A 57,671-nucleotide genomic window follows, 5' to 3' on the forward strand; every position below is an offset into this window, starting at 1 on the left:
AGTCGAACCAGTCGAACGCCGCGACGCCACGCGTGACGTACATGCCGACGACCCGCCCGGCGAGGCTCGCGGTGACCTCGGGCGACAGGTACCGACCGTCCAGCTCGGCCAACGGGCCCGCGTCGTCGTCGACGTGGAACGCGATGGTGTCCGGCCCCGCCGGCTCGACGCCCGCGTGGTCGTCGGTCGGCCGCACGAAGGACGGCGGCACCAGGTCGGTCGTGCGCGTGATGACGGTGAGCGTGATCGGCCCGGGAGGTCTGGTGCGGCTGGCCACGACCTGGCGCACCGGCCCGATCCTGGCGACCACGTCCACCCGGCCGGGCACGACCTCGAAGTCGTAGCGGTGCGCCTCGTCGCGCCGGATGCTCAGCCCCGCTCGGGCCGTGCCGGGGTCCAGGCGGACCGACACCCGCGAGTCGAGGTGCCGCAGCCGGCTGCCCACGAACGTGCAGCCAGGGCGGTCGAGGGTGTCGCCGGTCGCGCGCAGCGTCAGCCAGCCGGGGCGCTCGGTCAACGACCAGGACCCGTCCGGGAGCCCGCGCGGCGAGATCCAGGACGGCGCCAGCACGAACTCGTCGAAGTCGTCGCGCGCGAACTGCGTCGGCGGCACGCGAGGCTCCGCCGGCAGCGGCGCGGTCTCGGCCACCCCGACCACCTCGGGCCACTCGTCCCGCCAGCGCACCGGCGTCAGGAACACCTCCTGGCCCAGCACGTGGAAGCCCGACGGGTGTTCGCGGGTACCGGGCCGCACCAGCCACCAGGCGCCGTCCGGCGTGGTGACGAGGTCGGCGCGGCCACTGCCCCGGGTCGGCCCGGCGATGTCCACGAGCGTGCTCGGCGCGGGTTCGAACGGCCCCCGTGGCGTGCGCGCGCGGGAGACCGTCAGCGACTGGCCCCGCTCGAACAGCAGGTACCACCAGTCACCGACGTGGTACAGGTGGGGCGTCTTGGGGTTCGGGGCGTCACCACCGCTCCACGTCGGCCACGGACCTTCCAGCACGGTCCCCCGGTAGGGGTCGATGCGGGCCGTGCGGCCATCGGTGGTGACGCACCAGCAGTCGCCGTTCTCGTCCCAGGCCAGGTCGGGCACGACGCCCGGCAGGTCGATCCACACCGGCTCCGACCACCGGCCGGCGAGGCGGTCCGTCGTGACGACGAACGTGCCACCCGCCGAGAGGTCCGTGGCGGCCACCCAGAACCTCCCGCCGTGGTGGCGGATGGTGGGCTGGTGGATCCCGCGTGACGTGGGCGTGCCGGCGGCCGGCCGCAGCTGGTCCGGCCGCTTGAGGACGTTGCCGACCTGCCGCCAGCTCACCAGGTCGCGGCTGTGGAAGATCGGCACGCCCGGGAAGTACTCGAAGCTGGAGCACACGAGGTAGTAGTCCTCGCCGACCCGGCACACGCTCGGGTCTGGGTGGGAACCACCGATCACGGGGTTGCGGGCGGTGCGCACGGTGCTCCTTCCCTGGTCGTCGGGTGGGTGTCGGGTGGGTGTCGGGACTCGATGCGGGGCGGACCCGGTCCGCTCGCGGGGCTGTGCGCGAGGGACCGGGTCCTGGGGAGCAGCGCTCACGTGGTGCGTGACGAGGGGGCGCCGCAGGGCGGGCGCGCCGCTCGGGTCACCGTCAGACGCGGCTCCACTTCTGGTTGGCCTGGCCGTTGCAGGTCCACAGGATCAGCCGGGTCCCGTTGGCGGTGGCGGCCTGGTCGGCGTCCAGGCACAGGCCGGCCCGGGTGTTGCGGATGGACCCGTCCGAGCCGAGCGTCCACTTCTGGTTGTCCTGGCCGTTGCACGACCACGTGATCACGCGGGTGCCGTTGGTCGTGCCCTGGTTGTAGGCGTCGAGGCACTTGTCGCCGAACACCCGGACCTCGCCGCCGGACCAGGTGGTCCACAGCTGGTTCGCGGCGGTGTGGCAGTCCCAGAGCAGCACGGTCGTCCCGGCGGCGGTGGAGGCGTTCTCGGTGTCGACGCAGCGGTTGGAGCCGGTTCCGCGCAGCCGGGAGGTGGTGGCGGAGATCGGGCTGCCGCCGGAGACGCGGAACGCGGCCACGCCGTGCGCGGGCACGCTCGCCGAGATCGCGCCGGAGGTGCCGGAGGCGCCGCCGGTCCACAGGTCGGTGAGGGAGAACGAGCTCCCGGACAGGCCGATCTGCGCGGCCGTGGTGCTGACGGTGGCGGTGGCGCCGCCCCGGTTGAACAAGCCCACCGCGACCGAGCCGTCGGACAGGGTCTTGGCGAAGACCTCGGTGTTGCCGTCGTCGCGCACGCGCCGCCCGCCCGCGCCGAGCGGGTCCTGGTTCACCGCGATCAGGCGGGGGTTGCGCAGGACCGCGCTGACGTCGGTGGACATCGTCCGGATGTCGTTGCCGGCCATCAGCGGCGAGGCCATCAGCGCCCACAGCGCGAAGTGCGACCGCGACTCGGTCAGGCTCAGCCCGGGACGGCCGACGACGAGCATGTCGGGATCGTTCCAGTTGCCCGGACCGGTCTGCGCGGCCAGCGGCGCGGTGACGTCCAGGACGTTGCCCACGCCCATCGGGTAGCTGTTGGTGTTGCCGTTCTGCCAGATGTCCAGCAGGTCCTCGGTCGTCCGCCACAGGTCGGCGACCTCGCCCCAGTCGTACTTGTCCCCCGTCGGCGCGTGGAAGCTGTTGGAGTTGATGCTGTAGACGATCGGGCGGCCGGTGGCGCGCAGGGCGTCCCGCATGATCGTGAACCGCGCGATCTGCTCGTCCCGCGTGCCGCTGCCCGAGCACCAGTCGTACTTCAGGTAGTCCACGCCCCAGGAGGCGAACGACCGGGCGTCCTGGACCTCGTGGCCCTTGCTGCCGGTGGACCCGGGGTGCGTGCCCACGCCCTGGGCGCAGGTCTTCTCGTTGGGCGCCTGGTAGATGCCGAACTTCAGGCCCTTGCCGTGGATGTAGTCGCCGAGCGCCTTCATGCCGCTGGGGAACTTCGTCGGGTGGGGGCGCAGGTTGCCCGCCGAGTCGCGCTGCGGGTCGAACCAGCAGTCGTCCACCACCACGTACTGGTACCCCGCGTCGCGCATCCCCGACGACACCATCGCGTCGGCGGCCTGCCGGACCTGCGCCTCCGTGATGCCGCAACCGAAGCTGTTCCAGCTGTTCCACCCCATCGGAGGGGTGAGCGCGGGGCTGCCCGGCGCGGCCTGGGCGGCGGGGGCCGCGGTGACCACGCCCAGCGCCGCGATGGCCGCCATGGCCAGGTGTAGGAGTCGTCCACGGGTACGGGTGGGCATCATCGCCTCTTCGTCTTCGGCTCAGGGGACGGTGGTCGTGGCGGCGCTCCGGACGGCGCGGCCCGAGTCACGCCCATGAAACTATGACCAACCAAGACGGTCAAAGCTAAATGTGAGCGCTAACTCTTGAGCAGCCGGACCGCGGCCGAGCCGGACCAGGGCTTATCGGGAGCGGCGTGGCGGAGCCCCGGTCGGCAAGTTGCCCCGTTCAGCCCAACGGCGGGCCCGCGCCGGCCGCCGTGCCGACGGAGACCCCGCCACCACCGCCTGCGACCCGCATCGAGAAGGACGGCCTCGTTCCACTTGAGACAGCGTGGAAACCCCCGTCGCAACCGCAGACCGGATAGGACATCCGGGTGAGCCGACGACGGTACGGGCTCCGCGACCACCTGTCCGAAACAGTTGCGTCACATCTTGACCGACCGTGTGCCATCGTTCACAGTCTGAAAGACACGACCGGCTTTCGAGGCCCGGTTGCCACACCCTCAGGCGCCTCACCGCACCAGGCGATTTCCGCGCCTTGGTGTTAGCGCTAACACGAGCGTGCCTCGGTAGCGGCCGGTTCGTGCGGACATCGACGGCGTCCCTGCCACCGCGGGCACCCGAGCCCGCGGTGTCCGACCCGAAGGGCATGTGATGGAACACTCGACACGAGCGGTCACTCGACCGGCGCTCGCGCGTCGGCCGAGAACAACGGCGTTGCTGCTCGTCACCGGACTGATCGCCACCGCGCTGGCGGTGGCGTCCACCGGTCCGGCCAACGCCGCGGGCGCGACCCTGGGCGCCGCGGCGGCGGAGAAGGGCCGGTACTTCGGCACCGCCGTGGCGGCGGGCAGGCTCGGCGACACGACCTACTCCGGGCTCCTGCAGCGCGAGTTCGACATGGTCACGGCCGAGAACGAGATGAAGATCGACGCGACCGAGCCGAACCAGAACCAGTTCAGCTACGGCAACGCCGACCGGATCGTCAACCTCGCCCGGTCCCAGGGCAAGCGGGTGCGCGGCCACACCCTGGCGTGGCACTCCCAGCAGCCGGGCTGGATGCAGAACATGTCGGGCAGCGCCCTGCGGTCCGCGATGCTCAACCACGTCACCAAGGTCGCCACCTACTACGCCGGCAAGATCTACGCCTGGGACGTGGTGAACGAGGCGTTCCAGGACGGCAGCTCCGGCGCGCGGCGCGACTCCAACCTCCAGCGCACCGGCAACGACTGGATCGAGGCCGCGTTCCGCGCCGCCCGCGCGGCGGACCCGAACGCGAAGCTCTGCTACAACGACTACAACACCGACGACTGGACCCACGCCAAGACCCAGGCCGTCTACCGGATGGTCCAGGACTTCAAGTCCCGCGGCGTGCCCATCGACTGCGTCGGCCTCCAGTCGCACTTCAACGCCCAGAGCCCGGTGCCGGCCAACTACCAGACCACGCTGCAGAACTTCGCCAACCTCGGCGTCGACGTCCAGATCACCGAGCTGGACATCGAGGGCTCCGGCTCCGCGCAGGCGTCGAACTACGAGCGCGTGGTGAACGCCTGCCTGGCGGTCACCCGCTGCGCCGGCATCACCGTCTGGGGCATCCGCGACACCGACTCCTGGCGCTCCTACGGCACACCGCTGCTGTTCGACGGCTCCGGCAACAAGAAGGCCGCCTACACCTCCGTGCTCAACGCCCTCAACGCCGGTTCCAACCCCCAGCCCGGGGTCATCGACCCGAGCGCGTGGTACGTGCTGGTGAACCGCAACAGCGGCAAGGCGCTGGACGTGTACGGCCTGGCCACGAACGACGGTGGCCGCATCACCCAGTGGACCCGCAACAGCGGCGCCAACCAGCAGTGGCAGTTCGCGGACTCCGGTGGCGGCTACTACCGCGTCAAGTCGCGCCACTCCGGCAAGGTCCTCGACGTGCCGAACTCCTCGACCGCCGACGGCGCCGTCATCCAGCAGTGGACCGACCACAGTGGCGTCAACCAGCAGTTCCGCGCGGTCGAGTCGGGCGGCTACGTGCGGTTGGTCAACCGCAACAGCAACAAGGCCCTGGAGATCCAGGGCTCGTCCACGGCGGACGGCGCGAACGTCGTGCAGTACGGCGACACGGGCGGCAACAACCAGCAGTGGCAGCTCGTCCGGGTCGGCTGATCGCCCACCGGCCCCCCGCGCCGTCCGCACCGCGCACGGCGTGACACGGACCAGCGCCCACCGGGATCGGCGGTTCTCCGAACCGTCGGAGAAGTGCCCGGTGGGCGCTGGTCCGCGTCGTGGTCAGGCCGCGGCGCGCAGGGTCCACTGCTGGTTGGCCTGGCCCGAGCAGGCCCACAGGACCAGCTTGGTGCCGTTGGCGGTGCCGTAGTTGGACGCGTCCAGGCACAGGCCGGACTGCACGTTGGTGATCGTGCCGTTGGCGTTGACGTTCCACTGCTGGTTGGTGTCGCCGTGGCAGTCCCAGATCGCCACCTGCGTGCCGTTGGTCGTGCCGCGGCCGTAGGCGTCCAGACACTTGGTGCCGAAGACCGTCAACTGCTTGGTCGAGGTCTGCGTCCACGACTGGTTGGGCTGGCTGTGGCAGTCCCACAGCTGCAACTGCGTGCCGTTGGCCGTGGTCGAGCCCGGCACGTCGAGACAACGCCCCGACGCCGTGCCGACGACTTGCTTGCCCTGCGAGGCGACCGGGTCCCCGATGCTCCCCGGCACGGACCGCAGCGCGTTGTACCAGGTCGCGGCCATCTTGTCGTAGCCGGTGGCGGTCGGGTGGACGCCGTCGATCAGGTCCGCCGTCGTCAACGCGGAGTGCATGTCCACCAAGCGCACGCGCTTGCCCGCGTTCACCTTGCTCTGCACCATGCCGGGGATCGTGGCGTTGAAGGTCCGGGCGGCGGCGTTCTGCCCGGAGTTGGCCAGCGGGATGATCGTCGCGACCAGCACGTCGGCGTTCGGCGCGGTCGCGGTGATGCGGTCGACCAGCGCCGACAGGCGGGCGGGCGCGCCGGACACGTTGTAGTTCTGCAGGATGTCGTTGGTGCCGATGTGCAGCAGCACCGTGCGCGGGGTCGTGTTCCGCAGCCAGGTGACGACGTTCGCGTCGATCTGGTCGATGCGCCAGCCCGGGTGGCCCTGGTGGTCGTGGTCGCCCAGCGAGCCGGGGCCGTTGAACTGCGAGCCGACGAAGTCCACCCGGTAGCCGCCGGACCCGAACCGCTGCCACAGCCCGATCCGGTAACCGCCGGGCACCTGCGTGCCCTCGGTGATCGAGTCGCCCAACGGCATGACCCGCACCCCGCCGTTGGACTCCGCGGCGGCTTGGCCGGCCGGCAGCAGCGCGGCGGTGACCAGCGCGGCGGTGGTCAGGGCCGCGGCACGCGCGGCGAATCTGCTGAGGCGTTGTCGCACTTGCACTCCTCGGGGTTGAGCCGCGGTCCGGCACGGCGTGCCGGACCGCTGTCGAGTCACGAACTCGTGGTGGGGATCAGCTGACGCCCCACTGCTGGTTGGCGCCGCCGTGGCAGGTCCACAGCTGCACCTGCGCCCCGTTGGCCGTGGACGCGCCGGACACGTCCAGGCACAGGCCGGACTGCGCGCCGGTGATCGTGCCGTTGGCGTTGACGTTCCAGCGCTGGTTGGCCTGGCCGTTGCACGACCAGAGGACCGCCCTGGTGCCCGCGCTCGTCCCCTGGCCGTAGGCGTCGAGGCACATCTGGGCGGAGCCGCTGTAGACGGCCAACTGGCCCGAGGACGTCCGGGTCCAGGTCTGGTTGGCGCCGCCCTGGCAGTCCCAGATCCGGGCTTGCGCGCCCGCCGTCCCGTTCGGCACGTCGAGGCACTTGCCCGCGCCCACCGCGCGCACCGCGCCGTTCGGGGTCGGGGTCCCGCCGGTGGTGTACCCGGCCGCGACGACGTTGGCCTGCACCGCGTTCTCGGTCGCGTCGGACGGGTAGCCCGCGACCATGGCCCCTTCGTAGAAGGTCCCCGCGCTGAGGTTCGCGCCCCCGTCGGGCTTGCAGCAGTCGCCACCGCTGCCCAGGATGATGGCGCCCTGCTTCTTCATCGGGCTGTACCCGTTGGGCAGCGCGCCGTCGTACAGCGTGGTCAGGCCGCCGGCCTGCGCGTCGCTGCCCTTGAGCGCGAACCGCGAGGTCCCGTTGTTCTTCAGCATGGCCGTGACGAACCTGTTCGGGAACGCGCGCTGGTTCGGGTTCCACTGCTGGCTGCCGCCGGGGAACAGGCCCCACTCCAGGTCCGCCTGCACCCACGGCCCCGTGCCGGAGCACCCGCCGAACCAGCACTGCGTGCTGAAGTTGATCGCGTCCATCGCGCCGGCCGCGTCGGCCTTCCGGGTCGTCTCGCTGTTGCCGTAGTCGAAGCAGCAACCGCTGTTGACGTGCGTGCCGCTGGTCACCATGTACATGCCTTCCGGCGCGGCGCCGGTCGGCACTCCCGTCAGGTGACCGTCGCGCCAGTAGCTGTTGCCCGGGTTGATGTAGAGCGAGTACGCCTTGCCGCCGCTCACCGCCACCGATTCGGACGTCGCGACCGCCGGCCTGCTCTGGGGCGAGCCCGGGACCACCGACGAGCCCTGGTACCACAGGTCGTTGCCCCGCCCGGACTGGTCGTAGACCACCGTGATCACGCAGGTGGAGCCGGCGCAGAACGAGTCCTGCGTCGCCGCGTTCGCCGTGCCGCCGGCGGCGAGCACGCCGACGTCCCTCGTCGTGCTGTCCGACGAACGCCTGACCTGGTAGAGGTTCCCGGCGTACGAGCCGTAGAGCGCGCGCGTCGTGCTGTGCGCGGCCACGCAGGGCGTGCCGCCCGACGCGTAGATGTCGCACGGTCCCGTGCCGGCCGCCAACGCGGTCACCGGCGCGGACCACGTCAGGAACGCCGCGGGCAAGAGGGCCAGCGCCGTGACGACGCGGGCGCGCACCGCCGCCGGCGAACGCCACCATCGCTTCACTGGCCCCGCTGGGGAAACGGGTGAGGGCTGCATTGTCACTCCTACGACGATGTGGGAGGGCAGGATGAGCGGCGACGGCGGCGCACGCGGCGGGCCGCGTGCGAAGAATCACGGGCGGGACGCGGCGCACAATTTCGAATCGCTTCGAATCGTGCCGACGGTAAGCGCTAAAAGAGCGCTAAAGCAACGGTTCCGACGTCCCTGACCACCACCGTGATCACCTCTCCCGGGAGACGGCGGCCGGGCTCCGGCCACCGTCTCCCGCCACCTCCGGGTGGTCCGTCCCCGACGGACCACCGCGGTGACTAAGCGTTCTGCCGCCGCCAGTGCTGGGCGGTGCTGCCGCCGCAGGCCTGCTGCACGAGTTGGGCGCCGTCGGCGGTGGCGGCGCCGGACACGGTCAGGCACTTGCCGCTGTGCTGGGCGACCAGCCGCGCGTGCCCGTCACCCGCGTCCTCGAACCGCCAGCGCTGGTTCGTGCCCGAGTTGCACGTCCACTGGACGACCCGGACCCCGTCACCGGTGGCCGAGGCGCCGCCGTAGACGTCCAGGCACTTCCCGCTGCCCACGTTGACGACCTCGTTGTGCCCGCCACCGACGTCGCGCACCCGCCACCGCTGGTTGGCCTGGCCGTTCGCGCCCCACTGGACCACGTTGCCGCCGTCGGCGGTGGAGGCGTTGTTGACGTCCGCGACCTTGCCGCTGTGCCGAGCGGTGAGCGTCTCCGCGGTCGGCACCGGCACGGTGGTCTGCGGGGTGAGCCGGTAGAGGCCGGAGCCGTGCGCGGGCAGCGAGCGGGACAGCGTGCCGCTCACCGCGCCCAGATTCGCGCCCGACCACAGGTCCACCGCGGTGGCGGAGCCGATGCCGAGGTCGGCGAGCGAGGCGGACACGGTCGCGGTCGCGGTGCCGCGGTTGAACAGCGCGAGGTACTTGTCGGCGCTGCCGGGCACGTTCGCGGTCCAGGCCGTGTGCGTGCCCGCGAACAGCTGCCGGTTGTCCAGGCTGTGCTGGTCGACGGCCAGGACGGCGGCGTTGGTCATCAGCGCCAGTTCGGACGCCCGGTTCTGGGTCAGGTCACCGCCCCACATCAGCGGTGAGCGCGTGATCGACCAGAGGGTCATCAGGGTGCGCTGCTCGTCGGGGGTCAGGGCGGAGTAGCGCGGCGAGCCCACCGGTCCCTGCTGGGAGAGCCGCCCGATCGGGATCATGTCCGGGTCGGGCCACGCGCCGGGCCTGCGGTGGGGCGTCCACGCGTGCAGCCGCTCGAACAGGGCGTCCAACGAGGACCAGTTGTCCCACAGGTCGTTGACGACGCGCCACATGTTGGCGTGCTCGGCGACGTGCGTGCCGTTGCCGGTCGACGTCGGGCCCGGTGACAGGCTGAGCACCATCGGCCGCCCGCTGCGCTGGATGGCCGACCGGTAGCCCTCGATCTCGGCCTGCCGGTAGGTCGGCGCGGCGATGTCGTCGACCTTGACGTAGTCGACGCCCCACGAGGCGAGCAGCTTGAACTGGGCGTCCAGGTAGGCCTGGGCGCACGGGTTGGTCATGTCCAGGCCCCAGTTGAGGTTCAACCAGGCCGCCGTGGTGTTGTTCTCGATCTCGTTCGCCCGGCAGCTCGTGCCCGGCACGGGCAGGTTGTCGGCCACCACCTGGCGCGGGATGCCGCGCATCAGGTGCACGCCGAACTTCAGGCCGCCCGCGTGGATGTAGTCGGCCAGCGGCTTGAACCCGTTGGTGCCCGAGGCGGAGGGGAACCTCGTGGTGTCGGGCAGCAGCAGGCCGTTGGCGTCGGTGCGGAGCCTGGGCTGGAGGTTGGCGTCCTGGCTGGGCGCGCCCGAGCCGCTGCCGGGGCGGTACCAGGCCCAGTCGACGACGATGTACTGCCAGCCGTGCTGCTTGAGGTTGTCCCTCATGTAGTCGGCGTTCGCCTTGACCTGCGCCTCGGTCACGTTCCAGTTGAACGAGTCGTAGCTGTTCCACCCCAGCGGCGGGGTCGTGGCGACCCCGTTGTCCCAGGCCATCGCCGGCTCCTCCGATCCCGACGTGAACGTCGTGGCCAGCAAGGCCGCGGCGGCGAGCACCACGCCCGCCCGGCGCGAGGATGACGTTCGGGCTCCACCCACGGTGCCTCCTGCTCGTCGTCGAGAGGGCGCTCCGCTGATCACAAGCCCGGTTGTTCACGCTCACATGGAGAACCCGGCACCGGTGATCCGCCTCGCCGAGTCTGCTGTCGGTGACCGGAGGAGTCAAGGTCGGTTCCGTAGTTAACGCTCACATGGCGCAGCGAGGAGTGCGACGAGCGCGTGGAGGCCGGCGGACCGGCCTCCACGCGTCAGGTCAGTTGCGCACGCTCCACTGCTGGTTCGTGCCGCCGTGGCACGCCCAGAGGTGGAGCAGGGTGCCGTTCGCCGTGGCGTTGCCGCTGGCGTCCAGGCACAGCCCGGACTGCACCCCGGTGATGGTGCCGTTGGCGTTCACGTTCCACTGCTGGTTCGTGCCGCTGTGGCAGTCCCAGATGATCGCCGCCGTGCCGTTCGCGGTCCCGTTGCCGCTGGCGTCCAGGCACTTGCCGTTCACCGTCAGCTGCTTGCCGGAGGTGTGGGTCCACCGCTGGTTGGCGGCGCCGGCGCAGTCCCAGAGCCTGGCCTGGGCGCCGTTGGCGCTCCCGGCCGCGACCTCGGCGCAGCGCCCCGACTGGGCGCCCACGAGCATGGCGTTCTGCGGGCCGGTGGTGGTGCCGCCGCCGGGGCCGGCGTTGGCGATCACGGCCTGCGCGCCGGCCGGCCAGTTGCCGTTGGCGACGACCGTGTTGCCGGACACCACGTTGCCGCGGTCGCCGTTGGTCACGTTGGTGCTGCCGTTGGTCGACCAGTTGTTGGTGACCGTCCAGTTGCCCATGTTCTCGCCACCCCAGTAGTTGGCGGTGGCCCACGTGCCGGTGTTGTTGAAGACGTTGCCCGTGACGGAGTAGTACTTCGAGCCCTCGTCGAAGTAGACCCCGAAGTAGCCGTTGGTCCGCTGGCAGTGGTTCCCGCTGATCGAGGCGCCGGGGTTCCACGACAGCGTGTAGATGCACCCGCCGTCGTTCATCTGCTGCATGACGTCGTGGATGTGGTTGTTGATGAGCCGGTTGTTGGACGCCGTGGTGGCCGTGGTGTAGCGCGGCTGGTAGTTGTACAGGCCGCGGTTGGCGTAGTTGGTGTTGCCGCCGGTGTCGTTCGCGCCCCAGCCGTACCCGATCGACATGCCGGAGTACGGCATGTTGTAGACCTCGTTGTGGGCCACGGTGGCGTTGGTGACGTAGGTGTTCAGCACCGAGACGTTGCCCCGGTACTCGACGCCGAGGTCGTGGATGCGGTTGTAGCTCACGGTGATGTCCCGGTTGACCATCCGCTGGTCGCCCGGGTGGTGGGCGTCGGCGCGCACGCCGCCGACCACGATGCCACCGGCCGAGCTGCGGGCGATCTCGGACCGCGTGACGGTGATGTTGCTGGCGCCCAGGCCGACACCGCTGGCGTGGGCGTTCGCGTCGTTGCCGATGCCGATGGCCGTCTGGCCCAGGTTGACGAACTGGGACTCGCTGAAGGTGATGTTGTTGGCGGCGGAGACCTGCACGGCGGCGGGCATCTGGTTCCAGTGCGGTCGCGCCGCCTCGAACTGGGTGCAGCCGTTCTGGCACGAGGTCAGGCGGTCGGCCGGCCAGTTCCAGTTGCCCGCGATGTAGGAGCCGGTCTGCTGGTCGGCGTACCCCTGGTTGCTGCTGGGGCCGAGCCAACTGGTGCCGGTGAACGTGATCCCGCTGAACGAGATGTGGTGCGCCGGCGCGTCATAGGTGCCGCCGACGTCCACCAACGACTGCAACACCGGCAGCTCGACGCCGACCGTGCTCATGTTCTGCCCGGCCAGCGGGATGTAGGACAGCGCGCCCGTCCCGGGGTTGAGGTACCACTCCCCCGGCGCGTCCAGGAACTCGTAGGCGTTGGCCAGGTAGAAGGGGCCCGCCCGGTGCGGCTGGCTGAGCGTGTCGTACCCGAAGGTGTTGTTGTTCCACGCGGGCTGCTGCATGGTGAGGAAGTTCCCGCTGATGCCCTGCACCGGCGAGTACCGGTCGGTGAAGGAGTTGACGCTCTCCACCTCGACCCGGTTCTGGTTGCCCAGGTTGTTCAGGTAGTTCAGCGAGGTGTTGGAGAACCTCATCCCGGTGCTGGTGAACGTGAAGTCGGCCCGGTTCACCTGCGTGCGCGCACGGGTGGCCACCGCGCCGTTGACGTACAGCTGGCGCGAGTCGATCCCGGTGGGGACGTTGGCCCGCCAGATGTTCTTCCCGGCGTCGACGACCGACCAGCCGGTGACGGCCCGGGCGCCGCTGATGACGGGACGCGCGGAGGGCGCGGCCTGCCACCGCACGCGGTAGCCGTTGTTGCCGGAGTCCGCGGCGGTCAGCCGCAGGGGCTCGGTGAGCCGGTACACCCCGTCGGCCAGCTGCACGACGATGTCACCGGACATGCCGCCGCTCTGCGACCGCACCGCGGCCTGCGCGGCGGGCAACGAGCACGGCTGGGTGGCGGAACAACCGGTGCCGGTGCCGGCGGGCGAGGCGTAGAGGGTCGTGGTGGCGGCGGACGCGGTGGGTGCGAGAGCCACCGCCGCGATGGCGGCGGTCGAGACCACCGCGGCGACGCCGACCGACATCGGCCTTCGCACCGCGGAAGTAGAGGACGCGAACAAGGGGACCTCCTGGCTTGGAGTGTGGTGCGACGCCCGGTCGAGGTGTCGGAGGGCACTTCGTGGTCACGCGGGCGGGCCGGCCGGGTGCGCGGCCCCGGTGGGGACGCGTTCGGCCGGACGCCTCGCGTCGAGCGGCGCCTGACGGGAAGCGGCGGCGGGTGGAAAGCGGCGGCCTGCCTCTCGGACACCGCGCGGCGAACGGTGCCCGAAGGGAAGCGGTGATCCGTCCCCTCGGGCATCACGCGGCGAACGGCGCCCGAAGGGATGCGGCGGGGACGGCGAGCGGTGGCCCGCCACCCGGAGACCGCGTGGTGAGCGGTGTCCGGGTGGGGCGGCGGCGGACGGCGAGCGGTGGCTCCTCCCCCGGGCACCGCGCGGCGGCTGGAGGAGGTGGCGGTCAGCGGGGAAGCGGTGGCGCGTCCCCCGCGAGTGGCACGGCGTCGGGGGTCAGGTGCCACACCTCGCGCATCGGCTCCCAGCGGACGGGGGAGTCCGGGGCGGTCGGCGACTCCTGGCAGGGGTCGGTCAAGGCCCACCAGCGCCGCGACTCCGGATCGGCCGCGATCCGCGCCTGGTCGGCGTCGTGGTCCTCGCCGGTGTACTCGTAGTAACCGAAGAGCAGGTCGCCGTGCAGGAAGATGCTGAAGTTGCGGATGTTGGCCTCGATCAGCATCCGCTCGACGGACGGCCAGACCGCGGCGTGCAGCCGGAGGTAGTCGTCGCGCCGCTCCGGACGCAGCCGGGTGACCATCCCATAGCGTTGCAAGCGGTCCACGTCGGACTCCTAGGGGAGAGGTGCGGCCGGCTCGACATCGTTGTCGGGTCGGACGATCAGGAGTGCAGGGGGTGCAGCGGCTCCGGTGGCGTGCCGACGCCCTGGACCACGGCCAGCAGGCGCTGCCCGGCGCGTTCCGGCCGGACGTGCGGGCCCTCGGTCACCGGGATGGGCACTCGGCGACGGGACGCGACGATCGCCTCCTCGTCGACGCGGATGCCCAGCCCGGGGCTGTCGCCCAGGACGAACGCGCCGTCCTCGACGTGGAGGTCGATCGAGAGCCCTGACGGCGGTTGCAGGTCCTGCAACTCGCTGACCAGGTGGTTCGGCACGGACGTCGCGGCGTGCAGCAGCCCGACCGGCGTGTGGCCGATGGGGCTGACGGGCAGGTCGTGGGCGTGCGCGAGGGCCGAGACCCGCAGGAAGTGGGTGACGCCCCAGCCCGCCGCCGTCTGGACGACGTCGATCGCCCCCGTCGAGATCAGCGGGCGGTACTGCTCGAGGCCGGTGAGGTTCTCGCCGCTGGCGACCGACGCGCGGATGCCGCGGCCGACGGCCGCGTGCCCCTCCGCGTCCCACCGCCGGACCGGCTCCTCGACCCAGATCAGGTCGAGCGTCCGCTCGAGCTCGCTGACGTGGCGCACCGCCTGCTTGCGGGTCAGCGCCTCGTTGACGTCGAGCATCAGACCGGGTCGGACGCCCCGGCCGGCGCTGGTGAGCACGTCGCGCACCAGGATGAGCCGGTCCCGGTCCCGGTCGACGTCGAGGCCGCCCTTGAGCTTCGCCACCCGCAGGCCGCGGTCGGCGTAGGTCTCGTACAGCGCCACGAGCTCGTCGTCGCCCAGCCCGATGTCCACACCGGAGGCGTAGGCGGGCACGCGGCGGTCGCGCCCGCCGAGCAGTCGCCACAGCGGTTCGCCCGCGGCCTGCGCCTTGATGTCCCACAGCGCGGTGTCGAGGCCCCCGATGGTGCCGAACACCGCGCCCGCGTGACCGGCCTTGAACACCTGGCGCAGCATCCGGTCGTAGAGGGCGGTGACGCCGCGCGGGTCCTCGCCCTCCAGGGCGGCGAAGATCGAGTCGATCTCCACGTGCGAGCCGAGCCCGACGCCGGTGATGCCCACGTCGGTCTCGACGAGGACGAGCGGCACCCGGACGACGCCGTCGGCGAAGACGCCGTTGGCGTCGCCGATCGGCCGACCCCAGTCCTGGACGGTGGTGAGGGTCCGGTATCCAGTGATGCGCATGTCAGCCCTTCGTGGCCCCTGCGGTGACGCCGTCGGCGATCTGGCGCTGCAGGAACAGGTAGACGACGAGGACGGGCACCGCGGCGATCAACACGCCGGAGGCGAACACGGGTATGTCATCCGAGTACTGCCCCCGCAACGAGGTGACCCCGACCATGAGGGTGCGATGGTCTGCCGACGGCATCATGAGCAAGGAGATGAGCACGTCGTTCCAGCAGAACAGGGCGTTGAGCACACCGACCGACAGCAGTGCCGGGCGGCCGAGCGGGAGCATGATCCGCCAGTACACGCCGTACACCGTGTTCCCGTCGATCCGCGCGGCGTCCACGATCTCCGCGGGCACGGTCGAGTAGTAGCTGGTCATCAGGAAGACCGTGAACGGGAGGAACTGCGCCACGTACGCGAGGACGAGCCCCGGGTACGTGTCGACGAGGCCCGCGTCGGCCATCACCCTGGTGAGCGGGATCATGATCACCTGGAAGGGGATGAACAGCGCGGCGAGGCAGCCCAGGAAGAGCACCGAGGAACCGCGGAACCGCAACCGGGCGAGCGAGAACCCGGCCATCGACCCGAACAGCAGCAGCAGCGCGACCGAGCACGTCACCACCAGCGCCGAGTTCAGGAAGTAGCGGGACATGCCCACGCTCGTCCACGCCGCGGCGATGTTGTCCCACCGCAGTGCGCCCGCCGGCGAGAACCGGTCGAGGACGTACTCGCGCCGGGTCTTCATGGCGACGTTGGCGGTGAACACCAACGGGTAGACCGTCGCCAGCGCCAGCGCCGCCATCGGCACCGCGACGACCCACTTCGACACCCGCCGACCGGCCATCAGCCCTCCCTGCCCGCGCGACGCAGGACGGCGATCTGGGCCAGCCCCACGACCAGCATGATCAGGAACAGCGCCGTCGACGCCGCGGACGCGAGCGCGGGCTGGTTGAACTGCCCCTGCTGGATCCAGATGTAGTACTCGGGCAGGTAGGTGGACGCCTCCGGACCGCCGTTGGTCATCACGTACAGCAGGCCGAACATCGACGTCAGCATGCCGATCATCGTGGTGACGAAGACGAACTGGATGGTGCGGGTCAGGCCCGGGACGATCACGTGCCAGACGGTCTGCGGCAGGGACGCGCCGTCCACCCGGGCGGCGTCCAGCAGCGAGGGGTCGAGGGCGGAGAACCCGGCCAGGAAGACGACCAGCGCCATGCCGAACGTCGCCCAGACGTGCACCCCGACCACCGCGAAGATCGCCACGTCCGGGTCGCCGAGCCAGTCCACCGGACCGAGGCCCACCCCGCCCAGCACCGCGTTGACCGGACCGTCGTAGGCGAGCAGCAGGGTGAAGATCGCGCCGACGATCACCGGGGAGAGCACGGCCGGGAAGAAGTAGACGGCGCGGTAGATCCGGTTCCCGGGCACGCGGAGGTAGATGAACGTGGCGAGCAGCCCCGGGATCGCCACGGCCACGGGCAGCAGCAGCACGAGCAGGCCGACGTTGCGCAACGCGGTGCGGAACAGCGGGTCCCCGAACAGGGTCACGTAGTTGTCCAGGCCGACCGACGTGCCGTTGCGGTCGCCGTCACCGGTGAAGGAGAAGTTCACCCCGAGCAGCAGCGGCCACAGGCGCAGCACCACGATGATCAGCACGGCGGGCGCCACCAGGACGAGCGGCGCCAGGCGCTCGGTCCGCGACCCGCGGCGGGAGCGCCGCGGGGACCGCCCCGCCGGTCGCCGGGCCGCCGCCGCGGCGACCACCTCCTCCGCGCCCGGCTCCGCGACGACCGGGCGCACCGAGGACGGAGAACCCCCGGACGGCACGGGTCAACTCGCCTTGTCGGAGGCGGCCAGCTGCGCGACGGCCTCGTCCACCGTGGCCGAGCCGCTGAGCAGCTGCTGCGAGAGGCGGCCCATCAGGTCGATCGTCTTGCTGGACAGGGCGACGTGCAGGGCCGGCTTGCCGGTCTTGAGCCCCGCAACGATCGTGGTGACGGCCGGGCCGCCGGCGGAGACGTCGATGGTGGTGTCGGACGCGATCGCGCCCGCGTCCGCGTAGAAGGCCTTCAGCGCCTCCGCCGACGTCAACGACCGGACCAGGTCGGCGGCCGTCTTCGGGTCCTTGGTCCACTTGGCGACCGCGTAGCCGATGCCGCCGTCGTAGGGCAGGCTCGGCGTCGCCGCGGGGTTGACCACCGGCGCGGCCATGACGCCCACGTCGGCCGGGTCGAGGAACTCGGCGAAGTCCTTCCAGTGCCCGATGTCGGACATCAGGCCGATGATGTGCGCGGCCTTGGCCGACTGGAAGACCGCGAACGCGTCGTTGAACATCGCGGTGGAGTTGACCCCGTCGTTGTTCAGGCCGTCGTCGTTGACCTGCTTCCAGAGCTCGAAGACCCGCTTCACGTTCGGCGAGGACCAGTCCCGCTTCCCGGCGACCCAGTCGTCGTACTCCTGCGGCGTGAGCACCGCCGAACCGATGCTGGACAGGAAGAACTGGATGCCGATGCCTTCCTTGTTGCCCACGCCGAAGCACTTGGCGCCCGTCTTGCCGGTGATGACGCCGCAGTCCTCGACGAAGTCGTCCCACTTCTCGGCGGGCGCCTCGGGGTCCAGCCCGGCCTGCTCGTACAGCGCCTTGTTGTAGTAGAGCGGGTGACCTTGCAGCGTCACCGGCGAGGCGTAGGTCTTCCCGTCCCGGGTGAACGCCTCCCAGCCGGCCAGCCGCTGCTTGTCCTGGTCCACGTACTCGTCCAGCGGCACCAGCGCGTCGACCCGGTCCCGGAGTTGGCCGCCACCGTTGAAGAGCATGACGTCCGGCCCCTTGCCGGCCTGGATCGCCGCCCCGAGCAGCGTGTAGTACTGGTCGAACGGCTGCGCCACGAACTCGACGTCGACGTCCGGGTGGCTCTTCGCGAAGTCGGCTTTCGCCTTGTCCAGGTACGCGGCCACGTTCGCGTCGCCGGACTTCCAGTCCCAGACCACCAGCTTGTCGCCGGAGCTGCCGGAGGTTCCCGGCGCCGTGGCACTCCCGCAGCCCGACGCCAGGGCCAACCCCAGGACCACGGCAGCCGACCACAGTGCGCGCTGCTTCATCGCTGCTCACTTCCCAGACGGCGGCCGGGCGTCTCGGCGCTCGGCGCGATTGGTGCACAAACCTAACTCGTATGACGTCTGACGTCAACGGTCCTACGTATACTCGGAGCAGCCCTGGAGCACCGGGGCGCGTGGCGCAACCGGAGGAAAGATGACCGCAGCGGGCCGGCGACCGACCGACGACTCCCCCGCTCCTCCCGAGTGGGCGCGTCGACCGACCAACCTGGCCAAGGCGGTCACCGCGGAGCTCGTGGGCCGCATCGTCCGCGGCGTCCACCCGCCCGGCACGCCCCTGCCGCCCGAGCCCGCGCTGGGCGCGACCTTCTCGGTGAGCCGGACCGTCATCCGCGAAGCGGTGAAGGTCCTCCAGGAGAAGGGCCTGGTCCAGGTGCGCCAAGGCGCCGGCACCACGGTCACCCAGCCGACGACGTGGAACATGCTGGACGAGCTCGTCCTCGCGGCCACCATCGCCGAGGACGAGACGCTGGCCGTGCTCGACGACCTCGTGGTCACCCGCCGCCTCCTCGAATCGGACATGGCCCAGGTGACCGCCCGCACGGCCGACCAGGGCACGATCGACCGGCTACGCGCGCTCGTGGACCGGATGGACCTGCTCGTCGACGACCCCGAGGCCTACCGCGAGCAGGACCGCGCCTTCCACGACACGGTCATGCAGGCGTCGGGCAACCGGATCGCCCGCGGCGTCGTGCGCTCGCTGGAGAGCCAGGTCATCAACACCGCCCGCTACATGGGCCGGAGCGAGCGGGCGTTGTGCGTGGCGTCCAACCAGGGGCACCGCCGGGTCTACGAGCGGATCGCGGCGCACGACCCGGCCGGCGCCGCCGACGCCATGTTCACCCACATCACCGAAGCGTGGTTGGTGCGCCGAACCGACAACGGGGACCCGAGCCGCCTGGAGCGCTAGGTCGCCACCCGACGACACCACCCCCTCCGCGCAGCCACTCCGCTGAGCGTCGTCCGGCTCGCGGCCGACGACTCCGGCCAGCATACCGACGCACGACCCGCCTGGGAATGATGAGTAGTACTTAACCGAATCACCTGCCCTGGATTCGCCGGCCAATCAAGCCAATGACCACGCGTATGCCACCGTGGCACGAAATATTTTCGTCTTTCCCTTGACGTAACAGGCATGCACAGGCTGTCATGAGTAGCGAGAAGACGCCGCGATGAGTCTTACTCATCGAAGGAGATCCGGCTCGTCGGACTCCGGCCCACGAGCACCACGACGTAGTGGAGCAGCTCATGCCACAACGGCCGAACGGCCGCGCACCCTGTGCGCACCGGACCGGCGTCCTCGGCTGACGGACGGCTGACGTCCGGCCGTCGTGCGACGCCCCACCATCTCTGGGAGCGCTCCCGGCACCGATCCTCGACGCGAACGCCCCCTTCGTCGTGCACGCACCGGTCGTCGCGCACCGGCGGCCGGACTCGGAGAACGGACTCGGAGAACGGGAGGTCCACGGTGGGCTCACGACGGGTCACCCTCGCCGACGTGGCCAAGGTGGTCGGCGTCTCCCAGACCACCGTGTCCCTGGTGTTGTCGGGGCGCGGCCGGGACCTGCGGATCTCCGAGGAGATGCAGCGCCGGGTCCGCGAGGCGGCGACGGAGTTGGAGTACCGCCGCGACCGGGTCCCGATGGGGCAACGCGGGGCGAGGACGCAGACGATCGCCTTCGTGTCCGACTCCGTGGCCAGCTCGCGGCTCGCGGGCCACATGATCAAGGGTGCGCTCGGTGCGGCCCGCAGGCACGGCGTCACGCTGCTGTTCGGTGAGACCGAGGGTGACGCCGGCTTCCAGCGCACGCTGATCGAGACGATGCACGACTACCAGGTCGACGGCATCATCCTCGCCTCGGTGCACACCAGGACGATCAGCATCCCGGCCGAGCTCGCCACCGGCCCGGCGGTGCTGCTCAACGTGCTGCCCCGGGAGCCGTCCCGGCTGGTCTCGGTCCTGCCCGACGAGGTGCGGGCGGGCCGCGCCGCCGCGCGCGTGCTCCTCGACGCCGGCCACGGCGAGGGCATCCACCTCATCGGCGTCAGCCCGTCCGGGAACGACGTGCCGCCGGGCCGGACCGCCGCGTTCGACCGGCTCACCGGCATCCGCCGGGAACTGGGCGAGGTGGGCGTCGAGGTGGAGAGCGGGCACGCGTGCCGCTGGTGGCTGCCGAAGTACGGCTTCGAGGCGACCAGGGACCTGTTGGACGAGGCCCGGCCGCGGGCGTTGATCTGCCTGGACGACCGGCTCGCGCTCGGCGCCTACCAGGCGTTGCAGGACGCCGGCCTCAGCGTGCCCGACGACGTCTCCGTCGTCTCGTTCGACGACCACCCCATCGCCTCGTGGCTGCGCCCCGGCCTCACCACCGTCGCCCTGCCGCACCACGACCTGGGCGCGAAGGCCGTCGACCTCCTCTTCGCCGACGCCGACCGACCCGATCCGGACCGCCTGCGCCGGGGCGGCACCTACCGCGTCCCGATGCCCGTGCGCCACCGCGACTCCGTGGCGCCGCCTCGATGAGCCGAGCACCCGTGCGCGGTGACGCCCGGATGCCACCGACCGCGTGCGCCCTCACCGCCGCGCGGGTGCGATGACCGCGAGGACGTCGTCCAAGCGGTGGTCGGCGAACCCGTTGGTGCCGTAACCGAGGTCGAACGTCACGTCGGACCCACCTTCCGGCCCAGCGCCCGCGCCAACGGCAGCACCGACCCGCGGGTGCCCGCCTTGGTCGCCTCGCGCACACGTGCGGCGGACGGGTCCGGCGGCACCGCGTCGCGCCCGGCCGCCGCGAGCTCGATGCCGGCACCGGTCAGGACGGGTTCCCGGCACGACCTCATCCCAGCCCTCCCGCCCACTCGTACAGCTCGCGCGTCTGCTCGGCGAAGCGGTGCTCGTCGCTTCCCAGGGGGTCCTTGAAGAAGAACGCCAACGCGCCCAGCGCGCCGCTCTCCCCCGCCGCGTGCGCCGCGGCGACCAGCCGGGTCAGGTCGAGCACCAGCGGCGCCGCCAGCGCCGAGTCCAGGCCGGTCCAGGTGAACTGCAGGGTCATCCGCGCGCCGAGGAACCCCTCGAACGACACGTGGTCCCAGGCGGTCTTCGTCTCGCCGAGGTCCGGCACGTTGTCGATGTGCAGGGGCGCGGTCACGTCGCCGCCGAGCAGCGCCGCGAGGCCGTTGGCCTTGGACCGCAGCTTGCTGTCGGCGTGCGCCGGGTCCTCCAGCGTCGCGCCGTCACCCCCGCCGAGCAGGTTGGTGCCCGCCCACGACCGGACCGACAGCGCCCGCGCGGTGAACATCGGCGCGAGCACCGTGCGCAGCAGGGTCTCACCGGTCTTGCCGTCCCGCCCGGCGTAGGGCAGCCCTTCCCGCCGGGCCAGCTCCTCCAGCGCGGGCAGGGCGATCCCGGTGGAGGGGGTGAACCCGACGTACGGGCAGCCCGCCGTGAGCGCCGCGTAGGCGGCCAGCGAACTGGGCGGCAGCACGGTCCGGTCGGGATCGGCCATCGCCCGCTCCAGCGCGGCCAGGTCGGCGTGCTCCGGCAGCGACGGCACGGGCGGTTCCGTGGACGACACGTCGACCACGACGACCCGGGCGAGCCGGTGCCGGGCGCGGAACCCGGTGATGTCGGCGGCCAGCCGCCGGGCGACGTCGGCCTGGACGCCGTCGAAGCGCGCCGTCCGGATCTCGCCGTCCACCTCGCGCAGGCCGGGCCTGACGCTCTCCAGCAGGTGGTGCGGCAGCACACCTCCCTCGGCCAGCAGCTCGGCCCGCTTCTCCAGGGGTGTCTGCGCGATGTCGTGCCCGCCGACGACGAGGTCCGACCACCCGGGCAGGGTGACGCCGGCCAGCTCGGGGCGCTCGGTCACGCAACCGGTCACCGGTGTCAGGCCCGCGCGCAGGGCCAGCAGCCCGCACACCGCGGTCGTCGCGACCGAGCCGCGCGCGCCGATCAGCCAGAGCCCGGTGGACTCATCCGCCATTGGTCATCCCTTCGAACTGGGTGCCGCGGTCGGCCCGGCCGCGGCTGCCGCCGACGACCGGGGCAGCCCGGCCGCGCGCCTGCCCGCCGAACGGCCGTGCGCTCCGGGGAATTCGGTCCGCCGCTGTTCGGCGGATCACGGCCCTGGAGCGAACCGTAGAAGCGCCGCCGGCCGCCTGTCAATCAAACCGTTGGCAGCACTGCGCATGTGGTCCACCTCGTCGTGGTGACGGAGACGACGATCCCCAAATCCACTGTGGACGATCCTCGGCCCGGCCGAGCGAGACCCTGGGCGGGCAAGGCTTCGGGACGCCTGGGCAGAGCCCAGGCGTCCCGCTTCCCGCACCGGTGGACCGGTTCGTGGTCAGAACTGGGAGATGAACCTCCAGGCCTCACCCTTGGTCCAGGTGCGGACGCCGTCCTCGCACGAGCAGCCGTCGACCGGACCCGGGCCGTGGCCCCCGTCGAACGCGGCCCACTGCACCGGGTAACCCGCCCGGCACGAGTACGTCGTCGTGATGTGCGTGCGGCTGCCCGCGGCCGGTTCGCGCGGGCTCTGCGCGGCACAGCCGTTGTTCGCCACGAACCGGTCGCGCAACGACCGGCCCGCCGAGATGTTCAGCACGTTGTCCGAGATGCCGTGGATCCCGAAGTAGGCGACCGGCTGCGTGCCACCGGAGCACCCGCTCAGCTGCCCACCCGCGTAGACCACCACGGCGCGGAACACCGTCGCCCGCGAGCACGCCAGCGAGTAGCTCATGCCGCCGCCGTAGCTGAAGCCCATCGCGAACCGCAGCTTCGGGTCGACGCACAGGTCGGCCTCGATCCGCCTGATCATGTCGTCGACGAACACCACGTCCTCGCCGCCCGAGTTGGCCCACCCGTTGCCCAGGCCCTGCGGCGCCACCAGGATCGCGCTGTTGTTCGACTGCTCCTGCATCCCGTAGTACGACCACGCCGCACCGCTCGTCCCACCACCCGACACGTCGTTCATCGTGCCGCCGTTCCAGTGGAACCCGAAGATCAACCGGTACGGGCGGGTGTTGTCGTAGCCGTCGGGGACCCGCAGGACGAAGCCGCGGTTCTTGCCGCTGCTCTGGATCGTCTGCGCGCCGCTGCGCAGGGTCGGGGCCTTGCCGCAACCGGTGCCACCGGGGTCGCCGCCGCCCGACACCTTGGCCAGCTGCCACTGCTGGTTGTTCCCGCCCGTGTCGGCGTACTGCACGACGTTCGCGCCGTCCGCCGTCGACGAGCCCTGGACCTCGACGGCCTTGGTGCTGTGCCGGGCGACCAGCCGCACGTGGCCGCCGTCGGAGTCGGCCAGCCGGAACTGCTGGTTGGTGCCGCCGTGGTCGGTCCACTGCTGGACGACGGCGCCGTCGGCGGTCGAGGAGTTCGGCACGTCGAGGACCTTGCCGGAGTGGCGCGACTTGAGCCGGTAGTAGCCGCCACCGGAGTCCAGGAACTGCCACTGCTGGTTGGCGCCGTCGTTGCGGGTCCACTGGGTGATGCGGCCACCGTCGTTGGTCGCCAGGCCGTACACGTCCAGCGCCTTGCCGCTGTTGCGGTTCACCAGCACGTACCACGCGCTGGTGTCGACCGTGGCGGCAGCGGCCGGCGCCGCGGTCACCGCGGTCATCGTGCCGGCCGCGAGCAGCACCGCCGTCACGGCGGCGGTCACCGGTCGTCGGCGTCGCGGCTGAGGGGAGGCGAGGGTCTCACCACCGGCTTTCATCGAGCGCTCCTCCGGGTTCAAGGCAGGGTCCACCGCTGGTTGGTGCCGCCGTGGCAGCTCCAGACGATCAACTGGGTGCCGTCCGCGGAGCTGCCGCCGTTGGCGTCCAGGCACTTGCCCGACTGGGGGTTCACCAGCGAGCCGTTGGCGCCCGCGGTCCAGTTCTGGCCACCGCTGCCGTTGCACGTCCACAAGCGGACCGCGGCGCCGTTGGCCGTGCCCGACACCTCCATGCACTTGTCCAGCGCGCGCAGGGTGGACCCGTTGACCGTCCAGCGCTGGTTCACGCCGCTGTTGCACGTCCACAGCTGCACCTTCGCGCCGTCGACCGAGCTGCCGCCGTTCACGTCGACGCACTTGCCGGACGCGCCGGTGATCGGCCCGGTGCGCGTGACGACGCCGCCCAGCTCCTTGATGCGGATGTTGCGGAACGACACGTCGTCGCCCGTGCCGTGGTTCTGGATGCCGATGTGCCCGGACACCAGCGACCGGGCCGGGTCGGTGTTGGTGAAGTCGTTGATCCGCGTGCCGTTGAGGAACACCTGGAGGCGCTCGCCCTCGACCAGCAGCTCGAAGGTGTTCCACTCACCGGGTGGGTTGAGCGCGGCGTCGCGGGCGGCCTGGTCGGCGCCCTTGAACCCGTAGATCGCGCCGGTCGTCCGGTCCGCGGTGTCGGTGGCGTCGATCTGCACCTCGTAGCCGTTGGCCATCGCGGAGTTCGGGTCGCTGCTCGCCGGGAAGCCGACGAAGACGCCGGAGTTGTCGTCGCCGGGCATCCGCCAGTCCAGCTTGAGCGAGTAGGAGCGGTACTCGCGCGCGCTGTTCCAGAGCAGGCCTTGGCCGTCGAACGAGGTCAGCGTGTTGTCGCTGTTGGTGAAGCCGCCCGGACCCGCCTGCGACCAGCCGTTCGTGGAGCCGTTGTACACCGTGGTGTACCCGTTCTCCGGTCGGCAGTCCGCGTCGGCCCGGTTGGCCGTGTAGCGGATGCCACCGAGGACCATGGCGCGGAACCCGGCCTCGGCGTAGCTCGACTGGGTGTGGCCGCTGCCGGTGTAGAACGAGCGCCCGCCCTGGACGGTCTTGCACCAGGTGTGGGGGTGGTCGCCGCCCATCGAGCCGCCGCTGTAGGTCGACTCGTCCAGGGTCGCCAGGACCCGGGCCGTCGACCGGACGCTGCCGCGGAAGTTGTACCACTCGTCGGTCCGGGTCCACGCCGGCGCGAGGTGCGCGGTGGCCGGGTGCGCCCGGTTCTCGACCCGGACGGTGGCCTGCTGGATCGCCGGGTGCGAGGTGAAGTAGGTGCCGACCAGCTCGCCGTAGAACGGCCAGTCGTACTCGGTGTCGGACGCCGAGTGGATGCCGACGTACCCGCCACCGCCTCGGACGTAGGACTCGAACGCGGTCTGCTGCGTGGCGTTGAGCACGTCGCCGGTGGTGTTGAGGAACACCACCGTCTCGTACTTGGCCAGGTTGGCGCCGGTGAAGTGGTTCGAGTCCTCGGTGGCGGTCACCGTGAAGCTGTTGGCCGCGCCCAGGTCCCGGATCAGCTGGATGCCGGCCGGGATCGCGTCGTGGCGGAAGCCGGCGGTCTTGGAGAAGACCAGCACGTCGTACGGCGCGTCGGCCGCGACGGCCGGCGGGCTGGAGTTGAGCGCGGCGACGGTCAGGGCGGCCGCGGCCACTCCGATCACGCGCCGGGCGAGGGGGAATCTCATCTCTTTGCCTCCTGGGAGGAGGGCGACGTGGCGTCGCTCCGGTCGTGGGAACGACGCCACGTCGCGGTCCTTGCCGGTGTCACCCGGGCAGGTGTCGTCTGGTGGTGGGGTTTCGTCGGGGCCGGTGGGTCAGGGCAGGGTCCACCGCTGGTTGGTGCCGCCGTGGCAGCTCCAGATGATCAGCTGCGTGCCGTCGGCGGAGCTGGCGCCGTTGGCGTCCAGGCACTTGCCCGACTGCGAGTGCACCAGCGAGCCGTTGGCGCCGGCGGCCCAGTTCTGGGCGCTGCCGCCGTTGCAGGTCCACAACCGCACCAGGCTGCCGTCGGCGGTGCCGGCGGTCTCCATGCACTTGTCCAGCGCGCGCAGGGTGGACCCGTTGACCGTCCAGCGCTGGTTCGCGCCGCTGTTGCAGGTCCACAGCTGGACCTTGGCGCCGTCGGTGGAACTGCCGCCGTTGACGTCCACGCACTTGCTCGCGACACCGACGATCGGCCCGGTCCGCGTGCCACCCGTCGACGTGCCGAACGTGTAGGCGTCCACGTCGAACAAGGTGCCCGTGCCGCCCGCGAACGTCAGGTACAGCGCGACGGTCCCGCTCGGCACGTTGGACAGGGTGGCGGACACGTCGGTGAACGTCTCCCACCCGCCGGTCACCGGCACGGTCGCGGTGCCGAGCACCGGTCCGGTGGGCGAACCGGTCCGCACGGACAGCGTGCCGCCGGCGCCCGCGGACGACACCCGCGCGGTGAACTTCGTGGACGCCCCGAGCGCGTACGGCTCGAACGCGATCCAGTCGCCGTTCTGGATGTCGCCGACGGTCCGGCCGCCCTCGGCGGGCGCCTTGTCGTAGAGCGCGGTGCCGGACTGCGTCGAGTAGTGCTCGGCCTGGCGGTGCCGCAGCTGGAGCACGTGCTGCGTGTGCGTGGTCACCGGCGGCTGGCCGTTCGCGCCGGAGTCGGTGTACTCGGCGTCGAACACCGCGAACAGGTTCGCCGCCGTGTCGTGCTCACCGTCCACCGGGATCTGCAACGTGCCCGAGCAGCCGGTCTGCGTGGTGATCGGGTGCCCGTGGCTGTCGTGGCCGAGCAGGTAGCTCAGCTTCACCCGGGTGCAGTCGATCGTGCCGTCCTCCGCGTCCGCCGCCGTGATGGTGTACGGCACGGAGTCGCCGAAGCTGAACAGCGACCCGTTGACGGGTGTGTCCAGCCTGACCGTCGGTGCGGTGTTGCCGACCGAGATGGACACGCCGGCGGAGCCGGACCGGCCGCCGGTGTCGGTCACCGTGAGCGTCACCGAGTACTGGCCGTTGGCCGTGAAGGTGTGGCTCGGGTTGGCGGCCGTGGACGTGGTGCCGTCGCCGAAGTTCCACGCGTAGCTCAGCGCGGTGCCCTCGGGGTCCGACGAGCCCGCCGACGAGAAGTTCACCGTCAGCGGCGCGCTGCCGGAGACGCGGTCGGCGGCGGCCCGTGCGGTCGGCGCCTTGTTCCCGGCCGGGTTGTACTCGATGCGGTAGAGCGCGGAGCTGGCGTCGCCGCTGCCCCAGCCGGTGCCGTAGTCCAGCACGTACAGGGCGCCGTCGGGGCCGAAGGTCGCGTCCATGACCTGCGTGCCGCGCCACGGGAAATCGCTGACCTGCCCGGCCGACCCGTCGGCGTTGACGTCGATGGTCTTGATCCAGCGCCGGCCGAACTCGGTGGCGAACACGTGCCCGTCCAGCGCGGGCGGGAACTTGATCGACGACGGGTTGGCCGCGTCGTACCGGTACACCGGCGCCGCCATCGGGGACTCCGAGCCGCAGCCGAACGCGGAGAACGAGCAGTTGTCGTACTTGATCCACGCCGACTTCGCGGCCGGCAGGGTGCCCAGGCCGGTGTTGCGCGGCGAGTTGTTGGCCGGCGCGGCGCAGTTGAACCGGCTGCCGGACTGCCCGGTGGCGAAGTTGTAGTCCACGTACGCCTCGGACGTGGTGTTCGAGCCGACGCAGTACGGCCAGCCGAAGTTGCCCGCCGAGGTGATCCGGTTGAACTCCACCAGGCCGGCGGGTCCGCGCGTGTTGCTGCTCGTGCCCGCGTCGGGCCCGTACTCGCCGAGGTAGATCGCGCCGGTCGCCTTGTCCACGTTGAAGCGGAACGGGTTGCGCAGGCCCATCGCGTAGATCTCGGGCCGGGTGTTGGCGGTGCCGACCGGGAACAGGTTGCCCGACGGGATCGAGTACGACCCGTTGGCGTTCACCTTGATCCGCAGCACCTTGCCGCGCAGGTCGTTCGTGTTGCCGGCGCTGCGCTGCGCGTCGTAGACCGGGTTGCGGTTGGTCCGCTCGTCGATCGGGGCGTAGCCGCTCGAGTCGAACGGGTTGGAGTCGTCGCCGGTGGACAGGTACAGGTTGCCGGCCGCGTCGAAGTCGATGTCGCCGCCGACGTGGCAGCAGTTGCCCCGGTCGGTCCCGACCTCCAGCACGGTGACCTGGCTGGCCAGGTTCAGCGTGTAGTCGGCGTTCAGGGTGAACCGGGCCAGCCGGTTGACCCCCTTCCACGCCGAGAAGTCCGACCCGGTGGCCGGTGCGTCACCACCCGGGGTGGACAGCGGCGGCGCGTAGAACAGGTAGATGAACCGGTTCGTGGCGAAACCGGGGTCGACCCCGATGCCCTGGAGGCCTTCCTCGTCGTGCGTGTAGACCGGCACCGTGCCGATCACGCTGGTGACGCCCGCGGCCGTGGTGCGGCGCAGCGTCCCGTTGCGGGCGGTGTGCAGCACCGAGCGGTCCGGGAGCACGGCGAGCGTCATCGGCTCACCCACCTCGGCGACCCCTCGGGCCAGTTCGACCTGCTGGAAGTCGGCGGGGTTGACCGCGTGCGCGGAGGCCGGTGACGTCGAGCCGATCACCGTCGCCACCACACCGGCGGCCACGAGGAGAGCGGCGGTCATCGCCGCCCTGACTCGGTATCTCATGGCAGGCTCACACCCTTTTGATCTCTGCTGACAGGGGTTTCGAGACGGCCGGCGCGCGGGGCGGCGACGCACCGGTGCTCTTCCTGCCCGAAGGCGTGCCCGGAATTGCCCGGGAGCGCTCCCAGTCGGGGTCAGGAAGAAAGGTGGCGGATTCGCGCGGTCAGCCCGTCGACCGGCCGGCGCGGACTGGTCGCGGCGGACCGACTCCGCACGCGATCGCGGAGGCAGCGGGCACGACCGGGACAGTTCGCCGTTGAACCATGGGTACTCCGAACGAATCGGGCGGTGCGCGGTTCGAACCGACTCGAACCGAGGGGAGACTAGGTGCTGATGATCGGCTGAAGCAACGACTTCGCCGATCGCTCACCGGACGTTCGGCCGTCTCGGCTCACAGTGTCCTCAATGGACCTGACAACGACGGGGGCGGGACCGACCACCCGACCGCGGTCGGGTGGGTGAGCCGGCCGGGACACGGCACCCGGTCGACCCCAACGTGGTCGTCGCATCGAAGAGCCCCCTCGTCATCGTCGACGGGCGCGGCCGGGCCACCCACCTCGAACCGAGGCGCGGGTCTCGCCGGAGCCTCCCGCACCGTAGCCACCGGCGACCCGGGGCGTCAACGTTCCGCGTTGCTAAAATTGTTAGCGCTAACTCTTTAGCCGACAAGGCAACGCACGGGCTTTCCGATTGTTTCACCATCATCTTTCAAACGCCGTTCCTCCGGGTTCAGCCGGTTGGACGAGTCGTGTTATCGCTAACACCGCTCGCTCCCCTCGGCATTGACGGCAACGTTCGCCGGTGGCTACGTTGCCCGGGGGCTTCGGTTGAGCTGGGGACGTCGCGCCGCTCCGGCGGTCCACCAGCCACTGAGGACAGTCGCGTCCCCGATCCCGGTCCACCACCGTCCGCTTTGGAGGGTCCAGCATGTCGGATTTGCCACGTAGGCGACTCATGAAGCTCGGTGCGGTGAGCGCCGGGGCCGTGCTGGCGCCGACCGGGTGGACGGCGGTGGCCCGGGCCGACTCGGCCGCGCCGCCGGAAGTGCGCGCGATCAACGACCTGGCGCTGTGGTACGACCGGCAGGCCGGCACGGAGTGGTTGCGCGCGCTGCCGATCGGCAACGGCCGCCTCGGCGCGATGGTCTTCGGCAACGCCGACACCGAGCGGTTGCAGCTCAACGAGGACACGGTGTGGGCGGGCGGTCCTCACGACTACACCAACACGCGGGGCGCGGCGGCCCTGGCGGAGATCAGACGCCTGGTGTTCGCGAACCAGTGGTCGCAGGCGCAGGCCCTCATCGACCAGGCGATGCTGGGCAGCCCGGCCGCCCAGCTCGCCTACCAGCCGGTGGGCGACCTCAGGCTCACGTTCCCCACCCCGAACGGGCTGTCCGGGTACCAGCGGTGGCTCGACCTGACCACCGCCACCACGGTGGTGACCTACGTGGCGAACAACGTGCGCCACCGGCGCGAGGTGATCGCCAGCGCGCCCGACCAGGTGATCGCCGTGCGCCTGACGGCCGAGACGCCCGGGTCGATCTCGTTCACCGCCTCGTTCAGCACGCCGCAGCGGGCGACGGCGTCGAGCCCGGACGGCACGACGATCGGGTTGGACGGCCGGTCCGGCGACCACCGGGGCATCGCGGGCGCCGTCCGGTTCCTCGCGCTGGCCAAGGCCGTCGCCACGGGCGGGAGCACCAGCAGCTCCGGCGGCACGCTGCGGGTGACCAACGCCGACAGCGTCACCCTGTTGATCTCGATCGGCACCAGCTACGTCGACTACCGGAACGTGGCGGGCGACTACCAGGGCATCGCGCGGGGACGCCTCAACGCCGCCCAGGGCACGGCGTACGACGTGCTGCGCGGCCGGCACGTGGCCGACTACCAGCAGCTGTTCGGGCGCGTCACCCTCGACGTCGGCCGGACCGCGGCGGCGGACCAGCCGACCGACGTCCGGATCTCCCGGCACAGCACCACGACCGACCCGCAGTTCTCCGCCCTGCTGTTCCAGTACGGCCGGTACCTGCTGATCTCGTCGTCGCGGCCGGGCACCCAGCCCGCGAACCTGCAGGGGATCTGGAACGACCAGCTGGCCCCGTCGTGGGACTCGAAGTACACCCTCAACGCCAACCTGCCGATGAACTACTGGCCGACCGACACGACGAACCTCGCCGAGTGCTACGAGCCGGTGTTCCGCATGATCAACGACCTCACCGCGACCGGCGCCCGCACCGCGCGCGCGCAGTACGGCGCCGGTGGTTGGGTCACCCACCACAACACCGACGGGTGGCGGGGCTCCTCGGTCGTGGACGGCGCGCTCTGGGGCATGTGGCAGACCGGGGGCGCCTGGCTCGCCACCATGATCTGGGACCACTACCTGTTCACCGGCGACGTGGAGTTCCTGCGGTCCTACTACCCCGCGCTGAAGGGCTCGGCGCAGTTCTTCCTCGACACCCTCGTGGAGGAGCCGACGCTGAAGTGGCTGGTCACCAACCCCTCGAACTCCCCGGAACTGCCGCACCACGCGAACGCCAGCGTGGCCGCGGGCCCCACGATGGACATGCAGATCCTGCGCGACCTGTTCGAGGGCTGCGCCCGCGCCTCGGAGGTGCTCGGCGTGGACACCGACTTCCGGACGCGGGTGCGCGCGACGAGCCAGCGGCTGGCGCCGACGCGGGTCGGCTCGCGCGGGAACGTCATGGAGTGGCTCTACGACTGGGTCGAGACCGAGCCGAACCACCGGCACGTCTCCCACCTGTACGGACTGCACCCGAGCAACCAGATCACCAAGCGCGGCACGCCCCAGCTGTTCGAGGCCGCCCGCCGGACGCTCCAGCTGCGCGGCGACGACGGCACCGGCTGGTCACTGGCCTGGAAGATCAACTACTGGGCGCGGATGGAGGAGGGCGGCCGGGCGCACGACCTGATCCGCTACCTGGTGACACCGGCCAGGCTCGCGCCCAACATGTTCGACCTGCACCCGCCGTTCCAGATCGACGGCAACTTCGGCGCGACCTCCGGCATCGCGGAGATGCTGCTGCACAGCCACAACGGCGAGCTGCACCTGCTGCCCGCGCTGCCGTCCGCCTGGCCCGCCGGCAGGGTGGACGGCCTGCGCGGCCGGGGTGGGCACACGGTGGGCGCCACGTGGAGCGGCGGTTCGGCCAGGGAGCTGACCATCACCCCCGACCGCGACGGCGCCGTCAAGGTCCGGGGCCGGGTGTTCACCGGCACCTACGAACTGCTGGACGTGACCAGCGGCGCGGCGGTCCAGCCGGAGCGGCTGGAGCCCGACCTGATCCGGTTCGCCGGGCAGGCGCGCCACACCTACCGCGTGACCGCCCAGGGACAGCCGGCGCTGGTGGTGCCGGGGGTGAACTACCACCTGGTGGCGCAGCACAGCGGGAAGCGGGCCGACGTCAACGGCGCCTCGACCGCGGCCGGCGCGACGCTGGTCCAGTGGTCGGCCACCGGCGGCCTCAACCAGCAGTTCGACTTCCTGCCCTCCGGCGACCACTACCGCATCCGGGCCAGGCACAGCGGGCTGGTGCTCCAGGTCGCCGGCACCGCCACCGGCACCGACATCACCCAGCAGCGTGATGCGGGCACCTCGAACCAGCTGTGGCGGCTGGTCGACCACGGCGGTGGCGTGGTCAGCGTGGTCAACCAGCAGAGCGGCCTCGCGCTGGACGTGTGGTCCGCCTCGACGGCCGACGGCGCCCGCATCTCGCAGTGGACCCCCACCGGCAGCACCAACCAGCGGTTCCTGCTCCAGCGGGCCTGACCGCCGCCCTACCGCGCCGCGGCCGTCGTCGTTCCCGGTGGCGGTCGTGGCACGGTAGGGCGACAGGGATGCCCTGCCGACCGAGGTGGAGACGACATGACCCGGATCGACGCGCACCACCACGTCTGGCGGCTCCTGCCGGGGCCGCCGGACCGGCCGGGGCCGAGCCGGCGCGCCCACGACTGGTTGGCCGGCGAGGACCTCGCCCCGATCCGCCGCGACTTCACCCTGGACGACCTGTCGGCCGTGGCGGCGGTGGCGGAGATCGACCGGACGGTCCTGGTCCAGGTCGTCCCCGAGGTCGCGGAGACCGCCGACTTCCTGGCCCTGTCGGCCGACGAGGGCAAGGGGCTGGTGGCGGGTGTCGTCGGGTGGGTCGACCTCACCGACCCCGGCGTCGACGAGGTGCTCGCCGCCCTGCGCGAGGGTCCCGGCGGCGAGCTGCTGGTCGGCGTGCGGCACCTGGTGCAGGGCGAGTCGGACCCGCGCTGGTTGACCCGGCCGGACGTCCGGCGCGGGCTGCGCGCGGTCGCCGACGCGGGGCTGGCCTACGACCTGCTCACCCTCGTCCACCAGCTGCCCGCGGCGATCGAGACCGTGCGCGAGCTGCCCGGGGCGACGTTCGTGCTGGACCACCTGTCGAAGCCCCCGATCGTCTCCGGCGACCTCGAACCCTGGGCGTCGCACCTGCGCGAGCTCGCCGCCGAGCCGAACGTCACCTGTAAGTTGTCGGGCATGATCACCGAGGCCGATCCCGTCGGGTGGACCGTGGCGGACCTGCGCCCGTACGCCGACGCGGTGCTGGAGGCGTTCGGGCCGTCGCGGGTGGCGTTCGGCTCCGACTGGCCGGTCTGCCTGCTCGCGGGCTCCTACGAGGAGGTCGTCGCGGCGGCCGAGGGGCTGACCGCCGGGCTGACCGACGCCGAGCGCGACGAGGTCTTCGGCGGCACCGCCGCCCGCGTCTACCGACTGCCGGAGGAACGACTGTGAAGGTGCGCCTCGCCTACGGGGACTCCGGGTTGGACATCGACCTCGACCCGGCGGCCACCACGGTGGTCCAGCCCGTGCACCACGACGCCGCCGCCGATCAGGCCGGCGTCCTGCGCGCGGCGCTGCGCTCCCCCGTCGCCGGGCCGCCGTTGCGCGACCGCGTGCGCCCCGGCCAGACGGTCGCGATCTCGGCGTGCGACGGCACCAGGCCGCAGCCGCGCCGGCTGATGATCCCCGCCATCCTCGCGGAGCTCGACGGGGTCGTGCGCCTCGATGACGTGGTGATCCTGGTCGCGACCGGGACGCACCGCGGCAACGACGAGGACGAGCTGCGGCGGATGTTCGGCGACGAGGTGGTCGACTCCGTGCGGATCGTCAACCACGACGCGCGGGACCGCGACCGGTTGACGTGGGTCGGCACGCACGGGAACGGCGTGCCGGTGTGGCTGAACCGCGAGTGGGTCGACGCGGACGTGCGCATCACCACGGGTTTCGTGGAGCCGCACTTCTTCGCGGGCTTCTCCGGCGGGCCGAAGCTGGTCGCGCCGGGCCTCGCCGCGCTGGAGACCGTGCTGGTCCTGCACGACGCCGCCCGGATCGGCGACCCGCGTGCCACCTGGGGCATCACGCACGGCAACCCGGTCCACGACGACGTCCGCGCGATCGCCGCGGCCACCGGTGTCACCTTCGCGCTGGACGTGGTCCTGAACCGGGACAAGGACGTCGTCGCGGCGTTCGGCGGCGACCTGGCGCCGATGCACGCCGCCGCGACCGCCGTGGCGAAGCGGATGGCCATGCGGCCCGTGGACGCGCCGTTCGACGTGGTCGTCACCACGAACTCCGGCTTCCCTCTGGACCAGAACCTCTACCAGGCCGTCAAGGGGATGTCGGCGGCGCACCAGGTCGTCCGCCCCGGCGGGGTGATCGTGTGCGCGGCGGAGTGCCGGGACGGCTTCCCCGACCACGGCTCCTACCGGCAGGTCCTCGCCTCCGCCCCGTCGCCCAAGGCGCTGTTCGAGGACATCAGCGCACGCGTCGACACCGTTCCGGACCAGTGGCAGGTGCAGATCCAGGCCCGCATCCAGTCGACCTGCCGGGTCGTCATGCGCACCTCGTTCCTGAGCGACGCCGACCTCGCCGCGGCCCACCTGGAGCAGACCGACGACATCTCGGCCACCGTCGCCCGCGCGCTCGCCGACGCCGGTCCCGGCGCCCGCGTGTGCGTCCTGCCGGAGGGCCCTCAGACCATCCCCTACCTGGCGGACGGCTCACCGTGAGCGGTGGGGGTCCGCAGACCGCCGGAACGATCCTTCACCACGAGGAGTGAGTCCTATCCATCGCCGCCTGGGATGACCTATGCGGGCACCCAGGCCGAAATGAGCATGCTTATTTGGTGGCCGGTCGACCACACATCGTTCGCTCGGCGTACGATCACGCCTGCGACGTCCCAGTGCCATGGCACCGCGACGCGCGCTCGGCGTTGGTCGCCCTACCCGGATGTAGGCTGGGCGGGCAGCGGTGAGCCGTCATACCCTTCAGGCGACCCGTCACTAAGGAGCGGCGTTGACGGATGGCGCACTCGTGCCGGACGGCCCCACCGGCCGGTCGGACACCACCCCGGCGCCCGGTCCTTACCGGCCGGGCTACGAGCTCGTCTCGGAGCAGATCCTCCAGCTGATCGCCGAGCTGGAGCTGCGGCCGGGCGACCGGATGCCGACCGAGAACGAGCTGGCCGCGCGCATGGGGACCAGCCGGACGGTGGTGCGGGAAGCCGTCAAGATCCTCTCCGCGATCGGGCGGGTGCGGGCGCACAAGGGGCGCGGGCTCTACGTGGCCGACGACGAGGGCATGCTCGGCTCCTCCCGGTGGGGCGGCTTCTTCCTGCCGACCAACCTCGACCACGTCTACATGCTCTTCGAGTTCCGCCGCGTCCAGGAGACCGCCGCCAGCCGACTGGCCGCGATCCACGCCACCCCGGCCGAGCTGCGCGCCATCGGCGCCGCCGCCGACACCTGCCGACAGGGTCACCTGACCGACCAGTCCTCGCTGTTCGAGCGCGGCGACGACGACTTCCACCTCGCCGTCGCCGAGGCGTCCCACAACCAGTTCCTCGTGGCCGCCGTGCGTGAAGCCCGCCGCCTGCAACGCCAGTCCAGCACCATCGGCCTGCACGGGAGCATCGGCGGACACGCGGCGGAGGCCGTCGACGAGCACCTCGCGATCTACGAGGCGATCCGCGACGGTGACCCCGAAGCCGCCGCGACGGCCGCCGGCCTGCACATCGACAACACCCTTCAGGACTACCGCAGCGAGATCCAGCGCCGGCTCTTCGGCTGAGCAACCCTCGTCCGCCGCGGCGTGTGAGCGCCGAGGCGGCCGTCCGACGTCTGGACTCGTTCGCCGGATGTGTGCTACAAATCGCGGCGGATGTACGAGTACGTGTATGACATCTAGCACCCGGGCAACGACGCACCGAGGGAGCGCTCATGTCAGCTCGTCGATCGGCTCGATCATCACCGCCGGCGAGCGTGGGCGAGCCCGCCTCCCCCGGTGGGACGCCCTGAGTCCCACGGCGGCCGACACCTCGCGGTGTGCCAGCCGAACGGACTCCCCACCCGAGCCGGTGCGACGCCACGCGCCACGCCGGCCGGACCCCCGCCGCGCCGGGCTCCCGCAGCACGTGCGCACCGCACACCGGTTCCGGTGAGACCTACCGGACACCGCCGCACCTCCCGCACACCGGTCCCGACGACACCCGCCGGACACCGCCGCACACCGCCGCCGCGTAATCCAGCCAGTCGCCGTTCAGATGCCCCAGAGGAGTGGCAATGCGACACAGATTCGCGCGCCTGTTTTCGATCATGGGTTGCGTGGTGGTGATGATGGGCCTGGCTTCCGCGCCGGCGCCCGCACACCCCGAAGGGTTCCACGTCCTGCTGTTCAGCAAGACCGCGGCCGGCGCCTACCGGCACGACTCGATCCCGGCCGGGATCACGATGTTCGAGCAACTGGCGGCCCAGAACGACTGGGAGCTGACCAAGAGCGAGGACTCGTCCGTCTTCAACGACACCACCCTCGCCACGTTCGACGTGGTCGTCATGCTCCAGACCTCCGGCATGGTGTGGGACAACGACGCGCAGCGCGCCGCGGCGCAGAAGTACATGCGCGCCGGCGGCGGCTTCGTCGCGATCCACAACGCCACGGACATGAACATCGAGCAGTCGTTCCCGTGGTGGGACCAGGTGCTCGGCGCGACCATGACCGCGCACTCGGCGACCGTGTCCGGCACCGCCAAGGTCGCCGACCGCAAGCACCCGTCGGGCACGGCGCTGCCGGACCGGTGGACGCGCACCGAGGAGTGGTACAACTTCACCCGCTCGGTCCGCGGCAACGCGCACGTGCTGGTGACCGCCGACGAGACGACGTACGACCCCGGCACGAGCCGGATGGGGTACGACCACCCGATCTCGTGGTGCCGCAACTACGAGGGCGGCCGGCTGTGGGCCACCGCCATGGGCCACCAGGCGTCCAGCTACTCCGAGCCGCTGTTCCGCGAGCACGTCAAGGGCGGCGTGGAGTCGGCGGGCGGCAAGGTGCAGGCCGACTGCGGCCCCACGGTGTGGAGCAGCTTCGAGAAGGTGACGCTGGACGACAACACCGTCGGGCCGGCCGCGCTGGACGTCGCCAAGGACGGCCGCGTGTTCTACGCGGAGTACGGCGGCAAGGTGAAGGTCCACAAGCCGGACACCCGCACCACCGTCACGGCGGCCACCCTCAGCGTCTACACGGGCGGTGAGGACGGTCTGACCGGGCTCGCGCTCGACCCGAACTTCGCCACCACCAAGTGGATCTACCTGATGTACTCGCCGTCGGGCGGCGGCGAGGACATCGCCCGCGTCTCCCGGTTCACCGTGAACGGCGACGCGCTGGACCTGTCCAGCGAGCGGATCCTGATGAAGGTGCCGTCCTCCCGCCAGGCGCCGGAACCGGGCCACACCGGCGGCTACATCGCGTTCGGCCCGAACGGCAACCTCTACATCGGCACCGGCGACGACGTCCAACCGCACCGCTCCGACGGCTACGCGCCGATCGACGAGCGGCCGGGCTGGGCGAACAACGACGTCCAGGCGACCGCGGCCAACACCAACGACCTGCGGGGCAAGATCCTGCGGATCCACCCGGAGACCAACGGAACCTACACCGTCCCGTCGGGCAACATGTTCGCGCCGGGCACGGCCAGGACGAAGCCCGAGATCTACGCGATGGGCTTCCGCAACCCGTTCCGCTTCTCGGTGCACCCGACGTCGGGCGCGATCTACGCGGCCGACTACGGCCCGGACGCGGCGAACGACAACGCCAACCGCGGCCCCGGCGGGACCGTGGAGTGGAACGTCATCACGTCGCCCGGCTTCTACGGCTGGCCGTACTGCATCGGCGACAACATCCCGTTCAACGACTACAACTTCGCCACCGGGCAGTCGGGCGCGAAGTTCAACTGCGACCAGCCGGTGAACAACTCGCCCAACAACACCGGCCTGACCACGCTCCCGGCCGCGCGCAAGGCCGAGGTCTGGTACGGCAACGGCGCGAACGGCAACAAGTTCCCGGAGATGGGCAGCCCCTCGGGCGGCGAGGCGCCGGGCGCGTTCCCGATCTACCAGTACGACGCGAACAACCCGTCGCCCACCAAGTTCCCGGCCTACTTCGACCAGACGCCGTTCTTCGGCGAGTGGTCGCGCAACCGGATGTGGGAGTTCCGGGTGGGCCAGGACGGGAAGCTGTTGAAGATCAACGACTTCCTGTCGAACCTGAGCTTCAAGTCGCCGCTGGACATGAAGTTCGGCCCGGACGGGTCGATGTACCTGCTCGAATGGGGCTCCGGCTACGGTCGGGACAACCCCGACTCCGGGCTCTACCGCATCGACTACAAGAGCGGCGACCGCAGCCCGACCGCGACCGCGACGGCGACGCCCACCTCGGGGACCTCACCCCTGACGGTGCGGTTCTCCAGCGCCGGCTCCGGTGACCCGGAAGGCGGTCCGGTGACCTACCGGTGGGAGTTCGGCGACGGCGGCACGTCCACCGAGGCCAACCCCACGCACACCTACACCGCCAAGGGCCAGTTCAACGCCAAGCTCACCGTCACCGACGCGGGCGGGAAGTCCGGCGTGGGCAGCGTGGTCGTGACCTCGGGCAACACCGCGCCGACGGTCAACCTGAGCATCCCGGACGGCGGCATGTTCGGCTGGGGCGACTCGATCCCCTACACCGTCGCGGTCACCGACCCGGAGGACGGCACGATCGACTGCGCCAGGGTGACCACCACCCCGGCACTGGGACACGACCAGCACGGGCACGACATCTCGCCGATCCCCGGCTGCACGGGCACGTTCAAGGCCGAGACCGACAGCGCGCACGCCAACCTGAACTCGTTCTGGGTGGCGGCGAGCAGGTACACCGACAACGGCACGAGCGGCGTGCCCGCGCTGGAAGGCAGCCGGAAGGTCCTGCTGCAACCCAAGCGCAAGCAGGTCGAGTACTTCACCGGCTCCTCCGGCGTGCGGGTCGTGTCGCAGGCCGGGGCCGAGTCCGGCGCCCGGGTCGGCGACATCGCCACCAACGACTGGGTCTCGTTCACGCCGTACAACTTCACCAACATCAACCAGGTGTCCGTCCGGCTGTCCTCGCCGAGCGGCGGTGGGTCGATCGAGTTCCGGACCGGGTCGCCGACGGGCGCGCTGATCGCCACGGTCCCGGTCCCGAGCACCGGCGGCTGGGACACCTACCAGAGCACGGCCCCGGTGAACGTCACCAACCCCGGTGGCACCACGGAGCTGTTCATGGTGTTCCGGACCGGCACGAGCTCCTTCGACGTCGACTCGATGACGTTCACCGGCAACGGGGTCGGCACACCGGGCACCGGCGGTGGCACCGGCCGCATCGTGGGCGTCGGCGGCAAGTGCGTCGACGTCAACGGCGCCAGCAGCACCGACGGCGCGAAGGTCCAGCTCTGGACCTGCAACGACGGCGCCAACCAGAGGTGGACCCGCACCGGGCAGACGCTCCAGGCCCTGGGCAAGTGCCTCACCGTCAACGGTGGCAGCACCGCCGACGGCGCGCTGGTGCAGCTGTGGACCTGCAACGGCTCCGCCGCGCAGAGCTGGTCGCCGCAGTCCGACGGCACGCTCCGCAACGGCTCCAAGTGCCTGGACGCCAACGGCGGCAGCTCCGCCGACGGCACCCAGCTGATCATCTGGACCTGCAACGGCGGCACCAACCAGCGGTGGACGCTGCCCTGAGCGGGCGGCCCGCGGCTCCGGCGCCCGCCGGAGCCGCGGGCCTTCGCCGCGAGGTTCCTTCCCACCGCACGGCAAGGAGGAAGGTCATGGGCAGGACCACGTCGACGGGGCGGGCACGACCGGGCAAGCCCCTCCCCGGCGCCACGGGGCCGCGACCCACGTGGAAGTCGGCCACCGCCCTGGTCACCACGTTCGCGCTCGGGTTCGCCGTCGCGTTCGTGACCGGCTCGTGGACCTCGGGGCCGGACGCGACGGAGCGCCGGATCGCCGAGTTGACGCAGGCCGAGGCGCAGCGGGACGTCGAGCAGGTCGGGACGTTGATCGAGCTCGCCAAGGGCGGCCGGGAACGCCTGACCCCGGTGCTCCAGGCGATGGCGAAGGCGTCTCCCCCGCAGGGCACGACGCCACCCGCGATCGAGGACGTGCGCGGCTGGCGGGAGGTGGTGTCCGCGGAGGTCCAGCGGTACGCGGAGACGCCGTCCGCCGGGAACGGGGTGAACGTCGCCCGCACCGGGCTGCGGACCGCCGTCGAACAGCTCGCCGCCGCCGTCGACGGCTTCGCCGCCGCCGTGACCGCTCCCGCGCCGCTGTCGGGCGACCTGCTCACCCTGGCCGGCGCGCAGCGCTCGTTGGCACTGCGCGCCTGGTCGGTCGCCGCGCTCCAGCTGGACGTGATCAGCATCGAGGCCGGCAAGGGGCACGTGCACGTGTACCTGCCGTCCGGGTCGGACTCCGGCGCGATCCCCGCCGACACGGCCCCGGAGGGCAGCGGGTGACCGCCCGAGCCGCCCACCACCGAACCACACCTCACAGAACGGAAGCACCCACGTGTCAGAGGACAACCGCCCGCGCCGGCGTTGGACGTTGATCGCCGCTGCCGCCGCGCTGCTCCTGGCCGGCACCGACGTCGCCAGTGCCAGTACCAGTGCCGAAACCGCACCCGCGGCGCCCGCCGCGGCGGACACCGTCACCACCGCCGCCGCGACACCCGGCTGCGGCAAGGCGCCGACCCTGCGCAGCGGCACGCACACCATCCAGAGCGGCGGCAAGACCCGCAGCTTCATCCTCAGCGTCCCCGACAACTACAACAACACCTACCAGCACCGCTTGGTCTTCGGGTTCCACTGGTTGGGCGGCACCATGGACCAGGTCGCCGGCGGCGGGAGCGACGGGGCCGTCTACGCCCACTACGGGCTGAAGCAGCTGTCGAACAACACGGCGATCTTCGTCGCGCCCCAGGGCCTCAACAACGGCTGGGGCAACTCCGGCGGCGAGGACGTCACCTTCGTCGACAACATGATCAAGCGGATCGAGGACGACCTCTGCGTCGACACCACGCAGCGGTTCTCCCTCGGCTTCAGCTACGGCGGCGCGATGAGCATCTCGCTCGCGTGCTCCCGGCCGACGGTGTTCCGCGCCATCGCCGCCATCGCCTCGCCCGGTGAGATCAGCGGCTGCGCGGGCGGCACCGCGCCCGTCGCCTACATGGGCATCCACGGCCTCTCGGACAACATCGGCGGTGGACGCGCCCAGCGCGACAGGTGGGTCCGCAACAACGGCTGCACGGTCCAGAACCCGCCGGAGCCGACCCGGGGCAGCAACACCCACATCAGCACCGCCTACTCGGGGTGCCGGACCGGGTACCCGGTCGTCTGGGCCCCGTTCGACGGTGGCCACCAGCAGGGACCGGTGGACGGGTGCGCGGGCTGCGAGTCCGGTGCCAGGAGCTGGGTCAAGGGCGAGGTGTGGAAGTTCTTCACCGGTGAGCAGCCCCCGACGCCGACCACGTTCCGGTTGCGCGGCGAGGCGAGCAGCCGGTGCCTGGACGTCAACGGCGCGAACCCGGCCAACGGCACGCAGGCGATCATCTGGGACTGCAACAGCGGCGCCAACCAGCAGTTCACGGTGAACGGGAAGGCCCTCCAGGTGCTGGGCAAGTGCCTGGACATGCCGAGCAACGCCGCCGCGGGCACCCGGGTGCGGATCTGGGACTGCACCAGCGGCGCGAACCAGCAGTGGAACCTCAACACCAACGGCACGATCAGCAACGCGCAGAACGGGCTGTGCCTCGACGTGAACGCCGCCGCCACCGCCAACGGCTCCGCGGTCATCGTGTGGAACTGCCACACCGGCGCCAACCAGCGGTGGGCCCGGGCGTAACCGGCAGTGCGCCGCGGCGGGACCGGACCGACCGGGGTCCGGTCCCGCCGTGGCCGCCGGTCAGTCGGCCGTGGGTGGCGAGGTGAGGCGGAAGCCGGCGAGGCGGAAGTCGCCGTGCAGGGTCAGCCGCAGGTCGTGGACCCCGTCCAACGGTCCCCCGAACCGCGCCGCGGCACTCGTCCACGTGTAGCGGTCGCCCGTCACCGGCACGTCGACCACGCCCAGTGGCCGGTCGGGCAGGTGGAGTTCCAGCCACGCCCGCCCCGGACCGCCCGCGCGCGCCACCTCGACCTCGACGCCGACGGCGCCGGTCAGGTCCGCGGCGCGGAACAGCAGCGTCGCGGGCAGCGCCGGGTCCGCCGGGGCGACCGCGTCGCCGGCGGCCCGGGTCGCGTCGACGAGCACGACCTCGGAGTAGTCGTCGAAGTCGACGGCGCGGGTGTGCCGGTCGACCACCGCGCGGGGCGCGGGTTCCTCGCCGGTGACGGTGAGCCGCGCGACCAGGACGTGCGCCTCGGCGGACCGCGCGACGACGATCTCGTAGTCACCCGGGTCGACCGCGAACGCACCGCGGTCGACGTCCCAGTGGGCGAGCCGCTCGACGGGCAGCCGGAAGGTCAGCACCTCGCCGTCCCCCGCGCCGAGGCGGACCTTGCGGAAGTCGACCAGGCGCAGCCGGGGCGCCTCGTACCGGGCGGCCGACGCCCGCGCGTAGACCTGGACCACCTCGCTGCCGGGACGCGCGCCGGTGTTCGCCACCGCCACCGAGACGTCGAGCGCTCCGTCCTGCGGCACGACCTCCGACGACAACCGCAGGTCGCGGTAGGCGAAGTCGGTGTAGGACAGGCCGTGGCCGAACGGGTACAGCGGCGCGGCCCGGTGGTACTGGTAGGTCCACCCCGCCTTGATGACGTCGTAGTCGAGCGGGTGGGGCAGCTCGTCGTCGCCCCGGTACCAGCTCTGCGGCAGCCGGCCCGCCGGTTCGGCGTCGCCGAGCAGCACGGCGGCGAGCGCGTGACCCGTCTCCTGTCCGCCGTGGGACGTCCACACGACGGCGGGCAGGTGCTCGTCGGCCCAGTCCAGGGCGTAGGGGTAGCTGCTCATCACCACCAGGACGGTGGCCGGCCGGACCTCGGCGACGGCGCGGAGCAGCGCCTCCTGCGCGTCGGGCAGCGCGGTGCCGGTGCGGTCCTGGGTCTCGCGGCCGTTGATGAGCGGGTGGTTGCCGAGGACGACGACCGCGACGTCGGCGGCGGCCGCGGCGGCACGGGCCTGCGCCGCGCCGTCGCGCACCAACTCCCGCGACCAGCGCTCGGCGGCCCCGGGCGTCGCGGCCGTGACGACCACCCCGCCGTCGGCCCGGTCGACCGTCGCGTAACGGCCGGTGAGGACGTTGCGCAGCAGCACCGCGTCACCGTCGTCCGCGACGGGCTCCAGCACGAACGTCTCGTGCACGTCCCAGCTCTTGACGCGTTCCTCCTCGATGACCAGCGAGCCGTGCTTCGCGCCGAGGTGGCGGCCGGTGTCGGCGGACCGCAGGGTCACCACGCCGTCGCCCCAGTCGGTGACGTCGAAGGCGGTGTCGCCGAGCAGCCGGCCGGTGGTGCGGGACCGCAGCTCGACGCGGTCCTCGCCCGACACCCGGACCACCTTGCCGACCGCCTCCGCCAGCCCGGCGGCGACGGTGACCCGGTACGGCATCGTGCCGCTGTACCAGTCCTCGTGCAGCACGTCGGAGAGCGGGCCGATGACCGCGACGCGGGGCGCCGCGGCCCCGTCCAGCGGCAGCAGGCCGTCGTTCTTCAGCAGCACCACGGACTCGGTGGCCGCGCGCGCGGCGAGCACCCGGTGGTCCGGGTGGTCGACCACGTCCGGACCGATCGAGGCGTACGGGTCGAGGTCCGGGTCGAACTCGCCGAGGCGGAACCGCAGCGCCAGCTGCCGGCGCACCGCGCGGTCGACGTCGGCCTCGGTGATCAGGCCGCGGTCCAGCGCCTCGCGCAGCCGCCCGACCGGGGTGGCGCTGTCCAGGCCGTGGTCGGTGAAGCTGTCGATGCCCGCCTTGAGCGCGGCGGCGTGCGACTCCACGTGGTCGTCGAAGTAGTGCTCCAGGTCGACCAGGTTCGACGGCGCCTCCGCGTCGCTGACCACGAACAGCTCGTGCCCGGTCGGCTCGGCCCAGCGGCGCAGCTCGTCCTGGATCAGCGGGCTGACGTGGCACGGGCGGCCGTTGACCAGGTTGTAGGCGGCCATGGCCCCGGTCGCCGCGCCGGAGGCCACCACGGGCCGGAACGCCGCCAGGTCGTACTCGTGCAGCACGCGTGGCCGCACGCCGGAGGACGTGGTGCAGCGGTCGTCCTCGTTGTTGTACGCCAGGAAGTGCTTGAGCACGGGCGCCGTGCGCAGGAACCGGGGGTCGTCGCCCGCCATGCCCCGGCAGAACGCCTCCGCCAGCCGCGCGGTGTGCACCGGGTCCTCGGAGTAGCCCTCCTCGTTGCGCCCCCAGCGCGGGTCGCGCAGCAGGTTCACCACCGGCGCCCACGCCTGCAGGCTCGTCGGGGCGTCGCCGTCGGCCGGTGGGCGGTGCCGGTGGAACGCGCGCAGCTCGACCGAGGTCGCCTCCGCCACGCGGCGCACCAGGTCTTCGTCCCAGGTCGCGCCCAGACCCACCGCCTGCGGGAACGCCGTGGCGACGCCGAGCCACGACACGCCGTGCAACGCCTCGGAGCCGGTGCGGAAGGGGCCGACGCCCAGCCGCGGCACGGCCGGCGCGTGCTGGTGCAGCATCGCGAGCCGCTCGTCGAGCGTGAGCCGTTCGAGCAGGTCATCGACGCGCTTGCGCACGTCCAGGTCAGAGTCGTGGAACGGCAGCCGCTCGGTGGCGGGCAGGGAGGAGGAACTCACGCGGCACAACCCCTTGAGTCTGATCAGGTGAAGCGCTTCAACGCTGACACGGTGTCCGCTGAGCTGTCAATCAGCACGAACGGTCCACATCTCAGCAGGGAAACTGACCCTTGCCGTGCGCCACGTCACATGATTAGTCTCCGGCATCGTCTAAGCGCTTCGACACACCGCTTTCAACGTAGAAGGGTGGACCCTGTCATGGGGATCGAGCTGAATCGCCGGAGGTTCCTGGGTGTCACGGCCTCGGTCGCGGGACTCACGGCCATGGGGGGCCTGCTGTCCGCCTGCGGCGGGGGCGCCCAGCAGAAGACCGGCGCGAACAGCGAAGCCCTCAGGTCCGCGCTGCCGAACTACGTGCCCAGCACCTCGATCAAACCGGACATCGCCTCGGTCGCCGGCAACGCGGACGTGCTGACCGACCCCGGCTTCCTCACCTACCCGTCGAACCCGCTCGCCACCGTGTCCGGTGTGCCGGGCAAGGGCGGCAGGTACACCACCGTCACGCCGCTGTGGGGCACCATCCCGCCCGCCGACAACTCGTTCTACCAGGCCATGAACCAGGCGCTGGGCGTCACGCTCGACATGAAGCCCGCCGACGGCAACAACTACGCCACGATCATCCCCACGATGACCGCCGCCAAGCGGCTGCCCGACTGGATCCAGCTGCCGACCTGGTGGAACTCCAACTTCAGCGTCGGTGAACTGGCCGGGTCGCAGCTCGCGGACCTGACGCCCCACCTCTCCGGCGACAAGATCGAGAAGTACCCCAACCTCGCGGCCATCCCCACGGGCGCCTGGCGGGCCGGGGCCTGGGGCGACAAGATCTACGGCATCCCGTCGTTCTCCAGCGGGTACGTGGTCGCCGGCACCACGTTCTTCCGCCGCGACGTCTTCGAGGCCAGGGGCATCGCCCCGGACCAGGTGAAGTCCGCCGCCGACCTGATGGACCTGGGCAAGGAGCTGACCGACGCCAAGGGCGGCGTGTGGGCCTTCGACGACGTGTGGACCTACCTGTTCCCTGCCTGGAACGTGCCGCTCAAGTGGCGGGTGGACAACGGCAAGCTCATCCACAAGTACGACCTGCCGGAGCTGCTGGAAGCCCTGGAGTGGCACTACCAGCTCGCGACCGCGGGCTACCTGCACCCGGACGCGCTGGCCGGCGACAACGCCAACGGCAACGTGCGCTTCTACTCCGGGAAGGTGCTGGTCGCGGGCGGTGGCACCGGCGTGTGGAACGCCGCCGACCACCAGTCGGGCACGGCCGCCAACCCGAACTTCCGGCGGGGCGCCTTCGACTTCTTCCCCGCGAGCGGCAAGGGCGACCCGCTGGTCGAGATGGGGTCCTCCACCTCCATCATGAGCTACTTCAACAGCAACCTGAAGCCGGAGCAGGTCGAGGAGCTGCTGGCGGTCGCCAACTACCTGGCCGCGCCGTTCGGCTCGAAGGAGTACACGCTGGTCAACTTCGGGGTGGAAGGCGTCCACCACACCATGGTCGACGGCGTGCCGACGGCCACCGAGGAGGGCAAGAAGAACGTCCAGGCGCAGACCTTCCCGTTCCTGGCCTCGCCGCCCGCCGTGGTCAGCAACCCCGGCTCGGACACCGTCACCAAGGACCTCACCGCCTGGCAGGCCGCGAACGTCGAGAACCTGCGCAAGCCGGTGTTCTGGAACATGAACATCAGCCTGCCGCGGTCGATGGCCACCGCCGACGCGGCGCAGGCCGTCGAGGACGCCATCAAGGACTGCTACCACGGCAAGAAGAAGGTCGCGGAGGTGAAGGAGGCCATCGCGACCTGGAAGTCCAGTGGCGGCGGCGACAAGCTGGTCCAGTGGATGGACGAGAACGTGCTGCAGAAGTTCGGGACCGGGCAATGAGCTCCGTGACCACGGAGCCACCCGCGCGGAGGAACAAGCCGAGCCTGCGGGCGAGGCTGCGGCGGGACCGGTCGCTGCTGCTGATGACCGTGCCCGCCGTGGTCCTGCTCCTGGTCTTCAACTACGTGCCGCTGTTCGGGCTGCTGACGGCGTTCCAGGACTACAACCCGCTGGTGGGGGTGTGGCACAGCGAGTGGGTGGGCTTCGCCCAGTTCACCGCCCTGTTCGGGGACTCGCTGTTCTGGGGCTCGCTGACGAACACGCTGTACCTCAGCTTCGTGCAGCTGATCCTGTTCTTCCCGATCCCGATCGCGCTGGCCCTGCTGCTGAACTCGGTGCTCAGCGAGCGGTTGCGCAACCTGATCCAGTCCATCGCCTACCTGCCGCACTTCTTCTCGTGGGTGCTCGCGATCACGATCTTCCAGCAGATGTTCGGCGGTGCGGGGCTGCTCAACCAGTTCCTGCGCAGCAACGACATCGGCACCTGGGACATCATGACCAACCCGGACACCTTCGTGCTGCTGGTCACCTCGCAGGCGATCTGGAAGGAGGCCGGCTGGTCGATCATCGTCTTCCTGGCCGCGCTCGCCGCCATCAACACCGACCTGTACGAGTCGTCGGCGGTGGACGGCGCCGGGCGGTGGCGGCGGTTGTGGCACATCACCCTGCCCGGGATGGCCGGCGTCATCATGCTCATGCTGGTGCTGCGCCTGGGCAACGCGCTCACCGTCGGGTTCGAGCAGTTCCTGATCCAGCGGCAGGCGGTCGGCCACGAGGCGGCCGACGTGCTCGACACCTTCGCGTTCTACTACGGCATCGCCACCAACAACTACAGCTACGGGGCGGCGGCCGGGTTGTTCAAGAGCGTCATCTCGCTCCTCCTCATCTGGGGCGCGAACAAGCTGGCGCATGCCTTCGGCGAAGACGGGTTGTACCGGAGATGACCGAGACGCTCACCACCGAACGCACCGGCGACGAGCGGGAGGCGGCCGGTCCGCGGCCGGTCCGGCAGCGCAGGCGCGCCACCCGCCCGGCCTGGGAGGAGCCGCCGACCGCGGCCGGCCAGACCGCCAAGGGCCTGACCCTGGGCGTGGTCGTGGCGGTGGTCCTGGTGCCGCTGTGGATCATCGTGGTGACCAGCCTGTCCACCCAGGCGGCGGTCAACCGCGCGGGCGGCCTGGTGCTCTGGCCGACCGACGTGACCATCGAGGCCTACCGGGTGATGCTCGGCGACTCCACCGTGCGCAACGCGCTGCTGGTCAGCCTCGGCATCACGGCGGTCGGCACGGCGGTGTCCATGGTCGTGTCGATCCTGTGCGCCTACGGCCTGTCCCGGTCCGGCTCGGTGGCCCACCGCTTCATCCTGGTGCTGCTGATCCTCACCATGTTCGTCAGCGGCGGCCTGATCCCGACCTTCCTGGTGGTCACCGAGCTCGGCGGCTACGGGCAGTGGTGGGCGCTGATCCTGCCCAGCGCGGTGTCGGTGTTCAACATCCTGGTGCTGCGGGCCTTCTACTCGGACACCTCGGCGGACCTGATCGAGGCGGCGCGGATCGACGGCGCGGGTGACTGGCGGATCCTGTGGTCGATCGTGCTGCCGACGTCCCGGGCGGTGACCGCGGTCGTCGCGCTGTTCTACGGCGTGGGCTACTGGAACTCGTTCTTCAACGTGATGCTGTACATGCCGACCGACAGCGAGAAGTGGCCGCTGCAGTACGTGCTGCTGACCTACGTCAACCGGGGCAACGGGCTGCCCGGGTCGGTGAACGCGGGCTTCGGGTCGCAGTTCGCGCAGACCGCGCCGCTGTCGTTGCAGATGGCGGTGGTGGTGCTGACGATCGTGCCGCTGCTGCTGGTCTACCCGTTCATGCAGAAGCACTTCCGCGTCGGCGTGCTCACCGGGGCGGTCAAGGGCTGACCCGGCACACTGGGCGCACGCGGGCGCCGGAGCGGGCCCGGGAAGAACGAGAAAGCAGGAGCATCACGCATGGTGACACTCGCCGATGTGGCCAGGCACGCGGGCGTGTCCGCCAGCACGGTCAGCTACGTGCTCAGCGGCAAGCGCTCGATCTCCGAGGAGACCCGACGCCGCGTCGAGCGTTCGGTGGCCGAACTCGGCTACCACCCCAACGCCGGCGCCAGGGCGCTGGCCGCGAAGCGCTCCCACATAGTCGCCTTGGTGGTGCCGCTGCGCGCCGACGTCTACGTGCCGATCATGATGCAGATCGCCATCTCGGTCACCATGACGGCCCGCCAGCACGGTTACGACGTGCTGCTGATCACCAACGACGAGGGGCCGGAGGGCGTGCGCCGGGTCGCGGTGAGCGGGTTGGCGGACGGCGTCATCCTGATGGACGTCGGGTTGGCCGACGAGCGCATCCCGGTGCTGCGCGAGCTGCGCACCCAGGCCGCGCTCATCGGCCTGCCCGACGACCGGAGCGGCCTGTCCTGCGTGGACCACGACTTCGCGGCGGCGGGCGCGTCGTGCGCGGACCACCTGGCCGACCTCGGCCACCGGGAGGTCGCGTTCATCGGGTACGGCTCGGGGGTGTACCAGCGGCACGCCGGGTACGCCGAGCGCACCCTGATGGGCTTCCGGGAACGCGCCGAGGCGCGAGGCCTGCGGTTCGTGCACCGGCCGTGCGAGGGCACCTACGAGAGCACCGCCGGGACGCTGGCCCGCATCCTCGCCGACCGGCCGGACACCACGGGGTTCGTGGTGCAGAACGAGGGCGCGATCGGCCCGCTGCTCAGCCTGCTGCGCATCAGCGGGCGGACCGTGCCCGAGGACGCCTCGGTGATCGCGCTGTGCCCCGAACTGCTCGCCGAGCAGTACGCGCCCGCGCTGACGGCGGTCACCGGCCCGGCGCAGGAACTCGGCCGGGTCGCCGTCGAGCAGCTCCTGCGGCGGATCGCCGCCGCGGGCCGCGACGAGGTGCCGGACGACGAGCTCACCCTGCTCCGCCCCGTCCTGACCGTCCGGGAGAGCACCAGCCAGCACCGCAGCCGGACGCCCAGCTCGTCCTGAAGACCCGCGAACGGCACGAGGAGCAGGCATGACGACCCGGAAGCTGACCGATCGGCTCGGCGGGCTCGCGTTCGGCGGCGACTACAACCCCGAGCAGTGGGACGAGCCGGTCTGGGCCGAGGACGACGAGCTGATGCGCCGGGCGCGGGTCAACCTCGCCACGGTCGGCGTGTTCTCCTGGGCCCTGGTGGAGCCCGAGGAAGGCCGCTACGACTTCGCCTGGCTCGACGCCCACCTCGACCGGCTGCACGCGGCCGGCGTCGCCGTCGACCTGGCCACGCCGACCGCCTCCCCTCCCCCGTGGTTCACCAGGGCGCACCCGGACGCGCTGCCGGTGACCGCCGACGGCGTCCGGCTCGTGCACGGCAGCCGCGACACCTACTGCCTCGCCGCGCCGGCCTACCGCGACGCGGCCCGCCGCGTCGCCGCCGCCCTGGCCGAGCGCTACGGCCGGCACCCCGCGGTCGCGCTGTGGCACGTCCACAACGAGTACGCCACGCTGTGCTTCTGCGACCACGTCGCCGCCGCGTTCCGCACCTGGCTGCGCGACCGGCACGGCACGCTGGACGCCCTCAACGACGCCTGGGGCACGGCGTTCTGGAGCCAGCGCTACCACTCGTGGGACGACGTCCTGCCGCCGCGCGCCACGCAGTGGCACCACAACCCCGGCCAGTCGCTGGACTTCCGCCGCTTCTCCTCCGACGTGGCGCTCGCCGCCTACCGGGAGCAGCGCGACGCGATCCGCGCGCACAGCGACCGCCCGGTGACCACCAACCTGATGCTGCCCGGCTACCAGAACCTCGACCTGTGGGCGTTCGGCCGCGAACTGGACTTCGTGACCATCGACCACTACCCGGACCGGCCGGGCCCCGACGCGGCGGCGGACACCGCGTTCGGCGCGGACCGCGCCCGTTCCCTCGGCGGCGGCCGGCCGTGGTTGCTCATGGAGCAGGGCGCGAACACCGTCTACGCCGAAGGCCGGGTGCTGCCGAAGGACCCCGGCGACATCCTGCGGCACACGCTGGGCCACATCGCGCGCGGCTCGGACGGCGCACTGTTCTTCCAGTGGCGCCAGTCGAAGGCCGGTGCCGAGACGTGGCACTCGGCGATGGTGCCGCACGCCGGGCCGGACAGCCGGATCTTCCGCGAGGTGGAGGCGGTCGGCGAGGCGGTCGCCCGGCTCGCCGAGGTGGCCGGGTCGACCGTGACCGCCGAGGTCGCCGTGCTGCACGACGCCGAGGCGTGGTGGGCGTCGGAGGCGGACGGCCTGCCCTCGCCGGACCTCGACTACCACTCGATGCTCCGCCGGGCGCACCGGGCGTTGTGGGACGCGGGGGTGGTGACCGACTTCGCCCACCCGGAGCACGACCTGAGCCGGTACCGGCTGGTCCTGGCCCCGGCCCTGCCCCTGATCACCGACGCGGGCGCGGCGAACCTGCGGCGTTACGTCGCCGACGGCGGCACGCTGCTCCTTCAGCACTTCGGCGGCGTGGTCGACGAACGCCCCCACGCCCGCCTCGGCGGCTACCCGGCCCCGCCGCTGCGGGAAGCCCTCGGCATCCGGGTCGAGGAGCCGCGCCCGCTGCGGGAGGGGGAGCGGATCGCGCTGTCGGACGGCGCGCACGGCGCGGTGTGGAGCGAGTGCCTGCGCCTCGACGGCGCCGAGGCCGTCGCCGCCTACACCGGCGGGATGCTCGCCGGGCGCCCGGCGCTCACCCGCCACGCCTTCGGCGCCGGTCACGGCTGGTACCTCTCCACCGTCCTCGACACCGGCGACTACGCCGCGCTGGTCGGACGACTGCTCGGCGAAGCCGGCGTGGTCCGCGAGTGGCCGCCCGGCGTGGAGGCCGTCACCCGGGGCGGCTGGTGCTTCCTGCTCAACCACGGCGGCGGCACCGTCCCGCTCCCCCGGGCCGCGCACGACCTGCTCACCGACGGCCCGCTGACCGAACTGCCCCCTCACGGCTGCGCCGTGCTCCGGGTGCCCTGACCACCGCCGGACCCCGTCGACCACGAAGGGCCTGGTGGGATGTCACCGGACCACAGCACGTTCGCCAACCCCGTGATCGCGGGTTTCCACCCCGACCCGAGCGTCTGCCGCGTCGGCGACGACTACTACCTCGCCTGCTCCAGCTTCGAGTACTTCCCCGGCGTGCCGATCTTCCACAGCCGCGACCTGGTGGGCTGGACGCAGCTCGGCAACGTGCTCGACCGGCCGGAGCAGCTGCGCCTCCCGCTCGACACGCCGTCATCCGCCGGTGTCTACGCGCCGACCCTGCGCCACCACGACGGCCGGTTCTGGCTCATCACCACGAACGTGAGCGGTGCCGGCAACCTGCTGGTCAGCGCCACCGACCCGGCCGGGCCGTGGTCGGACCCGGTGCTGCTGCCCGACCTGCCGGGCATCGACCCCGACCTCGCGTGGGACGACGACGGCAACTGCTGGTGCACGGTCGCCGGGGTGTCCCAGGTCCGGATCGACCCGCTGACCGGGCAGGTGCTCGACGCGCCGCGGCGGATCTGGTCGGGAGCACCCGGCGCGAAGGCCCCGGAAGCGCCGCACCTGTACCGGATCGGCGGGTACTGGTACCTGCTCATCGCCGAAGGCGGCACCGAGCGCGGCCACGGCGTCTCGATCGCCCGCGGTCGCACGCCGGCGGGCCCGTTCGAGCCCTGCCCGGCCAACCCGGTGCTGACCCACCGGGGCACCGACCACCCGATCCAGAACACCGGGCACGGCGACCTCGTGCGGGGGCCGGACGGCTCGTGGTGGATGGTGCTGCTGGGCGTGCGGCCGGGCGGCGGGACACCCGGCTGGCACGTGCTGGGTCGCGAGACGTTCCTCGCGCCCGTCACCTGGGTGGACGACTGGCCGGTCGTCGGACCGCTGGAGCCCGAGGGGACCGTGCCCTGGCCGCTGCGGGCGGAACCGGGCGTGGCGGGCCGCGACGACTTCGACCTCCCGGAGCTGCACCCGTCCTGGATCTCGCTGCGCGACCGCCGGGAACGGCACTGCACCACCGGGGAGCGCGCCGGCTGGCTGACCCTCCACGCGCGCGGCGGGTCCCTGGACGAGCGCGACGTCGTGTTCGTCGGCCGCCGCCAGCGCCACCGGTCCTGCCGGGTGCGCGCGCTCGTGGACGCCACGCGCGGCACCGGTGGTGTGGCGGTGCGGCTGGACGAGGAGCACCACTACGAGATCGAGGCGACCGCCGGTGAGGTGCGGGTGGTCGCCCGCGTCGGCTCGCTGAAGACCGCGGTGGCGTCCCTCGCGGTACCGGCCGGACCGCTGGTCCTCGCCGTCGAGGTGCGCGAGGAGAAGGACCTCCGGGACGCGCGCACCGGCCCCGACACCGTGTCCTTCGGCATCGACGGACCGGACGGCACGTTCACCGCCCTCGCCACCCTCGACGGCCGCCACCTCTCCACCGAGGTCGCCGGCGGCTTCACCGGCCGGGTCATCGGCCTGTACGCCACCGCGGGCGCCGTCCACTTCGACTGGGCCGACGAGGAGGCGCTCGACGGCTGACCGGCGTCCCGGAACCACCGAGCGGCACGACGGCCTGACCGATCTCGCGTCCACGGCGGAAGACCGCCGAAGGCCGTTGCCGGTCTTCGGCGGTCTCCCTCCCGGTCGCTCGCCGGAACGACCGACGGCGGGTCAGGCGACGGCGCAGGCCGCGCCGTTGAGGGTGAACGAGGCGGGCTTGCCGGCGTTGCCGGTGTGGTTGGCCTGGAAGCCGATGCTCACCGTCGCACCGGGGGCGATGGCGCCGTTGTAGGAGACGTTCCTCGCCGTGACCTGTCCGGACGTGGGCGAGTAGGAGGCGTTCCACCCGGAGGTGATCGTCTGCCCGCCGGGCAGGGTGAACGCCAGCGACCAACCGTCGATCGGGGCGCTGCCGGTGTTCGTGATGGCGATCTCCGACGTCAGACCGCCGTTCCACGCGTTGACGGTGTCGCTCACCTTGCAGCCGTCACCGGGCGGGTTCGTGGTCGTCGTGGTGGTCGTCGTAGTAGTAGTCGTGGTCGTGGTGCTGGTCGTGGTGGTCGTGGTGGTGCCGGGGCCGCCCTGGAACTGGGAGAGGAACCTCCACGCCTCGACCTTGGTCCAGGTCCGGATGCCGCTCTCGGTGTAGGTGCCGTCGACCGGTCCGGGCATGTGGCCGTTGTCGAAGGCGGCCCACTGCACCGGGTACCCCGCGCGGCACGAGTACGTCGTCGTGATGTGGGTCATGCTGCCGTTCCCCGGCTCACGGGGGCTCTGCGGCGTGCAACCGTTGTTCGCCACGAACCGGTCGCGCAACGACCGGCCCTGCGAGATGTTCAGCACGTTGTCCGTGATGCCGTGCATGCCGAAGTACGCGATCGGCTGGCTGCCGCCGCTGCACCCGCTCAACTGCGCGCCCGCGTACACCACGACCGCGCGGAACACCGTCGCGCGGGCACACGCCAGGGCGTAGCTCATGCCGCCGCCGTAGCTGAAGCCCATCGCGAAGCGCAGCGCCGTGTCGACGCACAGGTCGGCCTCGATCCGCCTGAGCATGTCGTCGGTGAACACGACGTCCTCACCGCCGGAGTTCGCCCACCCGTTGCCCAGGCCCTGCGGCGCCACCAGGATCGCGCTGTTGTTCGACTGCTCCTGCATCCCGTAGTACGACCACGGCGTCCCGCTGGTCCCGCCCGAGGACACGTCGTTCATCGTGCCGCCGCGCCAGTGGAACCCGAAGATCAACCGGTACGGGCGGGTGTTGTCGTAGCCGTCGGGCACCCGCAGGATGAAGCTCCGGCTCTTGCCGCCGCTCTGGATCGTGTGCGTGCCGCTGCGCAACGTCGGGGCCTTGCCGCAGCCGGCGCTCGACGCGAGGGCGCCGACCTGCGCGGCCGGAGCGGTCTCGCCGAGCCCTCCGCTCAAGGCCGTGCCGGTCGCCGCCGCGGTGAGGAGCACCGCCGCCAGCGCGGGCCCGAGAAGCCTACGCGTGATCATCGAAGACTCTTTTCTGCCGTTCGGACATCAAGTGCGCGGGTGAGCCGTCACCGCGTGGGCGGATTCGCGCGGTGACGGACCACGGAGGCAGGTTCGAAACTTTCGACCCAAAGACCTTCACTTTCGGGCAAATGTAGCCGGCGAATCACACGGCGGTCAACGTTCGGGAAAGCTAAAATTGTTAGCGCTCACCCAAATCCGTTCGCGGGCGATCACCCATTTCGGATCACCTGAGAGAGGTTTGCGCGTCAGGCAATTTTGTTAGCGCAAACAACGCTATGTCCCGATCATTTGGCGGCACCCCAACCACCCACCCGGCCCGCCGACGGGAAGCGTCAACGGGCCGGGTGGGTCCGGTGCGGTGACCGGGGTGTCGAGGCGCTGGTCAGGTGGTGCAGGCCGCGCCGTTGAGGGTGTACGAGGCGGGTTTGCCCGCGTTGCCGGTGTGGGTGGCCTGGAAGCCGATGCCGACCGACGCGCCGGGGGCGATGTCGGCGTTGTAGGAGACGTTCCTGGCCGTCACCTGGCCGGAGGACGGCGAGTAGCTGGCGTTCCAGCCCGAGGTGATGGTCTGCCCGCCGGGCAGGGCGAACGCCAGCGACCAACCGGCGATGGGCGTGGACCCGGTGTTGGTGATGGTGATGTCCGAGGTCAGGCCGTTGCCCCAGGCGTTGACGGTGTTCGTGACCCGGCAGGAGCCGCCGGGCTCCGGGGTGGTGGTCGTGGTCGTGGTGGTGGTCGTCGTGGTCGTGGTGCTGGTCGGCCAGCCGGACCCGGAGGCCCGGTAGACGACGGTGCCGTGGGCGGGCACGGAGGCGGAGATGCTGCCGCTCGTCCCGGTCACCGCGTTGGTCCAGACGTCCCGCAGCGTGAACGACACGCCTTCCAGCCCGACCGAGAAGCCGTTGGTGGAGACCGTGGTCGTGCTGGAGCCCTGGTTGAACAGCGCCACCGCGACTTCGCCGTTGGACAGCCGCTTGGCCAGCACGCGACGGGTGCCGTCGTTGGAGACCTCACGGGCTTGCGACCCGAGCGGGTCCTGGTTGATGGCGATGAGGTTGGCGTTCTTCAGGATCGTCGCCGTGGCGGCGTTCATGCCGCGCAGGTCGTTGCCCGCGATGAGGGGCGAGGCCATGATCGCCCACAGGGCGAAGTGGCTGCGCATCTCGGTGTCGGTCATCCCGCCGCGACCGACCTCCATCATGTCCGGGTCGTTGAACGCGCCCGGCTTGGCGTAGGACGCCAGGGGCACGGTCACGTTGACGATGTTCTGGACGCCCATCGGGTAGCCGTTCACCTGCCCGGTGTCCCACTTGTTCGTGATGTCCTCGGTGGTGCGCCACATGTTCGCGACGTCGCCCCAGTTGCGCCGGGGTCCGGTCTTGTCGTGGATGCTGTTGGAGTTGATGCTGTAGACGATCTGGCGGCCGGTGGCCGCGAGGGCGTCGCGCATCTTCGCGAACGTGCGCACCTGGTCGTCGATCGTCCCGCTGGGCGAGCACCAGTCGTACTTGAGGAAGTCCACGCCCCACGCGGCGAACTGGCGGGCGTCCTGCGCCTCGTGGTTCAGGCTGCCGGTGGCGCCGGGGTAGGAGTCGAAGTACTGGGCGCAGGTCTCGGTCAACGGCGCCTGGTAGAGCCCGAACTTGAGCCCCTTGCCGTGGATGTAGTCGCCGAGCGCCTTCATGCCGCTGGGGAACCGGGTCGGGTCGCCCTGGAGGTTGCCCGAGGAGTCTCGGTTGGGGTTCATCCAGCAGTCGTCCACCACCACGTACTGGTAGCCCGCGTCACGCATGCCGGAGCTGACCATCGCGTCGGCCATCTGCCTGATCAACGTCTCGTTGATGTTGCAGCCGAACGTGTTCCACGAGTTCCAGCCCATCGGTGGCGTGCGCGCCACACCGTTGTCCAGGGCACGGGCGGGCTCGGCGTTGAGCACCGTCACCATGCCCGCCGCCACCAGCAGGGCCGCGGACACGGCGTGCACCACGCGATGTCGCCGGGATGGGTGTTCCATGGTCTTGGGTCCCTTCGCTGTTCGGTGCCGTGGCTCGCGCGACGCGCGGCGGCCCAGCGTCGTCCGACCGACACCGGCAGGGTCGGGTCGCGGACGGCGGGCGACCCCGATTGCCAGTCGAATGTAGCGACGCACGATTCAGCCGGTCAAAGCTAAAGATGTGACCGCCCTTTAGCCGCCGTCGCCGACCGCCACGGCGAAGCGGCGCAGGTCGAAGAAGGTCACCGGGAACCGACGACCACCGTTGACGAGAACGGGCACCGCGAACTGCGGTACAGGCCCGATAGACGTCGTCGAGGTCTTCAGGTGGCACCAGCGTCCACTGTCCGGACGTGCTCGACCGGGGTCACTCGTGGTTGAGGGCGCCCGATCGGAACACGGCCAGTTCGACGTCCTGGAACCCCGCGGTCCGGACGATCTCCGCCAGCGCGGGCGCGAGCTCGGGCCGGTCGACCAGGTGCGGGTCGAGTTCGACCCGACCGGTGTCGCCGAGGTCGCGCACGCGCAGGTCCCGGGTCGGCGCGCCCGCGTCCGCGAGCCACGTCCGGACCGCCACCTCGGCGCGCTCCACCCTGGCCAGGCGGGCGGGGGTGATCGCCACCCCGTAGCGCACGCGGCTGGCCAGGCAGGGCATCGCCGGTTTGTCCCAAGTAGACAGTCCCCAGTGGCGGCTCACCGCGCGGACCTCGGCCTTGGTCAGGCCGAGGTCGCGCAGCGGTGTGCGCACGCCGATCTCGTCACCGGCGCGGATGCCCGGCCGGAACGGGTCGTGCGCGTCGTCGGCGTTCACCCCGGTCGCCACCGCCGGCAGGCCGTGGTCGCGCGCGACGGCGGCGATGGTGTCCAGCACGGTGGACTTGCAGAAGTAGCAGCGGTCCCGACCGTTCGCCGCGTACGACGGGTTGTCCAGCTCGGCGGTGCCCGGCGCCAGGTGCCGCACGCCGAGGCGGGTGGCGAACGCGACCGCGTCGGCCAGCTCGGCGGCCGCGAGGCTCGCGGAGTCGGCGGTGACCGCGAGCACCGCGTCGGGACCCAGGGCACGCGCGGCGGCGGCGAGCACGAGCGCGGAGTCCACGCCACCGGAGAAGGCCACGGCGACCGGACCGACCTCCGCGAGGTGTTCCACGAGCCGTGCGGCGACTGTCCCGGCATCCCTCGGGCCGGCACCGACCGGG

At 71.4% G+C, this 57,671-nt stretch carries 35 protein-coding genes and 1 pseudogene (2 of these 36 cut by a window edge); 16 read left to right on the plus strand and 20 right to left on the minus strand.

Annotation, left to right across the window (positions count from 1 at the left end; genetic code table 11):
* Together ACQPYE_RS24900 and ACQPYE_RS24905 are read right to left on the minus strand one after the other, a co-directional pair.
* Positions 1-1,456, minus strand: the 5' portion of a protein-coding gene (locus tag ACQPYE_RS24900; protein ID WP_498714799.1) for a glycoside hydrolase family 43 protein. It extends 17 nt beyond the left edge of the window; 1,456 of the gene's 1,473 nt are visible here — the first part of the coding sequence; the start codon lies at positions 1,454-1,456; its stop codon lies off the left edge, out of view.
* Between the two features lie 172 nt (positions 1,457-1,628).
* Positions 1,629-3,266: a glycoside hydrolase family 27 protein gene (locus tag ACQPYE_RS24905; protein ID WP_498714800.1), complete on the minus strand. Its 1,638-nt coding sequence runs from the start codon at positions 3,264-3,266 to the stop codon at positions 1,629-1,631.
* A gap of 636 nt (positions 3,267-3,902) precedes the next feature.
* Here ACQPYE_RS24905 and ACQPYE_RS24910 point away from each other — a divergent pair.
* Positions 3,903-5,402 carry a glycoside hydrolase family 10 protein gene (locus tag ACQPYE_RS24910; protein ID WP_498714801.1) on the plus strand — a complete coding sequence of 500 codons (1,500 nt, stop codon included), beginning with the start codon at positions 3,903-3,905 and terminating at the stop codon, positions 5,400-5,402.
* A gap of 123 nt (positions 5,403-5,525) precedes the next feature.
* On the opposite strand, the gene ACQPYE_RS24915 is transcribed toward ACQPYE_RS24910, so the two are convergent.
* From ACQPYE_RS24915 to ACQPYE_RS24955, 9 genes are all read right to left on the minus strand, one after another.
* Positions 5,526-6,650 carry an RICIN domain-containing protein gene (locus ACQPYE_RS24915; protein WP_498714802.1) on the minus strand — a complete coding sequence of 375 codons (1,125 nt, stop codon included), beginning with the start codon at positions 6,648-6,650 and terminating at the stop codon, positions 5,526-5,528.
* Between the two features lie 76 nt (positions 6,651-6,726).
* Positions 6,727-8,211, minus strand: a complete 1,485-nt coding sequence (locus tag ACQPYE_RS24920; RefSeq protein ID WP_498714803.1) for an arabinofuranosidase catalytic domain-containing protein — start codon at positions 8,209-8,211, stop codon at positions 6,727-6,729.
* A gap of 305 nt (positions 8,212-8,516) precedes the next feature.
* Complete coding sequence (locus ACQPYE_RS24925) at positions 8,517-10,340, minus strand: alpha-galactosidase (protein ID WP_498714804.1); 1,824 nt, start codon at positions 10,338-10,340, stop codon at positions 8,517-8,519.
* Positions 10,341-10,554: 214 nt separating this feature from the next.
* The gene (locus tag ACQPYE_RS24930) at positions 10,555-12,921 is read right to left on the minus strand and encodes a ricin-type beta-trefoil lectin domain protein (protein ID WP_498714805.1); all 2,367 of its coding nucleotides are present in this window, start codon (positions 12,919-12,921) and stop codon (positions 10,555-10,557) included.
* Positions 12,922-13,342: 421 nt separating this feature from the next.
* Positions 13,343-13,720, minus strand: coding sequence for an L-rhamnose mutarotase (locus ACQPYE_RS24935; protein ID WP_498714806.1), 378 nt, complete (start codon positions 13,718-13,720; stop codon positions 13,343-13,345).
* 56 nt (positions 13,721-13,776) lie between these two features.
* Entirely contained in the window at positions 13,777-14,967 is a 1,191-nt protein-coding gene (locus ACQPYE_RS24940) for a mandelate racemase/muconate lactonizing enzyme family protein (RefSeq protein ID WP_498714807.1), read from the minus strand.
* A gap of 1 nt (position 14,968) precedes the next feature.
* Positions 14,969-15,796, minus strand: coding sequence for a carbohydrate ABC transporter permease (locus ACQPYE_RS24945; RefSeq protein WP_498714808.1), 828 nt, complete (start codon positions 15,794-15,796; stop codon positions 14,969-14,971).
* Positions 15,796-16,755, minus strand: coding sequence for a carbohydrate ABC transporter permease (locus ACQPYE_RS24950; protein WP_498714809.1), 960 nt, complete (start codon positions 16,753-16,755; stop codon positions 15,796-15,798). The genes ACQPYE_RS24945 and ACQPYE_RS24950 overlap by 1 nt, the downstream gene beginning before the upstream one ends.
* A 30-nt stretch (positions 16,756-16,785) precedes the next feature.
* Complete coding sequence (locus tag ACQPYE_RS24955; protein ID WP_498714810.1) at positions 16,786-18,054, minus strand: ABC transporter substrate-binding protein; 1,269 nt, start codon at positions 18,052-18,054, stop codon at positions 16,786-16,788.
* Positions 18,055-18,205: 151 nt separating this feature from the next.
* On the opposite strand from ACQPYE_RS24955, the gene ACQPYE_RS24960 reads away from it, so the two are divergent.
* Positions 18,206-18,979, plus strand: a complete 774-nt coding sequence (locus ACQPYE_RS24960; RefSeq protein WP_498714811.1) for a FadR/GntR family transcriptional regulator — start codon at positions 18,206-18,208, stop codon at positions 18,977-18,979.
* Positions 18,980-19,537: 558 nt separating this feature from the next.
* Complete coding sequence (locus ACQPYE_RS24965; protein WP_498714812.1) at positions 19,538-20,593, plus strand: LacI family DNA-binding transcriptional regulator; 1,056 nt, start codon at positions 19,538-19,540, stop codon at positions 20,591-20,593.
* Positions 20,594-20,730: 137 nt separating this feature from the next.
* Here the strand turns inward: ACQPYE_RS24965 and ACQPYE_RS24970 are convergent, their stop codons facing one another.
* From ACQPYE_RS24970 to ACQPYE_RS24990, 5 genes and pseudogenes are all read right to left on the minus strand, one after another.
* On the minus strand, positions 20,731-20,910 hold the full coding sequence (locus ACQPYE_RS24970; RefSeq protein WP_498714813.1) for a hypothetical protein: 180 nt from the start codon (positions 20,908-20,910) through the stop codon (positions 20,731-20,733).
* Entirely contained in the window at positions 20,907-22,052 is a 1,146-nt protein-coding gene (locus tag ACQPYE_RS24975; protein WP_498714814.1) for an inositol-3-phosphate synthase, read from the minus strand. Before ACQPYE_RS24975 ends, ACQPYE_RS24970 begins: the two co-directional genes overlap by 4 nt.
* Positions 22,053-22,418: 366 nt before the next feature.
* Positions 22,419-23,690 (minus strand): annotated as a pseudogene (locus tag ACQPYE_RS24980) (RICIN domain-containing protein); the annotation flags it as partial.
* Between the two features lie 113 nt (positions 23,691-23,803).
* Positions 23,804-25,501, minus strand: coding sequence for a ThuA domain-containing protein (locus ACQPYE_RS24985; RefSeq protein ID WP_498714815.1), 1,698 nt, complete (start codon positions 25,499-25,501; stop codon positions 23,804-23,806).
* Positions 25,502-25,630: 129 nt separating this feature from the next.
* Positions 25,631-28,450, minus strand: coding sequence for a PQQ-dependent sugar dehydrogenase (locus ACQPYE_RS24990; protein ID WP_498714816.1), 2,820 nt, complete (start codon positions 28,448-28,450; stop codon positions 25,631-25,633).
* A gap of 966 nt (positions 28,451-29,416) precedes the next feature.
* Between ACQPYE_RS24990 and ACQPYE_RS24995 the strand changes: the two genes are divergently transcribed.
* The 7 genes from ACQPYE_RS24995 (at position 29,417) to ACQPYE_RS25025 (ending at position 41,682) form a co-directional block, all read left to right on the plus strand.
* Positions 29,417-32,233 carry a glycosyl hydrolase family 95 catalytic domain-containing protein gene (locus ACQPYE_RS24995; RefSeq protein WP_498714817.1) on the plus strand — a complete coding sequence of 939 codons (2,817 nt, stop codon included), beginning with the start codon at positions 29,417-29,419 and terminating at the stop codon, positions 32,231-32,233.
* A 96-nt stretch (positions 32,234-32,329) separates the two neighbouring features.
* Positions 32,330-33,223, plus strand: a complete 894-nt coding sequence (locus ACQPYE_RS25000; protein WP_498714818.1) for an amidohydrolase family protein — start codon at positions 32,330-32,332, stop codon at positions 33,221-33,223.
* Positions 33,220-34,500: a nickel-dependent lactate racemase gene (gene larA / locus ACQPYE_RS25005; protein ID WP_498714819.1), complete on the plus strand. Its 1,281-nt coding sequence runs from the start codon at positions 33,220-33,222 to the stop codon at positions 34,498-34,500. The genes ACQPYE_RS25000 and larA overlap by 4 nt, the downstream gene beginning before the upstream one ends.
* A gap of 286 nt (positions 34,501-34,786) precedes the next feature.
* Positions 34,787-35,560, plus strand: coding sequence for a FadR/GntR family transcriptional regulator (locus ACQPYE_RS25010; protein ID WP_498714820.1), 774 nt, complete (start codon positions 34,787-34,789; stop codon positions 35,558-35,560).
* Between the two features lie 491 nt (positions 35,561-36,051).
* A complete protein-coding gene (locus tag ACQPYE_RS25015; RefSeq protein ID WP_498714821.1) occupies positions 36,052-39,522 on the plus strand; it encodes a ThuA domain-containing protein in 3,471 nt (1,156 codons plus the stop codon).
* An 86-nt stretch (positions 39,523-39,608) separates the two neighbouring features.
* Positions 39,609-40,298: a hypothetical protein gene (locus ACQPYE_RS25020; RefSeq protein WP_498714822.1), complete on the plus strand. Its 690-nt coding sequence runs from the start codon at positions 39,609-39,611 to the stop codon at positions 40,296-40,298.
* Positions 40,299-40,350: 52 nt separating this feature from the next.
* Complete coding sequence (locus tag ACQPYE_RS25025) at positions 40,351-41,682, plus strand: RICIN domain-containing protein (protein WP_498714823.1); 1,332 nt, start codon at positions 40,351-40,353, stop codon at positions 41,680-41,682.
* Between the two features lie 60 nt (positions 41,683-41,742).
* On the opposite strand, the gene ACQPYE_RS25030 is transcribed toward ACQPYE_RS25025, so the two are convergent.
* Positions 41,743-44,586, minus strand: a complete 2,844-nt coding sequence (locus ACQPYE_RS25030) for a glycoside hydrolase family 3 C-terminal domain-containing protein (protein ID WP_498714824.1) — start codon at positions 44,584-44,586, stop codon at positions 41,743-41,745.
* 198 nt (positions 44,587-44,784) lie between these two features.
* Between ACQPYE_RS25030 and ACQPYE_RS25035 the strand changes: the two genes are divergently transcribed.
* The 6 genes from ACQPYE_RS25035 (at position 44,785) to ACQPYE_RS25060 (ending at position 53,021) form a co-directional block, all read left to right on the plus strand.
* On the plus strand, positions 44,785-46,464 hold the full coding sequence (locus ACQPYE_RS25035) for an ABC transporter substrate-binding protein (RefSeq protein WP_498714825.1): 1,680 nt from the start codon (positions 44,785-44,787) through the stop codon (positions 46,462-46,464).
* Positions 46,461-47,408: an ABC transporter permease gene (locus ACQPYE_RS25040; RefSeq protein WP_498714826.1), complete on the plus strand. Its 948-nt coding sequence runs from the start codon at positions 46,461-46,463 to the stop codon at positions 47,406-47,408. The genes ACQPYE_RS25035 and ACQPYE_RS25040 overlap by 4 nt, the downstream gene beginning before the upstream one ends.
* Positions 47,405-48,382, plus strand: a complete 978-nt coding sequence (locus ACQPYE_RS25045; RefSeq protein WP_498714827.1) for a carbohydrate ABC transporter permease — start codon at positions 47,405-47,407, stop codon at positions 48,380-48,382. Before ACQPYE_RS25040 ends, ACQPYE_RS25045 begins: the two co-directional genes overlap by 4 nt.
* 69 nt (positions 48,383-48,451) lie before the next feature.
* The gene (locus ACQPYE_RS25050; protein ID WP_498714828.1) at positions 48,452-49,492 is read left to right on the plus strand and encodes a LacI family DNA-binding transcriptional regulator; all 1,041 of its coding nucleotides are present in this window, start codon (positions 48,452-48,454) and stop codon (positions 49,490-49,492) included.
* Between the two features lie 28 nt (positions 49,493-49,520).
* On the plus strand, positions 49,521-51,482 hold the full coding sequence (locus ACQPYE_RS25055) for a beta-galactosidase (protein WP_498714829.1): 1,962 nt from the start codon (positions 49,521-49,523) through the stop codon (positions 51,480-51,482).
* A gap of 39 nt (positions 51,483-51,521) precedes the next feature.
* On the plus strand, positions 51,522-53,021 hold the full coding sequence (locus ACQPYE_RS25060; RefSeq protein ID WP_498714830.1) for a glycoside hydrolase family 43 protein: 1,500 nt from the start codon (positions 51,522-51,524) through the stop codon (positions 53,019-53,021).
* A 132-nt stretch (positions 53,022-53,153) separates the two neighbouring features.
* Here the strand turns inward: ACQPYE_RS25060 and ACQPYE_RS25065 are convergent, their stop codons facing one another.
* The 3 genes from ACQPYE_RS25065 to larE all read right to left on the minus strand — a co-directional run.
* Entirely contained in the window at positions 53,154-54,479 is a 1,326-nt protein-coding gene (locus ACQPYE_RS25065) for a CE1 family esterase (RefSeq protein WP_498714831.1), read from the minus strand.
* A gap of 385 nt (positions 54,480-54,864) precedes the next feature.
* A complete protein-coding gene (locus tag ACQPYE_RS25070; RefSeq protein WP_498714832.1) occupies positions 54,865-56,457 on the minus strand; it encodes a cellulose binding domain-containing protein in 1,593 nt (530 codons plus the stop codon).
* 385 nt (positions 56,458-56,842) lie between these two features.
* Positions 56,843-57,671, minus strand: the 3' portion of a protein-coding gene (gene larE / locus ACQPYE_RS25075; protein WP_498714833.1) for an ATP-dependent sacrificial sulfur transferase LarE. Its footprint extends 26 nt past the window's final position; only the last 829 of its 855 coding nucleotides appear in the window; the start codon falls outside the window, past its right edge — the gene reads right to left on this strand; it ends in the stop codon at positions 56,843-56,845.

This window comes from Actinosynnema sp. CA-299493 (assembly GCF_050946825.1).
Classification (GTDB): domain Bacteria; phylum Actinomycetota; class Actinomycetes; order Mycobacteriales; family Pseudonocardiaceae; genus Actinosynnema.

What these genes read in the sequence shown, in the direction of transcription:
- ACQPYE_RS24905 (WP_498714800.1), bottom strand. Translation starts at nt 3,266, where the DNA reads ATGCCCACCCGTACCCGTGGACGACTCCTACACCTGGCCATGGCGGCC.
- ACQPYE_RS24910 (WP_498714801.1), top strand. Translation starts at nt 3,903, where the DNA reads ATGGAACACTCGACACGAGCGGTCACTCGACCGGCGCTCGCGCGTCGG.
- ACQPYE_RS24940 (WP_498714807.1), bottom strand. Translation starts at nt 14,967, where the DNA reads ATGCGCATCACTGGATACCGGACCCTCACCACCGTCCAGGACTGGGGT.
- ACQPYE_RS24945 (WP_498714808.1), bottom strand. Translation starts at nt 15,796, where the DNA reads ATGGCCGGTCGGCGGGTGTCGAAGTGGGTCGTCGCGGTGCCGATGGCG.
- ACQPYE_RS24955 (WP_498714810.1), bottom strand. Translation starts at nt 18,054, where the DNA reads ATGAAGCAGCGCGCACTGTGGTCGGCTGCCGTGGTCCTGGGGTTGGCC.
- ACQPYE_RS24960 (WP_498714811.1), top strand. Translation starts at nt 18,206, where the DNA reads ATGACCGCAGCGGGCCGGCGACCGACCGACGACTCCCCCGCTCCTCCC.
- ACQPYE_RS24970 (WP_498714813.1), bottom strand. Translation starts at nt 20,910, where the DNA reads ATGAGGTCGTGCCGGGAACCCGTCCTGACCGGTGCCGGCATCGAGCTC.
- ACQPYE_RS24975 (WP_498714814.1), bottom strand. Translation starts at nt 22,052, where the DNA reads ATGGCGGATGAGTCCACCGGGCTCTGGCTGATCGGCGCGCGCGGCTCG.
- ACQPYE_RS24985 (WP_498714815.1), bottom strand. Translation starts at nt 25,501, where the DNA reads ATGAGATTCCCCCTCGCCCGGCGCGTGATCGGAGTGGCCGCGGCCGCC.
- ACQPYE_RS24990 (WP_498714816.1), bottom strand. Translation starts at nt 28,450, where the DNA reads ATGAGATACCGAGTCAGGGCGGCGATGACCGCCGCTCTCCTCGTGGCC.
- ACQPYE_RS25000 (WP_498714818.1), top strand. Translation starts at nt 32,330, where the DNA reads ATGACCCGGATCGACGCGCACCACCACGTCTGGCGGCTCCTGCCGGGG.
- ACQPYE_RS25015 (WP_498714821.1), top strand. Translation starts at nt 36,052, where the DNA reads ATGCGACACAGATTCGCGCGCCTGTTTTCGATCATGGGTTGCGTGGTG.
- ACQPYE_RS25020 (WP_498714822.1), top strand. Translation starts at nt 39,609, where the DNA reads ATGGGCAGGACCACGTCGACGGGGCGGGCACGACCGGGCAAGCCCCTC.
- ACQPYE_RS25035 (WP_498714825.1), top strand. Translation starts at nt 44,785, where the DNA reads ATGGGGATCGAGCTGAATCGCCGGAGGTTCCTGGGTGTCACGGCCTCG.
- ACQPYE_RS25040 (WP_498714826.1), top strand. Translation starts at nt 46,461, where the DNA reads ATGAGCTCCGTGACCACGGAGCCACCCGCGCGGAGGAACAAGCCGAGC.
- ACQPYE_RS25045 (WP_498714827.1), top strand. Translation starts at nt 47,405, where the DNA reads ATGACCGAGACGCTCACCACCGAACGCACCGGCGACGAGCGGGAGGCG.
- ACQPYE_RS25050 (WP_498714828.1), top strand. Translation starts at nt 48,452, where the DNA reads ATGGTGACACTCGCCGATGTGGCCAGGCACGCGGGCGTGTCCGCCAGC.
- ACQPYE_RS25055 (WP_498714829.1), top strand. Translation starts at nt 49,521, where the DNA reads ATGACGACCCGGAAGCTGACCGATCGGCTCGGCGGGCTCGCGTTCGGC.
- ACQPYE_RS25060 (WP_498714830.1), top strand. Translation starts at nt 51,522, where the DNA reads ATGTCACCGGACCACAGCACGTTCGCCAACCCCGTGATCGCGGGTTTC.
- ACQPYE_RS25065 (WP_498714831.1), bottom strand. Translation starts at nt 54,479, where the DNA reads ATGATCACGCGTAGGCTTCTCGGGCCCGCGCTGGCGGCGGTGCTCCTC.